We start from the raw sequence: 54,256 nt of genomic DNA, 5'->3' as shown, positions 1-54,256 counted from the left end.
CGACGTCACGCATCTGTCCGTGTCTCCCTTCTCAGAGGTGGTGCTGGTAGGTCTCGAAGTCGGCGTCCGGATCGCCGGTGGGCGCGAAGTGGTCGATGTTCTCCAGCGAGTACTTCCACTCCTCCTCCGGCTTCCAGACCGCCTTGACCCGCATGCCCATCCGCACCTCGTCGGCGGGGACGCCGAGGATGAGGTGGAGCACCGCGATGTCGGCACCGTCGAGCAGGACGTAGGCGGAGACGTACGGCGGGGTGATCTTCTGGCCGAGGAAGGGCACGTTGACGATGCAGAACGTCGTGATGGTCCCGGTCTGGGAGAGCTCGACCTCCTCCTCGGTCGGGGTGCCGTCCGAGGGGCAGGCGCTGCGCGGCGGGACGTAGACCTTCTGGCACGCCGGGCAGCGCTGGCCCATGATCCGGCCCTCGTTGAGACCTCGGTAGAACAGCGACTCCTCGGGCGAGGCGGCGTAGTCGTAGTCGAGGGAGACCTTGGTGACGACTCCGCTCACGGGCTCGCCCGACGCGGCCTCCGGCGCGACGGTGGCGCTCTCGCCCGGGGCGAGCGGCTCGAAGCAGAGGATGTCGTTGATGTGGCCGACCCGCTCCGCGGCCCAGCGCACCCGCACCCGCATCCCGGTGTGCACCTCGTCGGGCGAGGAGACGTCCAGGGCGTGCAGGAACGGCGCGTCGGCGCCGTCGAGGGTGACCAGCGCGAAGGCGAACGGGCGGTCGAAGGGCTGGTCCTTCACCGGCTCGGGGACCCAGGTCCAGGAGCTGACCGTGCCGACCGAGGAGACCTCGACGAGGTCGGTCGTCGCTTCGTGGGTGACGGGGTCGAACTCGAGCGGCGGCACGACGACCTGACCGGCCGAGGTACGGCCTCCCACGACCACGCCGTCGCGGAGCCCGGAGAGGAAGCGACCGAGGACGGGCCCGGTCGATCGCGTGTAGTCGAAGGCCACCGTCACCGGGGCCTGCAGAGTGCGGCTCATGGACGAAAGTGAAACACGTTCTAGAAATGGTTCGCAACGACCGGCATGATTCGTCTCATGAAACTGGGACTGCAGCTGGGCTACTGGGGCGCGCAGCCGCCGCAGGGCGTCGGAGAGCTCGTCGCGGCGGCGGAGGACGCCGGCTTCGACGCGATCTTCACCGCCGAGGCATGGGGGAGCGACGCGTTCACCCCGCTCGCCTGGTGGGGCCGGGAGACCTCCCGGGTCCGGCTCGGCACGTCCATCGTGCAGATGTCCGGACGCACCCCGACCTCGATCGCGATGCACGCGCTCACCCTCGACCACCTCACGGACGGCCGGGTGGTCCTGGGCATGGGCGTGAGCGGCCCGCAGGTGGTCGAGGGCTGGTACGGCCAGCCCTTCGAGAAGCCGCTGGCCCGCACCCGCGAGGTGGTCTCGATCATCCGCAAGGTGCTCGCCCGCGAGGCGCCGGTCACCAACGACGGCCCGCACCACGCCCTGCCCTACCGCGGGCCCGGCTCGGTCGGCCTCGGCAAGCCGCTCAAGCCGATCGTGCACCCGCTGCGCGCCGACCTGCCGATCTGGCTCGGGGCGGAAGGCCCCAAGAACGTCGCGCAGACCGCCGAGATAGCCGACGGCTGGATCCCGATCTTCTACACGCCCAAGAGCGCGGGGATGTACCAGCCGTGGCTCGACGAGGGCTTCGCGCGACCCGGCGCGCGTCGTACCCGCGCCGACTTCGAGATCGCGGCCACCTGCCACCTGCAGGTCGTCGAGGACGCGGCGCAGAAGCAGGCCGTGATCGAGGCGATGAAGCCCTTCGTCTCGCTCTACATGGGCGGGATGGGTGCCAAGGAGCAGAACTTCCACAACCAGGTCTTCACCCGGATGGGGTACGGCGAGCTGGCGGCCGAGGTGCAGGAGCTGTACCTGGCGGGGGAGAAGGACAAGGCCACCGGCCTGGTCCCCGACGAGCTGGTCGACGACATGCACATCATCGGCACGCCCGGCGAGGTCAAGGAGCGGGTCGCGCAGTGGGAGGAGACCGGCGTCACCACGCTGCTGCTGTCGTGCCGCAGTGCCGGTGAGGTGCGTCAGGTGGCCGGGCTCCTGGCCTGATCCCTGGCGGCTGTCGGAGCCGCGGGCTACCGTCGTGGCCATGCTGCGCGAGCCGCACGAGAACGTCGCCACGGTGCTGGTCGACCCTGCCCTGCTGCGCGACCTCGAGCTGGAGCTGATGGAGCTCGACCTGTGGGTCTGGCCGGTGCGGACGGCGCCGATCTGCGCGGACGGCCCGCGGATGGAGTTCCAGGTGCGCCGTCGCCTGGTCGAGGCGCAGCGGGGCGCCTGGGACTGCGCGGCGCACTGGGTGCCGGTGTGGATCAGCTTCGGCGACCGGTGGTGGAGCGGTGCCGAGCCGCTGCCGTGGTCCGCGCACCGGGCGCTGTGGGACGTGCTCGACGCGCACGCCGACCAGGTCCGGTTCCGGCGCCGGCTGGGCGGCGTACGGCCGTTGATCGCGCCGATCGAGCGGCAGGCCGGCTGAGCCGGGGGCTCACTCGGACTCGAGCGGGTAGCCGCGCGCGGCGAAGGCGTCCTTGACCCGCCGGGGCTTGGCCTCGACCCGCCTGTCGAAGAGCCGGCGGCCCTCGGTGCCGTCGATGACCACCTTCTTGCCGTCGAGGTGGACGCCGACGATCGACTCCTTCGCCAGCCGGCGCCGGTCCTTGTCGTGGACCACGACGACGGCGTCGTCGTGCACCTCCAGGCGCCACTCGTCGACGAGCACCAGGAAGGCGCCCACGAGCCCGGCGAGCAGGCCCAGCGCGGGACGGGCGACCCAGGCCCAGGCGCTGTCGCGCTCGCCGACCCAGCGCAGGGCGTCGCTGAAGGGCACGAACGGGACGTCCGCCAGCCAGGCCGCCAGCAGCGGCCCGACGGTGAGCAGCAGCACGCCGCCGGCACCGAGGAGGAGGTAGGTCCACACGGCGTCCTCGCGGGTGGAGCCGAGGTCGTCGTAGGTCATGGCTCGACGGTAGGCCGCGCGGGCCGGTGAGCACATCGGTCGCGGGGAGGGGCGCACCCCCGACCAAGGAAGGGGTCCTTGCCCACATCTAGAACACGTTCTAGTCTGCGGGATGTGACCGACACGCTCCGGACCCCCGCCCACAACGGCCACCTCATGCTCGCCGCGCTCAAGCGGCACGCGGACCGGCCGATCGTGCACCTCGGTGACGTCACGCTCACCGGGCGGCAGACGGCCGAGCGGATCTCGCAGTACATCCAGGCCTTCGAGTCCCTCGGCGCCGGCCGCGGCACGCCGGGCGCCCTGCTCGCGCTCAACCGGCCCGAGGTGCTCTTCATCCTCGGCGCGGGCCAGACCCAGGGCTTCCAGCGCACCTCGCTGCACCCGCTCGGCTCCGCGGACGACCACGCCTACGTCATCAACGACGCCGGCATCACCACGCTGGTGATCGACCCGTACTTCGCCGAGCGCGCCGTCGAGCTGCTCGGCAAGTGCCCCGGCCTCAAGCAGGTGCTCACCATCGGTCCCGTGCCGGAGTCGCTGGCCGACGTCGGCACCGACCTCACCGCGGTGGCCGCGACCTTCGAGCCGAAGCCGGTGCAGGCGGCGCTCCTCGAGCCCGAGCACATCACCTCGATCACCTACACCGGCGGCACGACCGGCAAGCCGAAGGGCGTGATCGGCAACGTCCGCGCGTTCTCGACGATGGCGCAGATCCAGATGGCGGAGTGGGAGTGGCCGGCCGAGCCGCGCTTCCTCATGTGCACCCCGCTCTCGCACGCCGGCGCGGCCTTCTTCGTGCCGGTCGTGCTCCAGGGTGGCACGCTCTTCGTCTCGGCGCGGTTCGACCCGGCCGAGGTGCTGAGGACCATCGAGGAGCAGCGGATCAACTCGCTGATGCTCGTGCCGACCATGCTCTACGCGCTGATGGACCACCCGGACTCGCGGACCCGCGACCTGTCGTCGCTGGAGACGGTCTACTACGGCGCGTCCGCGATCAACCCGGTCCGGCTCAAGGAGGCCATCGAGCGCTTCGGGCCGATCTTCGCCCAGTACTACGGGCAGTCCGAGGCGCCGATGGTGATCTCGTACTTCCCCAAGGGCGACCACGTTGACTCCGAGGGGCGGCCGGTGGAGAGCCGGCTCACGTCGTGCGGCCGTCCCTCGGCGTACATCCGGGCCGCGCTGCTGGGCGAGGACGGTAACCCGGTCGCGCCCGGTGAGCCGGGCGAGATCTGCGTCGCCGGGCCGCTGCTGTCCGCGGGCTACTGGCAGCTGCCCGAGGCGACCGCGGAGACCTTCCGCGACGGCTGGATGCACACCGGCGACGTGGCCCGCGAGGACGAGGACGGCTTCTGGTACATCGTCGACCGGACCAAGGACATGATCGTCACCGGTGGCTTCAACGTCTTCCCTCGCGAGGTCGAGGACGTCATCGCCGAGCACCCGGCGATCGCCCAGGTGGGGGTGATCGGCACGCCGCACGAGAAGTTCGGCGAGGCCGTCACCGCGATCGTCGTGCTGCGCGAGGGCCACGAGCTCACCGACGAGGTGGTCGCCGAGATCCAGGCCGCGGTCAAGGAGCGCAAGGGTTCGGTGCAGGCGCCCAAGGACGTGATCGCCGCCGACGCGCTGCCGCTCACGGCGCTCGGCAAGCCGGACAAGAAGGCGCTGCGCGCGCAGTTCTGGACGGGCGAGCGCTCGGTCGGCTGACTAGCGCGCGCCCAGCCGCTCCCACACCCGGGCCGGCACGCGGTCGAGCAGCGCGCCCATCGCGCCGAGCAGGCCGTCGATGTCGGCGGGGGAGTAGCCGCCCGGCCGGATGACGAGCAGCGAGTCGCCGGTGATCCGCCAGGAGAGGCCGGGGTGGTGGCGCATCACGTCCCGGACGTCGGACAGCAGCAGCTCGCGCGCGAACTCCGGCGACGGCGAGTGCACGGTGAACGCGGCGTCGAAGGCGGGGTCGCCGATCTCGATGTCCTTGCCCGTCAGCGCGTCCACCCAGCGCCGCAGGGTGGATGTCGGGCCGACCGCCAGGTCGGGAGCCGTCACGCCGAGGCTGAGCGCGACCACCGAGCAGGTGTGCGTGGTGCTGTCCTCGCCGCCGCCGGTGATGTACTGGTAGTCGAAGGCAGTGAACGGCCGTGACTCGTGACGTCCGATGAGCACGTTGGTGGCCCGTCGGCGGATGCCGGTCTCGAAGGGCGCGCCACGGAAGCGTCCGACCAGTGCCGGGTCCTCGGGGCGGTAGTCCCACTCGCGCGCCTGGGCGAAGGCGGCCAGGCCCGCCTGCCGCTCGCGGGCCCGGCGGGCCGAGGCCACCACCAGGATCGGGACGAGCGCGCAGAGCGCGACGAAGACCGCCAGGACCAGGCCGAGGAGCAGCAGTGCCACCATGGCGCACATCCTGCCCCGATAGCGTGGCTGCATGCCGGATCTCGTCGTCGGGTTCGACCTCGACCTCACCCTCATCGACACCGCTCCCGGGTTCCAGGACGTGCTGCGTGCGCTGGGGGCCGAGCTCGACGTCGACTTCCCGGTCGAGGAGATGACCCGGCGCCTGGGGCCGCCGCTGGACATGCTGCTGGAGCCCTACCTGGATGCCGAGCGGATCCCGGCCGCCGGCGACCGGTTCCGCGCGCTCTACCCGGACCACGCGATCACCAGCGTGCCGGTGCTGCCCGGAGCGCACGACGCCCTGGCCGCCGTACGACGGCGCGGTGGGCGGACCGTCGTGGTCACGGGGAAGTTCCCGGAGAACGCCCGGCTGCACCTCGACCACACGGGCCTCGACGTCGACGTCCTGGAGGGCTGGGTGTGGGGCGTCGGCAAGGCGGCGGTGCTGCGCCGCGAGGGGGCGTCGATCTACGTCGGCGACCACGTCCACGACGTCGAGGGCGCCCTGGCGGCGGAGGTCACCAGCGTCTCGGTGCTGACCGGTGGGTGCACGGCCGAGGAGCTGCGCGACGCCGGCACCCACGTGGTGCTGGAGAGCCTGCACGAGTTCCCTGCATGGCTCGACGAGCACCTCGGCGGCGTCAGCGCCCCTTGAACTGCGGCGCGCGCTTCTCCAGGAACGCCCGCGGGCCTTCCTTGGCGTCCTCGGAGGAGAACACCGCGGCGCCGACCTTGGCGTCGTCGGCCCAGCAGTCCTCCTCGTGCCTGCCCTCGGAGTCGCGCATCGTCTTGAGGATGGCCTGCACCGCGAGCGGGCCGTTGGCGGCGATCTTGTCGGCGATCTCGTGCGCCTTGGCCAGCGCCTCGCCGTCGGGCACGACGTGCCCGATCAGCCCGAGCTCCTTGGCCTCGGGGGCGAGCAGCGTGCGCCCGGTGAGCAGCAGCTCGGCCGCGACCGTGTACGGGATCTGGCGGGGGAGCCGGACCGCGGAGCCGCCCATCGGGTAGAGCGACCAGCGCGCCTCGGCGACGCCGAACTTCGCGGACTCCCCGGCCACCCGGATGTCGGTGCCCTGGAGGATCTCGGTGCCGCCGGCGATCGCGGGGCCCTCGACGGCGGCGATCAGCGGCTTGGTCAGCCGGAAGCCCTTGAGCAGGCCCTTGATGACGGTCGGGTCGTACTCCCCGGACTCGAAGCTCTCCGACGGCGGCTTCTCGTCGGCCTTCTTCAGGTCCATGCCCGCGCAGAAGTAGCCCCCGGCGCCGGTGAGGATGCAGACCCGGATCTCCGGGTCCTCGTTCACGCGGTCCCAGGCGTCCTCCATGATCCGCAGCATCTCGCTGGAGAGCGCGTTGCGGCGCTCGGGCCGGTTCATGGTGACGACCAGCTTGTGACCGTCCTGCTGGACGAGGCAATCGCTCATGTGAACCACGCTAGCGAAAAAGTGAAACGTGTTCTAGTCTCGGCGTCGTGGCCCTGAACATCGCCGATCTCTTCGAACATGCCGTCGACGCCGTGCCCGACAAGCCCGCCGTGCAGGTGGGGGACCGGGTGATCACCTTCGCCGAGCTGGAGGCGGAGTCCAACAGGCTCGCGCACTTCCTCCAGCAGCAGGGGATCGGGAAGGGCGACCACGTCGGGCTCTACGCCAAGAACAGCATCGAGCACGTGATCGCGCTGATCGCGATCCTCAAGGTGCGCGCCGTCTCGATCAACGTGAACTTCCGCTACGTCGCCGGCGAGCTGGAGTACCTCTTCGACAACGCCGACCTCGTCGGCCTCGTGCACGACCGGGTGTACGCCCCCCTGGTCGCCGAGGTGCTGCCGAAGGTCGGGGCGATGAAGGCGGTCGTCGCCGTACCGAACCCGCTGGAGCCGGACGACGCCAGCGACCTGTCGGCGTACGGCGGGGTGACCTTGGCGGAGGCCGTCGCCGGCCAGTCCGCCGAGCGCGACTTCGGCGAGCGCAGTCCCGACGACATCCACATCATCTACACCGGCGGCACCACCGGCTTCCCCAAGGGAGTCATGTGGCGCCACGAGGACTTCTGGCGGGTGCTCGGCGGTGGCATCGACTTCATGACCGCCGAGCCGCTGGAGGAGTACGACCAGTCCGAGAAGGCCCTGCAGGACAGCCTCGTCACGCTGCCCCTCAGCCCGCTCATGCACGGCGGCGCGCAGGCCTCGCTGCTCATGCACCTCTTCGCCGGCCAGGTGACCATCCTGGAGCCGAAGTTCGACCCGGTCCGCACCTGGGAGCTGGTCGACCAGCACGGCGTGCAGATGCTCTTCATGACAGGCGACGCGATGGCCGTGCCGCTGATCGACGCCTACGAGGCCGGTGGGTACGACGGCCAGACGCTCTTCGCGATCGCCTCCTCGGCCGCGATCTTCTCCAAGTCGGTCAAGGAGCGCTGGATGAAGGCGTTCCCCAACGCGGTCTTCACCGACTCCGTCGGCTCCTCCGAGACCGGCTTCCAGGGCACCGGGCTGCAGGACGCCAGCGCCCTGTCGACCGACGGCCCGGTGGTCTCGATCCCGCCCACCACCGTGATCCTCGGCGACGACAACCGCCCGCTGGACCCGGTGAAGGACGTCGGGAAGATCGGCCGCACGGCACGCTCGGGCAACGTGCCGGTCGGCTACTACAAGGACCCGGAGAAGTCCGCGCGCACGTTCGTGGAGATCGACGGTGTGCGCTACTCCATCCCCGGCGACAACGCGCGGATCGAGGAGGGCGGCCGGATCACCCTGCTCGGACGCGGCTCCAACTGCATCAACACCGGCGGCGAGAAGGTCTACCCGGAGGAGGTGGAGCAGGCGATCAAGGCGCACCCCGGCGTCTACGACGTGCTCGTGGTCGGCCTGCCCGACGACAAGTACGGCCAGAGCGTGGCCGCCGTCGTCGAGCCCCGCCCGGGCGAGACGCTCGACCTCGACGGCCTGCGCACCTTCCTGCGCGCCCACCTGTCCGGCTACAAGCTGCCCCGTGCGCTGACCCTCGTGCCGGAGATCCCGCGCAACGCGACCGGCAAGGCGCAGTACCCCAAGGCGAAGGAGATGGCCCTCGCCGAGCGCACCACCCTCGACCAGACCGACACCGCAGGAGCCAACGCCTGATGCCTGCCCGCACGATGCACACCGCCCTCTGCGAGGCCTTCGGGATCGACTACCCGATCTTCGCCTTCACCCCCTCCGAGCACGTCGCCGCCGCCGTCTCCCGCGCCGGCGGGCTGGGCGTGCTCGGCTGCGTCCGGTTCAACGACCCCGACGAGCTGGACCGGGTGCTCACCTGGATGGACGAGAACACCGACGGCAAGCCCTACGGCGTCGACGTGGTCATGCCGATGAAGGTCCCCACCGAGGGCACCTCGACCGACCTGTCGGCGTACATCCCGGAGGACCACCGCACGTTCGTCGACGAGACGCTGCTCAAGCTCGGCGTCCCGCCGCTGCCGGAGGGCGAGGGCCGCGAGGGCGTGCTCGGCTGGCTGCACTCGATGGCCCGCTCCCACGTGGACGTCGCGCTCCAGCACCGCCCGGTGCTCATCGCCAACGCGCTCGGCACGCCGCCCAACGACGTGATCGCCGAGTGCCAGGCCGCGGGCCTCAAGGTCGCCGCGCTCGCCGGCGCCCCGAAGCACGCGCAGAGCCACGTCGCCAACGGCGTCGACATCATCATCGCCCAGGGCTACGAGGCCGGCGGGCACACCGGGGAGATCGCCTCGATGGTGCTCACTCCCGACATCGTGGACGCGGTCGGGCCCGACGTGCCGGTGCTGGGGGCGGGCGGCATCGGCTCCGGCCGCCAGGTCGCGGCGTCGCTCGCGCTCGGCGCCCAGGGTGTCTGGACCGGCTCGATCTGGCTCGGCACCGAGGAGTACCGCAACCTCGCCTCCAACCAGGGCTGGGAGACCGCCTTCCTGCGCGCGACGTCCTCCGACACGGTGCGTACCCGGATCTACACCGGCAAGCCGGCCCGGCTGCTGAAGACCAAGTGGACCGAGGCGTGGGCCGAGGAGGGCGCTCCCGCCCCACTGCCCATGCCGCTGCAGAACCTGCTGGTGGCCGACGCCCACAACCGGATCAACGCCTCCGGCGACCCGGACGTGATCTCCATGCCCGTCGGGCAGATCGTCGGCCGGATGAACGAGGTGCGCCCGGTCGCCGAGGTGATGGCCGACTTGGTCGCCGAGTTCGAGGACACCGTCAAGAAGCTCGACGGGATCGCCGGCACCTGAGCCCACGCGACACGGACCGCAGGTCTCTGCCCCCCGTTGACCTGCGGTTCGTGTCTCGTGCTGCGCCCACGGCCGGGGCCTAGGCTGGCCGTATGACCCGCAACGTGCTGATCGCCGGAGCCGGACCCGGGGTGAGCGGCTCGCTCGCCCGTCTGTACGCCGCCGAGGGGGCCGCCGTCGGCCTGCTGGGCGCCGACCAGGAGGTGCTGCACGCGCTCGTCGCCGATGTGGAGGCGACCGGTGGGTCCGCCGAGCCGGCCGTCGTGGACCTCACCGACGACACCGCCACGCGGGGCGCGGTCACCAAGATCGCGCAGAAGCTCGGGCACCTCGACGTGGTGCACTTCAACCCCTCGGCCTACCGGGAGAAGGACCCGCTGACGCTGAGCCCGGACGAGCTGCTCGACGACGTACGCCTGGGCGTCGGCGCGCTGCTGTCGGTGCTCCAGGCCGCGCGTCCCTTCCTCGGACGGGGCGGGCGGGTCACGGTGACCGGCAGCATGGCCGCGGACAAGCCGTGGTTCGGCGCGGCCTCGCTGGGCGTGCAGAAGGCGGGCGTCCAGAACCTGGTGCACAGCGTCGACGCGGCGCTGAAGGACGACGGCATCAGGGCGGTCTCGGTGACCGTGCGCGGCCTGCTGTCCAAGGAGGGCCCGTTCGCCCCCGACAACGTCGCGAAGGCGTTGCGCGCGGCGATCGACCGGGACGAGGACGACTGGCGCACCGAGGTCCCCTACGACGGCTGACGGACACGTCCTCGACCCCGGGCCCACCTCGTGCGAGGGTGGTCCGGATCACAGTCCCGCCCGGGGCTGACATGGGGGTCGAGATGGTGCACGACAACACGGGAGCCCGCCACGCCGTACGCCGGCTGCTGGTGGCGCTCGGTATCGCGACGCTGGTGGTGACCGGTGCCGTGGTCACGGCCGGGTCCTCGCAGGCGGACCTCTCGCTGGCCGGTGTCCCGCGGGCGTCCTGCGCGAGCGGGGACCTGCCCGAGACCGCCGAGCAGGGCCGGGTGCCGAAGGCGGACTACACCTCGGGCCGGGCGCTCCAGGGCTACCGCTGCAACACCGACCAGGTCGGCCACCACGGCTCGCGCACGGCGTTCGGCTCGGGTGGCTACAAGGTGCAGCGCTACACCGACGTCACCGGCCGCACCTGCGCCTACTACGACTCCGCGCTGATGGTCGGGCTCAACCTGCAGAGCCTGTTCAACGGCGGGGCCGGCCTGGGCGTGGTCGTGCTCGACATGACCGACCCGGCGCACCCGGTGAGGACCGCCAACCTGCTGACGCCGGCGATGCTGCAGCCGCACGAGTCGCTGCTCGTCAACAGCGAGCGCGGCCTGCTCGCCGCGGTGATGGGCACCCTCGGCACGGCGCCGGGCATCCTCGACGTCTACGACGTCAGCCAGGACTGCCGCAAGCCGAGGCTCATGTCCACGACGCTGAACGGCGTGCTCGGCCACGAGAGCGGCTTCTCGCCCGACGGCAAGACCTTCTGGACCGCGGGGGCCGCGGGCTTCACGCTCACCGCCGTCGACCTCACCAACCCGCGCACCCCCCGGGTGCTGCGCACCAAGACCGGCGTCGTCTACCACGGCCTGCGCCTCTCCGACGACGGCCGGACGATGTACGTCGCGAACATCGGCAGCCCCAGCATCCTCAACGGCTCCGTCATCGACGGCGCCGGTCTCGACGTCCTCGACGTCTCCGACATCCAGGACCGGCGACCGAACCCGCAGATCCGCACGCTCTCGCGGCTCACCTGGGAGGAGTCGTCGATCCCGCAGGTCGCCGAGCCCTTCACCCGCGACGGGCGGCGCTACGTCTTCGAGGTCGACGAGTTCAGCGACCTCTTCGGTGACATCACCCGGATCAACTCGGCCAAGAGCCCGGTGGGCGCGGCCCGGATCATCGACGTGACCGACCCGCGGGCGCCGTACGTCGTCTCCAACGTGCGCCTCGAGGTGCACGACCCGGAGGTGCGCGCCTCGGTGATGGACGACCCCGGCGCGAAGGCGATCGTGCGCAGCTACACCGGTCACTACTGCTCGCTGCCGACCCGCGCGGACCCACGGATCGCGGCCTGCTCGATGATCGGCTCGGGCCTGCGCCTGTTCGACATCTCCGACGTCGCGCACCCGCGCGAGGTGGGCTACTTCAACCAGCCCGGGCCGGACGGCGCGTCCGCGCTCTCGCAGCCGGCGTGGGACGTGGCGCGCAAGCAGGTCTGGTACACCGACATGGACGAGGGCTTCTTCGCGGTCGGCCTGCGCGGCGCGGCCGCGGCCCTGCTGCCCTGATCAGGAGTACGACGTCCCGCGGTCCGCACGCACCCACGCGGACCCGGGCGTCGGCACACCCTCGGCGGCCAGGGCGCGCTTGAGCACCTTGTTGGTCGCCGTGCGCGGCAGCTCGTCCACGATCCGCACGTAGCGCGGCCAGGCCTTGTCCGAGAGGTCCTCCTGCGCGGCGAGGAAGGTCTCCAGGCCGGCCGGGTCGAGCGGACCGCGCAGCGTCAGCGCCGCGGCGACCTGGTCGCCGACCTTCGGGTCGGGCACCGCGTAGACGGCGGCCTCCGCCACGGCCGGGTGCCGCAGCAGGACCCGCTCGACCGGGGCCGCCGCCAGGTTCTCGCCGTCCACCCGCAGCCAGTCGCCGGTGCGGCCGGCGAAGTAGACCCAGCCGTCGGCGTCGCGGTAGGCGAGGTCGCCGGACCAGTACATGCCGCCGCGCATCCGGTCGGCCTCGGCGTCCGCGTCGTCGTAGTAGCCCGCGAAGGCCCCGCGCCCGGTCGTGTTGACGAGCTCGCCGGTCGCGGCGTCCGCGTTGAGCAGCCGCCCGCTGCTGTCGAAGACCGCGTCCGGGGTCTCGGTGCCCGACTCGTCCAGGACCTTGATCCCGTCGAGCGGCATCCCGAGGCTGCCGGCGGGCATCCCGGGACGGCGCTGCACGATGACGGCGTTCTCGGTGGAGGAGTAGGAGTCGACCACCTCGCACCCGAAGCGGCGGGCGAACTCCGCGATGTCGCCCTCGTTGGCCTCGTTGCCGAACACGATGCGCAGCGGGTTCTCCGCGTCGTCCGGCCGCTCGTCGGTGGCGAGCACGTAGGTGAGCGGCTTGCCGACGTAGTTGGCGTACGTCGCCCCGAAGTCCCGTACGTCGGCCAGGAAGCCGCGCGCCGAGAACGGCGCCACCGCGAACGCCGCGCCGGTGGTCAGCGCCGGCGCCCAGCCCGCCATCACCGCGTTGGAGTGGAAGAGCGGCATCGCGATGTAGTGGACGTCGTCGGCGGTCAGACCGAGCCGGCCGACCAGGTGGGTGCCGGGGCCGGTGATCTTCTCGTGGGTCACCCGGACCGCCTTGGGCGAGCCGCTGGTGCCGCTGGTGAAGATCAGCATGAACAAGTCGTCGCCGGTGATCGAGCATGTCGAGACCTCGTCGCCGGTGGTCGAGCTCGTCGAGATCAGTGGTCTCGACAAGCTCGACCCGCGGGGGCTCGACCCGCGGGGGCTCGACCCACGGTCGGTCGAGGCCAGCGCGGCGAGCGCCCGGTCGGGCGAGTCGACGACGAGCTGGCAGTCCGCTTTGGCGACGTCCGCGGCCAGTGCCTCGCCCCGGCGGGTGGAGTTGAGCCCGACGAGGACGTGCCCGCCGAGCCCGGCCGCCGCCAGGTGCAGGGCGAAGGCGGGCCCGTTGGGCAGCAGGGCGCCCACGTGCGGCGGCCTGCCGGGATCCAGGTCGTGCTCGACATCGGCGGCGAGCCGTGCGGCCGCGCCGACGTACTCCCGCCAGGTGAGGGTGCGGACCGAGCCTGCCTCCCGCCAGCGCAGCGCCGGACGGTCGTCCTCAGCGCGGGCGAGGAGCAGGTCCCGGACCGTCATGCGAAGGTGCGGCCGATCGCCAGCGCCTGCTCGGTCGCACCGCCGAAGAGGAACTCGAAGCGCTTGCCGGAGGTGAAGTACCGGTGCGCCTCACCGTCCAGGTCGATGCCGACGCCGCCGTGCACGTGCACGGTCGTGTGCGCGATCCGGTGGCCGGCGTCGGCGGCCCAGAGCTTCGCGGTGGCGACCTCGGTGGCGGCCGGCAGGCCCTCGTCGAGGCGCCAGACCGCCTGCCACAACGTGAGCCGCTGGCCGAGCACGTCGATGAAGCCGTCCGCCAGGCGCTGCGAGACCGCCTGGAAGGTGCCGATCGGGCGGCCGAACTGCTCGCGGGTCTTGGCGTACTCCGCGGTCAGCCGCAGCGCGCCCTCGGTCACGCCGAGCTGCTCGGCGGCCGAGAGTGCCACGAGCAGCTGGCCGAAGCGCTCGGCAACGTCGGCGCCGCCGACCCGCGTGGCGGGAGTGCCGGCGAAGGCGACGAGCGCGGCGACGTCGCCGTCGCTCGTCCGCTGTGCCTGCCGGTCCAGATCCTCGGCGTCGGCGAGGTAGACGCCCACGCCGTCGGGGCCGGTCGCGGTGACGAGCAGCGCGTCGGCCGCCATCCCGCCGCGCACCAGCGTCTTGGTGCCGGTGAGCGCGCCGTCGGCGTCCGCCGTGACCGTGGGGGAGGCGGGCAGGTGCGCGCGCTCCTCGGCCACGGCGGCGGCGTACAGGCCCCGGTCGGCCGGCTGTCCGGCCGCGGTGAGCAGGGTCGTGCAGGCCACGTGGGTGGCCAGCGGCACCGGCGCGACGTGGCGGCCGACCTCGACGAGCACCCGGGCGAGGGTGACCAGGTCCAGCTCGGCCCAGTCGAAGGCGTCGCCCAGCGTCGCCCACAGGTCGCGGTCGAAGCGGTCGCCACCCGCCTCGACCTTCTTGAGGCGCTCGTTGGTGGTCTTGTCCTTCAGGATCGAGGCCGCCAGCTCGGCGGCCTCGTCCTGCTCGGGGGTGAAGATGAAGTCCATGTGTCCGCTCCTCAGCGCTTCGCGGCCGGGAGGCCGAGTCCGACGTAGCCGATGATGTCGCGCTGGATCTCGTTGGTGCCGCCGCCGAAGGTCATCACCAGCGACGAGCGGTGCATCCGCTCGAGCCGGCCGGCCAGCACCGCGCCGGGGCAGTCGCCGGTGACGCCTGCGTGCGGGCCGACGATCTCCATCAGCGAGCGGTAGACCTCGGTGGCCAGCTCGGAGCCGTAGATCTTGGTGGCCGACGCCTCGGCCGGGGAGAGGGCCACGCCGTGGTCGGCGTCGGCGGCGAGCTTCCAGTTGATCAGCGACAGCGCCTCGACCCGGGCGTGCGCGCGGCCGAGCGCGATCTGCACCCACTCGGTGTCGATGACGCCCGTCTCGCGGGCCCAGTCCTTGACCAGGGCGAGGGAGTGCACCAGGGGCGCCGCGGAGGTGAGGGCCACCCGCTCGTGGTTGAGCTGGTTGGTCATCAGCGCCCAGCCGCCGCCGCGCTCGCTGATGAGGTTGCTCGCGGGCACGCGTACGTCGGAGTAGTAGGTCGCCGACGTACCGACCCCGGCGACGGTGTGCACCGGCGTGTAGGTCACGCCCGGCGCGTCGGCCGGGACCAGGATCATCGAGAGTCCCTTGTGGCGCGGGGCGTCCGGCTCGGTGCGGCAGGCCAGCCAGATCCAGTCGGCGTACTGGATGAGCGAGGTCCACATCTTCTGGCCGTTGATCACCCACTCCCCGTGCCCTGAGCCTGCCGAAGGGTCGAGCGTCGCCTTGGTCTGCAGCGAGGCGAGGTCGGTGCCGGAGCCCGGCTCGGAGTAGCCGATGGAGAAGTGCAGCTCGCCCGCGAGGATCTTGGGGAGGAAGTACTCCTTCTGCTCCTCGCTGCCGAAGCGCATGATGGTCGGCCCGACGGTGTTGAGCGTCAGGTAGGGGATCGGTACGCCGGCGACGGCCGCGGCGTCGGTGAAGATGAGCTGCTCCACCATGGAGCGGGCCTGGCCGCCGTACTCCTTGGGCCAGCCGATGCCCAGCCAGCCGTCCTTGCCGATCTGGCGGATCACGTCCTTGTAGACGTTCGCCTCGCCGAACTCGCCGGTGGCCGACGCGAGCCCGGCGCGGATCTCGGGGGTGACGAGCTGGGCGAAGTAGTCGCGGAGCTCCTCGCGCAGGGCGAGCTGCTGCGGCTCCAGGTCGATGTGCATCGGGTCTCCTGTGACGGGTCCTCGGCGGGGCGTGTCGTTGCCAGCGTAACGGCAAAACTGTAACGTGTTCTACATGACCGACACGCGACTTCTCGACCAGGGCACCGCGCCGACCCGCTATGCCCGGGGTTGGCACTGCCTCGGCCTCGCCGAGGACTTCCGCGACGGCAAGCCGCACGCGGTCGAGGGCTTCGAGACCAAGCTGGTCGTGTGGCAGGACTCCCAGGGCGAGCTCAACGCCCTCGACGGCTACTGCCGGCACATGGGCGGCGACCTGACCCAGGGCGAGGTCAAGGGCGACCAGATCGCCTGCCCCTTCCACGACTGGCGCTGGGGCGGCGACGGCAAGTGCAAGCAGATCCCGTACGCCCGGCGGGTGCCGCTGCGCGCGCGGACGCAGCGCTACGAGACCGTCGAGCGCAACGGCCAGCTGCTCATCTGGCACGACCCGCAGGGCTCGGCCGCGGACCACGACATCCTCCCGCCCGAGCTGCCGGACGTGATGACGGAGAAGTACACGCCGTGGTCGTGGCACACCAAGGACATCAACGGCTCGCACTGCCGCGAGCTGATCGACAACGTCGCCGACATGGCGCACTTCTACTACGTGCACTTCGCGTTCCCGACGAGCTTCCGCAACATCTTCGACGGCCACACGGCCACCCAGTTCATGGAGTCGAAGGGGCGGCCCGACACCGCCGGCGGTGGCTACGGCGACGAGAACTCCACGCTCAAGTCCGTCGCGACCTACTACGGACCGGCGTACATGATCAACTGGCTCGAGGTCGACTACAAGGGCTTCGTCACCGAGGTCATCCTGATCAACTGCCACATCCCGACCGGCCCGTCGTCGTTCCGCCTGCAGTACGGCATCAGCGTGCGCAAGCCCGAGGGCCTGGACGAGAAGACCTGCGCCTACATCGCCGAGCGCTACACCGAGTCCTTCGGCGACGGCTTCCTCCAGGACGTCGCCATCTGGGAGAACAAGGTGGCCGTGCAGAACCCCCTGCTCTGCGAGGAGGACGGCCCGGTCTACCAGCTGCGTCGCTGGTACGAGCAGTTCTACGTCGACGTCGACGACATCAAGCCCGAGATGACCGACCGCTTCGAGTTCGAGGTCGACACCACCAAGGCCAACGAGTTCTGGCACGCCGAGGTCGCCGAGAACCTGGCCCGGATGGCGGCCGACGGCGAGACCGTCGGGCACTGAGCCATGGCCTCCTTCGTCCCGCGCAGCCCGGAGACCCTCGAGGACCAGCGCCTCTACACCGAGGACCGCCTGGTCGAGGTCGCCTGCCTCGACTGCCTGGCCCGGGTCCGAGTGAAGAAGAACAGCGACCACCAGACGTCCGTGCAATGGAGCGCGGAGGCCCGGTCAGCCTGCCAGGAGTTCGTCCGCCGGGACGCCGGTCCCGGTCGTCGGGACGTGCACAAGCCCTGCTCGCGGCTGATGGCTAGCATCGACGACGCCGTCCGGGCCGGAGCTGTCTCGGTCGGCGCGTACGACGGCTACTGAGCCCCCTGCTTGAGGAGTTTCGTGGACATCGAGTCCTTCGTCCTGGACGTCGTCGACGTGGTCGAGGAGACCGCCGACGCCAAGTCCATCAGCTTCGCCGTGCCCGCCGGTGAGGAGGAGAAGTTCGCCTACAAGCCGGGCCAGTTCCTCACCGTGGCGGTGCCGAGCACGCAGACCGGGATCGCCGCGCGCTGCTACTCCCTCTCCAGCAGCCCGCACGACGGCGGGCCGCTGACCGTCACGGTCAAGCGCACGGCCGAGGGCTATGCGTCCAACTGGATCTGCGACAACCTCGCCGTCGGTGACACGCTGCGCGTGCTGCCGCCGTCGGGCATCTTCACGCCGGCCTCGCTGGACGCCGACCTGCTGCTCTTCGGCGGAGGCTCGGGTGTCACCCCGATCATGTCGATCACCCGCACGGCGCTCGCCGAGGGCACGGGCCGGGTCGTGGTCTTCTACGCCAACCGCGACGAGAAGTCCGTCATCTTCGCGGCCGAGCTGACCCGTCTCGCCGCGGAGCACCCGGACCGGCTGCAGGTGATCCACTGGCTGGAGTCCGTCCAGGGCCTGCCGACCGAGGCGCAGATGAAGGCGTTCTGCGCGCCGTACGGCGGCTGGGACTCCTTCGTGTGCGGCCCCGCGCCGTTCATGAAGATGGTCACCACCGTCCTCAAGGAGCTCGACGTCCCGCGCAGCCTGCGGCACCAGGAGAAGTTCGTCTCCCTCGGCGGCAACCCGTTCGGCGACCTCGCCGAGATCGAGGAGGCCCAGAGCGAGATGGCGCTCGCCGACGCCGACGACGACGGTGCCGCCGCCGACGTCTTCGCCGACGCCCCGGCCGGCCCGGTCAAGGTGGAGGTCGAGCTGGACGGCGAGGAGCACACCTTCGACGACTGGGACCCGCGCACCAAGCTGCTCGACTTCCTGGAGAGCAAGGGCGTCAAGGCGCCGTACTCCTGCCGCGAGGGGGAGTGCTCGGCCTGCGCGATCCGCCTGCTGGAGGGCGAGGTCAAGATGCTGCACAACGACGTGCTCGACGACGAGGACCTCGCGGACGGCATCCGGCTCGGCTGCCAGTCGGTCCCGGTGACCGACCACGTGAAGGTCACCTACTCCTAGGTCTCGCCCCGCGGCGCGCGGGTACCTCCCGCGCATGCCGACCGTCGAGCGCACCATCACCGTCCAGAAGCCCGTCTCCGTCGTCTGGGACTACCTGAGCGACTTCACGAACACCGAGGAGTGGGACCCGCCCACCGTCTCCACGGTCCGTACGTCGGGTGACGGCGGCCTCGGCACGACGTACCGGAACGTCTCGTCGATGCTCGGCCACGAGACCGAGGTCGAGTACGAGGTCGTCCGCTTCGAGCCGCACCAGGTCTTCGAGCTGACCGGCAGTGCCAACGGGCTGAGCCTGCGCGACACCATCACCTTCGAGTCCGGCCAGGAGACGACGACGGTGACCTACCGCAGCGAGTTCTCCCCGCACGGCGTCGCCAAGCTCGCCACGCCGGTCATCGCCGGCGGCATCGAGGTGCTCGGCTCGAAGGTCGCCGCCAGCCTGGAGAAGCACCTGCTCGCGCTCTAGGTGAGCCGCGCCGCCAGCCGGGTCGCCGTCATGTGCGCGATCGACTCGATCGAGATCATCGGGTTGACGCCGGAGGCGGTCGGGAAGCAGGACCCGTCGGCGACGTAAAGGCCCTGGACGTCCCAGGTCTGGCCGTCCGGGTCGACGGCCGAGCTTGCCGCGGACCCACCCATCCGCGCGGTGCCCATGATGTGCAGCGCGGCGAGCGCCATCGTCGCCGGGGCGGCACCGGCGGTGCGCAGGTCGGCCTCGAAGCTCTCGATCGAGCCGGTGCGGCCCGGCTGGTAGCTCACCGTGCGGTGGTGGGTCGAGGCGATCCAGTCGGCGCCGGCGGCCTCCGCGATCCGGGCGCCGCCGACCAGGCCCTGGACCAGGTGGTCGGTGTCGCGCGGGGAGAGCTGGTACTTCACGACCGGCTCGCCGTCGCGGCCGATCCGGACCGTGCCGCCGGGGTCGCGGTCGCGCACGATGACGGCGACCCCGAGGGTGTGCTTGAGCTCCACCATCCGGCGGCGGAAGTCGGCGGAGCCGCGCCAGTTGACGAAGCCGGAGCCGAAGCCGGGCGTCAGCGGCGCGGTCTCGTAGAGCACGCCGTAGCCCTGGCCGTCGAGGTCGGTGAGCGCGTCGACGTAGCGGCTCTGCATCGAGCCGACCCAGCCGTCGACCGGCTCGTTCATCCGGCCCCAGACAGCGGTCGCGGGGTGGAGCCGGAGATAGCTGCCGATGTTCGGGTTGGCCAGGCCGCTGCGCTGCAGCAGGGCGGGCGTCTGGATCGCCCCCGCCGCGACGACCACGGCGCGGGCCCGCACGCGCACCCGGTGCCCGTCGGTGGAGGTGCCGACGACCCCGGTGGCCCGGCCGAAGTTGGTGCTGACCGTGCGTACGCCGACCCCGGTGAGGATCCGGGCTCCGGCCTCCGCGGCGTCCGCCAACCAGGTCTTCGCCGTCGACTGCTTCGCCCCCACCCGGCAGCCCATCCCGCAGCGGCCGCACTCGACGTCCTGGTCGCAGCCGAGCACGTTGCGCGGCATCGCCGCCGAGTCCCAGCCCAGGGCGAGCGCGCCGCGCTCCAGGATGGCGTCGCGGGGTGCGGCCTTGTCGTGCTCGGTGTTGACGCCGAGCCGGGCACACACGGCGTCCATCGAGGCGTCGTACTCCGCCGTCGCGAACTGGGTGGCGCCGACGGAGGCCCACTCCCTGCGGACGTGGTCGGGCGTGCGGAAGGAGGTCGTGTAGTTGACCACCGTGCCGCCGCCCAGCCCGCGCCCGGCGACCAGCTGCACCTGGCCCTCCGCGGTCGACTGCGGCGCCAGCGCGTAGAGGTCCAGGAAGCCGGTCTCCTCGCCGCCGTCGAAGTGCCGCTCGTCGTGGAAGCCACCGGCCTCCAGCACCACGACGTCGAGCCCGGCCGCGGCCAGCACGCCGGCCGCCGTACCGCCACCGGCGCCGGAGCCCACGACCACCACGTCGCAGGACAGGTCGGTGTCGCGGGTGACGTCGAGGGGGGTGATGACCGGCGCCGGAGGGTCGGTACGACGCCCGAGCGGCCCCGAGTAGCCCAGCCCGTCCCAGAGGCCGGGGCCGCCGGTCATGTAGTAGGGGAACAGGGCGGCGGTCTTGAGGCCCTGGAAGAGCGCCCGCTTGGCGCCGACCCGCGAGTCGGACAGCGAGAGCAGCACCCGCTCGCGCTCGGGCTGGCTCAGCTCGGAGAACCGGCGTGGCCGGCCGGTGAGCGCGGCTCCCAGGGCCCGGGTGTCCCACAGGTCGAGCAGAGCCTTGAGCTGGCGGAGCTCGCCGGCGCGGGGGTTGGCCTCGGCGATCCGCAGGGCGAGCTCGTGGGAGCCCACCTCGGTCGGCGAGGGCACCCCGTCGCCCCCGGTCGCGAACGTGTCGGCGATGAGACCCATCGCCCGGACCTGCCGAGGAGTGAACGCCATGTTCGGACTCTAGGGTGTCGCGATGTCCTCGGGCGAGGATCACGGTGATAGCGTGGTGCCTGTTGAAGCGGCCCGTCCCGACGGGCAAATTCCCCGCCGGCCTATCCAGCCGGCGCCGATACACTGTTGTAGCTCCACCTGGTCAATCCACGAGGCGCGGTTTCAGTTGGTTTCAGCCCACGCGGACCATTCGGCCCGCGCGGCCCTCATGGATGACACAAGGAGAAAGAACATGGCGCTCGGCACCGTGAAGTGGTTCAACGACACCAAGGGCTTCGGCTTCATCGCGCAGCAGGACGGCGGCGCTGACGTCTTCGTCCACCACACCGGCATCGCCGGCAGCGGCTTCAAGTCGCTCGCCGAGGACCAGAAGGTGGAGTTCGACGTCACCCAGGGTCCCAAGGGCCTGCAGGCGGAGAACGTCCGCGCGATCTGATCGTTCCTGATCGGTCTCTTGTCGGGGCCGGGTGGCAGGGTTCGTCGCATGACGAGCGCTGTGCCCGGCCCTGACGGCTTTCTGCGGTGTCCCTGGGCGGTCTCCGCCCCTGAGTTCCCGGCCTACCACGACACCGAGTGGGGCTTCCCGGTCGTCGACGAGCGCCGCCTCTTCGAGAAGGTGAGCCTCGAAGGCTTCCAGTCCGGCCTGAGCTGGCGCACCATCCTGGTCAAGCGCCCCGCCTTCCGCGCCGCCTTCGCCGGCTTCACGATGGAGACCGTCGCGCGCTACGACGAGAGCGACGTCGCCCGGCTGCTCACCGACGCCGGCATCGTCCGGCACCGCGGCAAGATCGAGGCCGTCGTCAACAACGCCGGCCGCGCCCTGGACCTGATCGACGAGCGCGGGTCGCTCGCCGCCTACTTCTGGTCCTTCGAGCCGCCGCTAGCCGAGCTGGGCGAGCCGCAGACGCTCACCACCTCGCCCGCCGCCGTCGCGATGTCGAAGGACCTCAAGAAGCGCGGGTGGCGCTTCGTCGGGCCGACCACCGCGTTCGCGTTCATGCAGGCGATGGGGCTGGTCAACGACCACGTCGAGGGGTGCGTGACCCGCGACGAGGTCGGAAAAGCCCGCGCGGACTTCACGCCACCCGTCTAGCGTCGCCCGCATGATCGAGCTCGCCCGCCGCCGGATGCAGCTGCCTCCGCCACCGCGGGTGCTGTGGGCGGACCTGGCCGCGCCGGCCCGCATCGGGTCGCGGGTGTGGCTGGAGCTCGATGCCGGCGAGCAGTGGCCCGACGTCCTGGAGTCGGTCGAGAACGAGCGGGTGGTCTGGTCCTCGCTGTGGACCGCTCGTCCCGACGACCGGATCGAGCTCCTCGTCGAGCCGGACGGCGGCGACTCCGCGCTCACCTTCGTCTGGCTCGCCGCCGACCCCCTGCCCGGCCACGCCAGCCCGTTCCGCTACCGGCTGACGGTGCTGTTCGCCGCGGAGCTGCGGTACTCCTACGGTCAGTAGGGAGGGCTCTCGCCAGCATAGGGCTTGGCATTGCCAGGCATGGCATGTTTGCCTATGTCATGGGGGGTGCCATGACCATCGAGATCATCCATGCCGCGTTCGCTCGCGCCATCGACGACGTCCACACTGCTGCGACGGAGCTTGCCCGTGCGCGTGTGGACATCGACCGCCGCATCAGCGCCTTCCTCGGAGTGTCGTGGCGTGGAGACGCGGCCGAGACCTTCGTGCCACCGTGGGGAGATTGGGTCGCCGGGGCCGAGGAGGCGGAGTCGGGCCTCCGAGCGATGGCGGAGCTGCTGGCTGCGACCCAGCGAGACTTCCAGCAGGAGGATCGCGCTTCCCAGGCGGCGCTCGATTCCATCTCTGCCCGCATCATCGACAGGCTCGGCTGATGAGCGGCGGCTCCTACTCGCTCGACCCGGCGGAGCTCACGGGCGTGATCGAAGACCTTGTCCTCTGCCGTCGCACGATGGAGGCGCGCGTCGTGGACCTGCGACGGCAGCTTGAGAAGCTCCATCAGACGTGGGACGGCCTGGCAGCCGAGGCCCATGTCGTCGCGCAGGCAGTGATCGAGGACGGCCTCGCGGCGATGGATCTCGCTCTCGATGACTTCACCGCGACCAGCGCCTCCGCGAGGGCGGGCTACCAGGTGGCTTGGGATGCCAACGTAGCGCTGTGGCGATCGGTCCTGTGAGCACGGATGACTGTCGACATCTTCGCCCCGACCTACGACTCCGCCGCTGAAGCCCTGATCGCAGCGAATCACGACGCGGCTGTCCTCTATGAGCGTCTCACCAATACGCTCTCGGGCTGCGGTTCCATGGCGGGAGACGACTCGACGTCGACCGACTTCGCCAAGGCGTACGACGAGCAGGCCCAAGCCACGGTGGACGCCCTTCGCGAGCTTGTCGATGCGGCCGGCAACCTCGGTGTGCTGGCGGCGACGTCGATCGAGAACCACCGGAAGGGTGAGGCCGCAGCTCGGTACACCGCGCCGCCTCTGTTGTACGACGGCTGCGGCATCGCTCAGGGCACCGGCGAGGTCGACGTGCCGATGTTCTCGGTGCCCGGGTCGGAGGGCGGCGACGGCGGCGGGATGCCGGAGTTCCTCGACGTGGTCATCGATCATGTGCAGGGCGTGGTGTGGCCCAGTGCGGACACGTCCAAGCTTCGCACCGCAGCACAGTGCTGGCGCTCCGCTGCGACGGCGCTCGACCTTCTCGCGCCAGGGATCCGGTCGGCCAAGGCAGAGCTGGCAGACCAGCGCTCTCCGGAGATTCCGCTCGCGCTGACGGCTGTGGGTGAGCTCGACGAGGGTGTTGAGGGCCTCGCGGAAGCGTGCCGGGGTCTGGCTTCCGCCTGTAACGACTACGCCAGCCAGGTCGACGAGCACCGTGACGAGATCCGCGACATCATGGTCCAGCTGGCCATCGAGGCCGGCGTGACGGCTGTCATCGGTGGCGTCCTGTCGTTCGTGACTGCCGGACTCACGGGCGCCGCCGCGGTCGCGGCAATCGGAACGCGAGCCGCGATGTTCGGCGCCCGGATCCTCAAGGTGCTGGAGAAGTTGCGCGCCGTCATTCGGCTGGGGCCGCTGGTGAGGCTCGGCGAGGTCGGAGTCAAGGTTCGCAAGCTGGGCCCCGTCCTCCGCCGACTTGCGCAGCGCACCGCCCGACATGGCAAGAAGCCTCCCAAGGTGCCGCGCCGCAAGCCCGACGAGATCCTCAGGTCGCTCCGTCAAGGCAGCAAGCGCACCAAGCTGGTCGACAGCGACGCCGATTTGCAAAAGGTCTGGGACGAGCTGAGGGACGGCGGAAAGCTGCTCGCGCGGAAGGACCCGGCTCACTCGGCGTGGTACGAGCTTGAGGACGGAACGCGGGTCGGGCTCCGCGGATACTCGACCAGCGGCGGCCGTACGATCGACATTGAGCTGCCGACTGGCGGAACGCGCCGCGTGCACATCGAAGGTGGAGTGAACGATGGCTGATGCAGAGGTGATCCTCGAGTCGCTGCTCGACGAGTTGAAGGTCGACTGGTGCGACGTCGGCTGGGCATTCGGGCTCGCCGTCGAGGAGGCAGGTCTCGCCGGCGACGCAGCTCGGGACGCCGCGATCGACGCTCTCGACCGCGGACTCGTCGACGGGCTGCTCGTCGCCGGCGACCTGGGTCCCGGCGGTTTTCAGCCCTGGCCGGAGCGAGGCGCCGCAGCGGGGGCGCGCATCCGGGACGCCTGGCACGCTCAGGGACAGGCGCGCCCCGACGGGTCCGCGATCGGCTGGCTGGAGATCACCGACCGCGGTCGGGCTCGCTGAGGACGAGGTCGCCGAGCAGCGCGATCGTGTCCGGCACGAACGGCTTCGTCGCGATCATCGCCCGCAGATCCGCCACGCTCACCCACGCGCCCCAGGCGACCTCCTCGGCCTGCCAGGTGATCGGGCCGTCGTAGACGCAGGTGAAGCAGAAGCCGTGGTAGCGGGTGTGGTCGTCGGCGTAGTCGCCCTCGCCGAGGCTGGTCAGCGCGACACCCGTCACGCCGAGCTCCTCCTCGGCCTCGCGGACCGCGGCGTCGTACGGGTCCTCGCCGACCTGGAGCACCCCGCCGGCGGCGAAGTCGTGGAAGCCGGGGAACACGTCCTTGGTGTCGGTACGACGGTGCACGTACACCTCACCGGCGCTGTTGCGCACGACGACGGCGGTGGCCGCGTGGCGGAGGTTGCGGGCGCGCACCTCGCGGCGGGTGACGACCTCGCCGGACGGCTGGCCAGTGTCGTCGTAGAGGGGGACGAGCTCGTCGTCGGGTGAAGTGCTCATCTCGGGACCGTCGGCGGAATGATCACGCGCCGAATACGCATGGGCAGGCCCTGGGTTGTGGATGAAAGGCGGCAGCTGTCGGTGATGGGTGCCAGGGTAGTCGCATGCCCACATCGGTCCAGGCGGCAGCCGCGGTTGTCATCTGCCTCATGCCTGGTGCTCTTTACATCTGGTCCTTTGAGCGCCAGGTGGGCCGGTGGGGAGTCGGATTGAGTGATCGGCTCCTGCGGTTCGTGGGTGCGTCGGCTGTCTTCCACGCGCTCGCCGCGCCTGCAAGCTATGTGCTCTGGCGCGAGTACTGGCCGGTGATGCGGGTGGCGGGTGCGCTTCCGTGGTGGCTGTGGCTCGTGTCGGGCGCCTACGTTGTGCTGCCACTCTCCGTGGGCACCGCCATCGGTCGCGGGAGTCGGCACGGATCGCCTTGGGCACGGTACTTCACCGGCCCCGACCCGGCGCCACGCGCGTGGGACTACCTGTTCCAAGGCGGACGTGATGGCTGGATCCGTCTTCGCCTCAAGTCGGGATCTTGGATCGGTGGCGCGTTCGCGACGACAGAGAGCGGCCTCAAGTCCTACACGGCGGGCTATCCCGAGCCGCAGGACATCTTTCTCGCTACCGCCGTCGACGTGGATCCGGAATCGGGCGCCTTCCTCTTCGAGGCGAACGGATCCCCAAGGCTCCGCAGTGGCGGTGTCCTCGTGCGCTGGGAGGAAGTCGAGTACCTTGAGTTCATCGATGCGTAGGAGGCAGCCATGACCAGCAGCGCCCGCAAGGTCAACGGCAACTTGGGGGAGAAGCGCGGTGGTTACAGCTCCTCGACCAAGTTGGTGACGAAGCTGGCTCCGCCTCCGCGTGGTGCGGCACCGGGATCCCCGGCACCGTCGAAGAACGAGAAGAAGGCCGGCTGACCCTCGTCGGCGCGGTCAGCGGAGGCTGCCACGCGGTCTCACCAGCCGCGCTCACGCCACTCCGCGAGGTGCGGCCGCTCGGCGCCGAGCGTCGAGTCCGAGCCGTGCCCGGGGTAGAACCAGGTGTCGTCGGGGAGCGTGCCGAACAGCTTGGTCTCGACGTCGTCGATCAGCGTGCGGAAGGCGTCGGCGTCGCCGAAGGTGTTGCCGACGCCGCCGGGGAAGAGCGAGTCGCCGGTGAACAGGTGCGGGGAGCCGTCGGGGTCGCGGTAGAGCAGGCAGATCGAGCCGGGGGTGTGCCCGGTGACCCGGATGACCTCCAGGGTGCACGAGCCGACCGCGACGGTGTCGCCGTCGCGGACCCGCCGGGTGACCGGTACGCCGGTCTGGGAGGTGATCTCGTCGGCGTCCGGCTCGCCGGCGACCGCGGCCGCACCCGTGCCGGAGACCACGGCGGCCAGGGCGCGGTGGTGGTCCCAGTGCTGGTGGGTGGTGACGACGGTCGTCAGCCCGGCGTCGCCCACGAGCTGCAGCAGCAGCTCGGGGGAGTCGGCGGCGTCGATGAGCACCTGCTCGCCGGTGTCGTGGCAGCGCAGCAGGTAGGCGTTGTTGGCCATCTTCTCGTCGACCGCGACCTTGGTGATCGTCAGTGCGGGCAGCGCGCGCTCGTCGACGGGACCGCCGACCTTCACGTCTCCGGTGTAGCTCATCGTCCCTCCAGGGTGGGCAGCGATCCGTTCGTGCTGGACAGTAGCGAGCCGGCCTCGCGGCCGGTCGACCACCAGGCGAGGGCGCTGGCGGGGCCGCTCACGGTCGGCGCGTCGGCGGCGGGGGAGCCGAACGCCCAGCGCGCGGGCTCGTCGGTGGCGACGACGTGGAAGCCGGGGCCGTCGTACCGCTCGGCGGAGGCGGTGAGGACGGCGAGGGCGAAGTCGGGCGGCCAGTCGGCGGGCGTGTAGCCGGTGTCGAGGTCGGCGTGGTGGATCTCGACCTCGCTGCGCCGGAAGTCCGGTACGGCGGCGACCGGCGACACCCGCCCGCCCGGCGTCCGCTCGAAGGTGACGTCCGGGCCCAGGCCGGTGGCGACGTCCGCCACCTCCGCGAAGCCCGCGACGGCGGCGCGCAGCCGCTCCCGGAGCTCGGCGGGCGAGGCGGGAGCGAGCGCGAGGATGTCCTCGTCGCGGGCCTCGACACTGACGTACATCGTGGTCGGTACCCCGTCGCGGACGCCGCGCAGCACCCCGGTCAGCGCCTCCGCGTTGAGCGCCAGGTGGGCGACGAGGTGCGCGCGGGTCCACCCGTCGCAGAGGCTGGGGCCGGCGAAGTCCACGTCCGAGAGCGCGTCGACGGTATGAAGGAGCCGCTCGGAGGCAGCGTCGAGGGGGAGGGTCACCCGACCATCATGCCCGCGACCGGGTCGTTGTCGGTGGCGGGTGAGAGGGTGGTTCGTGGCGCGGCGGCTTGCCACCGCGCCGTACGATGGCGAACACTTGTTCGAACTTCTGAGCACACAGCAAGGGACCGGTAGTGCAGGATCAGCTGATCATCCGTGGGGCGCGCGAGCACAACCTCAAGGACGTCTCGATCGACCTTCCGCGCGACTCCCTCATCGTCTTCACGGGGCTGTCGGGCTCCGGCAAGTCGAGCCTGGCGTTCGACACCATCTTCGCCGAGGGCCAGCGCCGCTACGTCGAGTCGCTGTCGGCCTACGCGCGCCAGTTCCTCGGCCAGATGGACAAGCCCGACGTCGACTTCATCGAGGGCCTCTCCCCGGCGGTCTCGATCGACCAGAAGTCCACGAGCAAGAACCCGCGCTCCACGGTCGGCACGATCACCGAGGTCTACGACTACCTCCGCCTGCTCTACGCGCGCGCCGGCCGCCCGCACTGCCCGACCTGCGGCGCCCCGATCGAGCGGCAGACGCCGCAGCAGATCGTCGACCGGATGCTCGCCCTCGAGGAGGGCACCCGCTTCCAGGTCCTCGCGCCGGTGGTGCGCGGGCGCAAGGGCGAGTTCGTCGAGCTGTTCCGCCAGCTGCAGTCCCAGGGCTTCTCGCGGGCCCGGGTCGACGGTGAGACCCACAACCTCGACAACCCGCCGACGCTCGACAAGAAGTACAAGCACACCATCGACGTCGTCGTGGACCGGCTCGCGGTCAAGGAGAGCGCCAAGCGCCGGCTGACCGACTCGGTCGAGACCGCCCTCGGCCTGGCCGGCGGGCTGGTCGTCTTCGACCTCGTCGACAGCGGCCAGGAGCTGAAGTTCTCCGAGAAGATGGCGTGCCCCAACGAGCACCCGATCGAGACCGACGACCTGGAGCCGCGCTCCTTCTCGTTCAACTCCCCGTTCGGCGCCTGCCCCTCGTGCACCGGTCTCGGCACCCGGATGGAGGTCGACCCCGAGCTGGTCGTCCCCGACCCGACCGCGACCCTGGCCGAGGGTGCGCTGCAGCCGTGGAGCCACGCCCACGTCGCCGACTACTTCGGCCGCCTGCTCGTCGCGCTCGGCGAGGAGCTCGGCTTCGACGTCGACACCCCGTGGGAGCAGCTGGGCGCCAAGGCGCAGAAGGCCATCCTCGAGGGCCACGCCACCAAGGTCCACGTCGTCACGCGCAACCGCTACGGCCGCCAGCGCTCCTACTACGCCGACTTCGAGGGTGTGCGCACCTACGTCGAGCGCCGGCACCGCGAGGCCGAGAGCGACACCAGCCGCGAGCGCTTCGAGGGCTTCATGCGCGAGGTGCCGTGCCCGGTGTGCGCGGGCAGCCGGCTCAAGCCGGTCTCGATGGCCGTCACCCTGGGTGCCCTCGACAAGGGCGGCAAGAACATCGCCGAGGTGTGCGCGCTGCCGATCAACGAGGCAGCGGCGTACCTGAAGGACCTCGACCTGTCCGCGCGCGAGCGTCAGATCGGTGAGCGGGTCCTGAAGGAGATCCAGGAGCGGCTCAACTTCCTGCTCGACGTCGGCCTCGACTACCTCTCCCTGGACCGGCCTTCGGGCTCGCTGTCCGGTGGCGAGGCGCAGCGGATCCGGCTGGCCACCCAGATCGGCGCCGGCCTGGTGGGCGTCCTCTACGTCCTCGACGAGCCCTCCATCGGGCTGCACCAGCGCGACAACCAGAAGCTGATCGAGACCCTGGTCCGGCTCAAGGACCTCGGCAACACCCTCATCGTCGTCGAGCACGACGAGGACACCATCCGGGTCGCGGACTGGATCGTCGACATCGGCCCCGGCGCCGGCGAGCACGGCGGCCAGGTGGTCCACTCCGGCACGGTCAAGGACCTGCTGGAGCACCCGGACTCGATGACCGGGCAGTACCTCTCGGGCCGTCGCGAGATCCCGGTCCCGGCGATCCGTCGCCCGCGCACCGTGGGCCGCGAGCTCAAGGTGCACGGCGCGCGCGAGCACAACCTGAAGAACATCGACGTGGCGTTCCCGCTCGGGGTGTTCTGCGCGGTCACCGGCGTCTCCGGCTCCGGCAAGTCCACGCTGGTCAACGACATCCTCTACACCTCGCTGGCCAAGCAGATCTACAACGCCCGCGCGATCCCCGGCCGGCACCAGAAGATCACCGGCCTCGACCACGTCGACAAGGTGATCCACGTCGACCAGTCGCCGATCGGCCGCACGCCGCGGTCCAACCCGGCGACGTACACCGGGGTGTTCGACCACGTCCGCAAGCTGTTCGCGCAGACGCCCGAGGCGAAGATGCGCGGCTACCAGCAGGGCCGGTTCTCGTTCAACGTCAAGGGCGGGCGCTGCGAGGCCTGCGCCGGCGACGGCACGATCAAGATCGAGATGAACTTCCTGCCCGACGTCTACGTCCCGTGCGAGGTCTGCCACGGCGCGCGCTACAACCGCGAGACGCTCGAGGTGCACTACAAGGGCAAGACCATCGCCGAGATCCTCGACATGCCGATCGAGGAGGCGCTGGAGTTCTTCGCCGCGGTGCCCGCCATCGCCCGGCACATGAAGACCCTGGTCGAGGTCGGCCTCGGCTACGTCCGGCTCGGCCAGCCCGCGACCACGCTCTCCGGCGGCGAGGCGCAGCGGGTCAAGCTCGCGGCGGAGCTGCAGAAGCGCTCGACCGGACGCACCGTCTACGTGCTCGACGAGCCGACCACCGGCCTGCACTTCGAGGACATCCGCAAGCTGCTGGGCGTGCTGTCGAGCCTGGTCGACAAGGGCAACACGGTGCTGGTGATCGAGCACAACCTCGACGTCATCAAGACCGCCGACTGGATCGTCGACATGGGCCCCGACGGCGGTTCGCGCGGCGGCACCGTGGTGGCCGAGGGCACGCCCGAGGACGTCGTCGCGGTCGCGGCGAGCCACACCGGAGCCTTCCTCAAGCCGCTGCTCGACGGCCGCGAGGCGAAGCAGCCGGGTCGTCCCAAGCGGGCGCCGGCCGAGCCCGTGGCCAAGGCGCCGGCGAAGAAGACGGCGGCCCGCAAGACCGCCGCGAAGAAGGCGAGCGCTCCCCGCAAGCGGACAGCCGCGTCATAGCGTCATCTCAGGAAGCCCCCGTAGCCTGAGCCCATGACGGCCCCCTTGAGCAGGCGACGTGCACTGTCCGGAGCGGCGACCCTCGGCATCGGCGTGCCCCTGCTCGCCGCCTGCGGCGACGACGGCGGTACGACGGCCGGCGACCCCGCCACCTCCGAGGCACCCACGAGCAGCGGCGCGCCGAGCTCGGCCGCCACGACCGAGACCGCCACGGGTGGTTCGAGCGCGGCGGCGGACGGCCTGGTGGCCGCGGCCGACGTGCCGGTCGGCGGCGGGGTGATCCTCAAGGACGACGAGATCGTGGTGACCCAGCCGGAGGCCGGGGAGTTCAAGGCGTTCTCGGCGATCTGCACCCACCAGGGCTGCCTGGTCAGCTCCGTCGAGGACAGCAAGATCGTCTGCGCCTGCCACGGCAGCACCTTCGACATCACCGACGGCTCGCCGCAGGGTGGCCCGGCCCAGACCGCGCTCTCCGCGGTCAAGGTCTCGGTCAGCGGCGACCAGGTCGTCGAGTCGTGACGCCGCCGGTGGCCCGGCTGGGAGAGGTACGGGCGAACCGGCGGATCGTGTTCTCGGGACTCGGCGCTCTCGGCGTGGCCGCCGCACTGGCCGGCTGCGCCGGGAGCGACGGGGGCGGCTCCTCGAAGCCGTCGGTCGCGGCTGGTGACGAGCTCGCGGCGACGGCCGACGTGCCGGTCGGGGGCGGGGTGGTCCTCGCGGACCAGAAGATCGTGCTGACCCAGCCGGTGGCGGGGGAGTTCAAGGCGTTCACCGCGGTGTGCACCCACCAGGGGCTGACCGTGACCTCGGTGAAGGACGGCACGATCCTCTGCGCCCACCACGGCTCGTCGTACTCCGCGGAGGACGGCGCCGTCGAGGGCGGCCCGGCGCCGTCAGCGCTGGCCGAGGTCGCCGTGAAGGTTCAGGGCGACAAGATCCTCGCGGCCTGAGCCTCGGCCCGCCAGGCCTCGTCGCGGGCCGCCGGGCGGCGGTCGAGGCGGGCGTCGAGCACGACCCGCGCCTCGTCGTACCGTCCGGCGCGGAGCAGGGCCGCGATCCGGGCCTCCTCCACGATCTCGCGCTGCGCGTCGGATCCACCGAGCCGCCACACGTGCGGCGTCAGCGCCGCCAGCCGGTCGGCACCCTCGTCGCACCGGCCCGCCGACAGCAGGGCGAGCGCCCCGGCTAGGGGCGCGACCACCTCGCGATGGGTGGCGCCGTCGTGGCGGGCGCACCAGCGGGCCAGCTCCTGCAGCCCGGCGGTGTCCTCCACCGCGAGCAGCGCCACCGCGGCGTGCATGCCGAGGAACGCCGTGGCGGGGTTCTCCAGGACCGAGCGGCCGGTCAGCGCGACCACCTCGTGCATCGACGGCACGTCGGCGCAGCCCGGGGTGAGCGCCCACCGGAAGAGCAGCGAGCCGGTGTCGACCAGCGCCCGGCAGCCGACGGCGTGCCGGGGCTGGAGCTGCTCGTCGTACCGCCGGCGGACCGCGTTGGTGTCGCCGAGCGAGAGCTCGTGCAGCGCCGCGTGCCAGGAGAAGTGGGTGAGGCTGTCGGTCTCCGCTCCGTCGCCGAGCACCCAGGCGTCCATCCAGGCCAGCCCCGCGACGTGGTCACCGGTCTCGTAGTGCGCATGGGCCCGGGCGTGCGCGGCGTGCCCGCCGCTCGGCTCGGCCGCCAGCGAGCGGCAGGACAGGTCCATCGCCTCGTCGAAGCGGCGCTGCTCCTGCCGGACGAAGGCCATCAGCCCGTTGATCCAGGGGTCGTCGCCGTAGGCCGGGGCCGCGGTCTCCACGATCGACCAGGCCTGCTCGGGCAGGTCGGTCACACCGGCGAAGGCGATGGTCGGCATGGCGACGGAGAGCAGCACCGCGTCGCGCGGGTACGACGCGAGGTGGGCCAGCAGGGGACCGTGGTCGCCCTGCAGGTGCCGCTCGACCGCGTGCACGTGGCTGCGCTCGCGCTCCGTGGCGCGACCGGCGTGCAGCCGGGCGTCGGCCAGCCGGGCCGGGATGTCGGCCTGCACGCACATCTCGTGCGCGAGCAGCGCCAGGGTCGCGTGACCGAGGGCGAAGGTGGGGTCGAGCGCGACCGAGGCGGCGATCCGCGAGGCGGCCCCGGCGCGGAGCCGGAGCAGGTCCCGGACGCCGTCGGCATAGGCCTCGGCAGCTGCCTGGCTGGTCGTCAGGGGGTAACCGTAGGCGTCGCGACAACAACCCATAAGTACAGTAAACCACCTGACATTGCTCGATAAGAGATTGTCGGCGGCGATCCGTAGGGTTGGTCCCGTGGCGCCCGCAGTGAACTACCGACCCGCACCGGGGTCGATCCCCACCCAGCCGGGCGTCTACCGGTTCCGTGACGCCAAGGGCCGGGTCGTCTACGTCGGCAAGGCCAAGAGCCTGCGGGCCCGGCTCTCGTCGTACTTCCAGGACATCGGCAACCTCCACCCACGCACCGCCACCATGGTCACCACGGCGACCTCGGTCGAGTGGACGGTGGTGAAGACCGAGGTCGAGGCGCTGCAGCTGGAGTACTCCTGGATCAAGGAGTTCGACCCGCGCTTCAACGTGAAGTACCGCGACGACAAGTCCTACCCGTGGCTCGCGGTGACCGTCTCCGAGGAGTTCCCGCGAGTGATGGTCGGCCGGGGCGCCAAGCGGCGCGGCACCCGCTACTTCGGTCCCTACAGCCATGCCTGGGCGATCCGGGAGACCGTCGACATCCTGCTCCGGGTCTTCCCGATGCGCTCGTGCAGCAACGGCGTGTTCAAGCGCTCCAGCCAGATCGGCCGGCCCTGCCTGCTCGGTTACATCGACAAGTGCGCGGCCCCCTGCGTCGGCAACGTCTCGCCCGAGGAGCACCGTGCGATCGTCGACGACTTCTGCGAGTTCATGGCCGGGCGGACCAAGCCGTTCATGAAGCGCATCGAGCAGGAGATGTACGCCGCCTCGGAGAGCCTCGACTTCGAGAAGGCCGCCCGCCTGCGCGACGACCTCGGCGCGATGCAGAAGGCGCTGGAGAAGCAGGCGGTGGTGTTCGGCGACGGTTCCGACGCCGACGTGATCGCGGTCGCCGAGGACCCGCTCGAGGTGGCCGTGCAGGTGTTCTACGTGCGCGGAGGCCGGATCCGCGGCCAGCGTGGCTGGGTCGCCGACCGCACCGACGACGGCGACACCGCGTCCCTGGTCGAGCACTTCCTGCTCCAGCTCTACGCCGGCGTCGCGCCCGAGGACGCCCGTGACGCGGTGCCCCGGGAGATCCTGGTGCCCGAGCTGCCGGCCGAGGCGGCCACCTGGGAGCAGCTGCTCTCCGACCTGCGCGGCTCGCGGGTGGAGATCCGGGTGCCGCAGCGCGGTGACAAGCGGACCCTGCAGGAGACCGTGGCCCGCAACGCCAAGGAGTCGCTGGCGCTGCACAAGACCAAGCGGGCCAGCGACCTGACCACCCGCAACATCGCGCTCGGCGAGATCGCGGAGGCGCTCGAGCTCGACGAGGCGCCGCTGCGGATCGAGTGCTACGACGTCTCGCACATCCAGGGCACCGAGATCGTCGCCTCGATGGTGGTCTTCGAGGACGGCCTGGCCCGCAAGAGCGAGTACCGCCGCTTCGTGATCCGCGACCAGGAGGGCTCCGACGACGTCGCGGCCATGCACGAGGTGATCACCCGGCGGTTCAAGCGGCTGCTCGACGAGCAGGCGCGCTCCGAGCTGCGCCCCGGCGACCCGGAGAGCGGCAGCGGGCCGATGCTGGTCGACCCGGACACCGGCCGGCCGCGGAAGTTCGCCTACGCGCCGGGGCTGGTGGTCGTCGACGGCGGCGCTCCCCAGGTGGCCGCCGCCAAGCGGGCGCTCGACGAGCTGGGCATCGACGACATCCCGGTCTGCGGGCTCGCCAAACGGCTGGAGGAGGTCTGGGTGCCCGGCGAGGAGGACCCGGTGATCCTGCCGCGCACCTCCGAGGGGCTCTACCTGCTGCAACGCGTCCGCGACGAGGCGCACCGCTTCGCCATCACCCACCACCGCAATCGCCGCTCGAAGTCGATGGTGGAGAGCGTGCTCGACGGCGTGCCGGGGCTGGGGGAGGTGCGTCGCAAGACCCTGCTGCGCCACTTCGGGTCGCTGCGCAAGCTCCGCGCCGCCACGGTCGAGGAGATCGCCGCCGTCCCCGGCGTCGGCCCGCGCACGGCCGCCGCGATCAAGAGCGCGCTGGAGCAGGAGGACACCGATGCGGCGTCCCGCAAGCGGACTGCACCACAATGACCTCCATGAGTGAGAGCACCCACGGGCCGCTCGTCGTCATCACCGGGATGACCGGCGCCGGGCGGAGCACCGCGGCCAAGGAGCTGGAGGACCTCGGCTTCTTCGTCGTCGACAACCTGCCGCCCAGCCTGCTGCCCGACGTCGTCCGGCTCGTCGACGAGAGCCACGGGCCGGCCCAGCCGGTGGCGGTCGTGGTCGACGTACGGTCCGGGTCGTTCTTCCAGGGCCTGCGCAGCGCGCTGGCCCACCACGTGACCGGACGCGACACCACACTGGTCTTCCTCGACGCCACCGACGAGGTGCTGGTCCGCCGGCAGGAGGCGGCCCGGCGGCCGCACCCGCTCCAGCAGGGCGGCCGGCTGCTCGACGGCCTGCAGCGCGAGCGTGTCGTGCTCGCCGACCTGCGCTCGGAGGCGGACCTGGTCATCGACACCAGCAACCTCAACGTGCACCAGCTCACCGACCGGATCACCGAGGCGTTCGGCACCTCCGAGTCGACCCGGCTGCGGGTGACGGTGATCAGCTTCGGCTTCAAGTACGGCATCCCGGTCGACGCCGACTACGTCGCCGACATGCGCTTCCTGCCCAACCCGCACTGGGTCCCCGAGCTGCGCCCGCGCACAGGGCAGGACGGCGAGGTCTCGGCGTACGTGCTCGGTCGGCCGGGGGCGGAGGAGTTCCTCGACGCCTACGTGCCGCTGCTGGAGGGCGTCGCCCAGGGCTACCTGCGCGAGGGCAAGCGGTTCATGCGGGTCGCCATCGGCTGCACCGGCGGCAAGCACCGCAGCGTGGCGATGAGCGAGGAGATCACCCGCCGCCTGCTCGCCCAGGGGTACGTCGCCCGCGCCATCCACCGCGACCTCGGCCGTGAGTGACCAGCGCGCCCAGGCAGTGGTGGCGCTCGGTGGCGGCCACGGCCTGCACGCGTCGCTCAGCGCCCTGCGCCACCTCCTCGACGACCTGACCCTCGACGAGCTCACCGCGGTCGTCACCGTCGCCGACAACGGCGGCTCGTCCGGCCGGCTGCGCGGCGAGTTCAACGTGCTGCCGCCCGGCGACCTGCGGATGGCGCTGGCCGCGCTCTGCGGGGACGACGAGTGGGGCGACACCTGGGCCCGGGTGCTCCAGCACCGCTTCGCCGGCGAGGGCGAGATGCGTGGCCACGTGGTCGGCAACCTGCTCATCGTCGGGTTGTGGGAGCTGCTCGGTGACCACGTCGACGCCCTCGACTGGGTGGGCCGGCTGCTCGGCGCCCGCGGCCGGGTGCTGCCGATGGCGCTCACCCCGATGGACATCACCGCCGACGTGCGCGGGCTGGTGCCGGGTGAACCGGACGCGCTGACCACCGTGCACGGCCAGGTCGAGGTCGCCACGACGGACGGGGTGATCGCCTCGATCGCGCTCGACCCGCCCGCTCCCGAGGTCAGCCCCGCCGTCGTGGACGCGATCACGACGGCCGACTGGGCGGTGCTCGGTCCGGGCTCGTGGTTCACCTCCGTGCTGCCGCACCTGCTGGTCCCGGCGCTGCGGGAGGCGCTCGTGCACACCGAGGCCCGCCTCGTCGTCGTGCTCAACCTGGAGGAGCAGGAGGGGGAGACCCCCGGCTTCGGCCCGGCCGACCACCTCGCCGTGCTGGCCGAGCACGCACCCGACCTGCACATCCACACCGTGCTCGCCGACCGTGGCTCGGTGGGGGCCGACCTGGCCGAGCTGGAGGAGATGGTGCAGGCGCTCGGCGCCCGGCTGGTGGTCGACGACGTCGCCGCCGACGACGGCTCCCCACGGCACGACCCGTGGAAGCTGGCGGCGGCGTACGCCCGCATCTTCGGGGCCGCGTAGATCACGTCCTCGCCGCCGCCGAGGGTTGTTGACCAGCGTGGGAGGATCGTGGCCATGGCGATGACGGCACAGGTGAAGGCGGAGCTGGCCAGTACCCCGGTCACCAAGGCGTGCTGTCGCAAGGCGGAGGTCGCCTCGACGCTCCGCTTCGCCGGCGGGCTGCACATCGTGGGCGGCCGGATCGTCGTGGAGGCCGAGCTCGACACCGGCGCCGCCGCGCGCCGGCTGCGCAAGGACATCTCCGAGATCTACGGCCAGTCCTCCGACGTGGTGATGGTCCAGGGCAACGGGCTGCGCAAGGGCAGCCGCTACATCGTCCGGGTCGCCAAGGACGGCGAGGCCCTGGCCCGCCAGACCGGCCTGCTCGACCAACGCGGCCGCCCGGTCCGCGGCCTGCCGCCCGCCGTCGTCTCCGGCGGTGCCTGCGACGCGGTCGCCGCCTGGCGGGGCGCCTTCCTCGCCCACGGCTCGCTCACCGAGCCGGGCCGCTCCTCCTCGCTGGAGGTCACCTGTCCCGGCTCCGAGGCCGCGCTCGCCCTCGTCGGCGTGGCCCGCCGGCTCGGCATCCAGGCCAAGGCCCGCGAGGTCCGCGGCGTCGACCGGGTCGTCATCCGTGACGGCGACGCGATCGGCCAGCTGCTCACCCGGCTCGGCGCGCACGAGACGCTGATGGCCTGGGAGGAGCGGCGGATGCGGCGCGAGGTCCGCGCCACCGCCAACCGGCTCGCGAACTTCGACGACGCCAACCTGCGCCGCTCCGCCCGCGCCGCGGTCACCGCCGGGGCGCGGGTCGAGCGCGCCATGGAGATCCTCGGCGAGGAGGTGCCCGACCACCTGCGGATGGCCGGTGAGCTGCGCCTCCAGCACAAGCAGGCCTCGCTCGAGGAGCTCGGCCAGCTGCACGAGCCGGTGCTCACCAAGGACGCCATCGCCGGCCGGATCCGCCGGCTGCTCGCGATGGCCGACAAGCGCGCGGAGGACCTCGGCGTCCCCGACACCGAGGCCTCGCTCACGCCGGAGATGCTCGCCGAGGGCTGAGCCTCGTGGCTCGTCGTACCAGCTCCTGCCGGGCCGCATCCCGGACGACGGGCGGCGCCGGCTCAGGTGCCGCGACTAGGGTCGTCAGGGACGCATGATCTGTGTCACTCGGCACCACCCTCAGCTGACGACATAAGGAGCAACCACGGTGACTGTCCGCGTAGGCATCAACGGATTCGGCCGGATCGGCCGCAACTTCTTCCGCGCAGTGCAGGCCAGTGGGGCAGACATCGAGATCGTCGGTGTCAACGACCTCACCGACAACGCGACCCTCGCGCACCTCCTCAAGTACGACTCCATCCTCGGCCCGCTCGGCACCGACGTCACCTCGACCGACGACGCGATCATCGTCGGCGGCACCGAGATCAAGGCGTTCGCCGAACGCGACCCGGCCGCCCTGGGCTGGGGTGACCTCGGCGTGGACGTGGTCGTCGAGTCCACCGGGTTCTTCACCGACGCCACCAAGGCCCGCGCCCACGTCGACGGCGGCGGCGCCAAGAAGGTCATCATCTCCGCGCCCGCCTCCAACGAGGACGTCACGATCGTGATGGGCGTCAACCACGAGACCTACGACCCGGCCACCCACACGGTCATCTCCAACGCCTCGTGCACCACCAACTGCCTCGCCCCGATGGCCAAGGCCCTCAACGACGGCCTCGGCATCGTCAAGGGCCTGATGACGACGGTGCACGCCTACACCGCCGACCAGAACCTCCAGGACAACATCCACAAGGACCTGCGCCGCGCCCGCGCCGCCGCGATCAACATCGTGCCGACCTCCACCGGCGCCGCGAAGGCGATCGGTCTCGTCCTGCCCGAGCTCAAGGGCAAGCTCGACGGGTACGCCCTGCGCGTGCCCACCCCGACCGGCTCGCTCACCGACCTGTCCTTCGAGGCCTCGCGGGAGACCTCGGTCGAGGAGGTCAACGAGATCGTCAAGGCCGCCGCCGACGGGCGCTACCTCGTCTACTCCACCGATCCGATCGTGTCCTCCGACATCGTCACCAGCCCGGCGTCGTGCACCTTCGACGCCCCGCTCACCAAGGTGATCGGCAACCAGGTCAAGGTCGCGGGCTGGTACGACAACGAGTGGGGCTACTCCAACCGCCTCGCCGACCTGATCACCTACGTCGGCGCTACGCTCTGACGCTTGTGACCGACAACAACGGCCTCGCTCCCGAGTTCCTGCAGAGCATCCGCGGCAAGCGCGTCCTGGTCCGCTCGGACCTGAACGTGCCGCTCGACGGCTCCACCATCACCGACGACGGCCGGATCCGCGCCAGCGTCCCCACCATCCGGGCCCTCGCCGAGGCGGGCGCCCGGGTGGTGGTGACGGCGCACCTCGGCCGCCCGAAGGGGGAGCCGGACCCGGCGTACTCCCTGGCCCCGGTCGCCGCCCGGCTCGCCGAGCTGCTCGGCGCCCCGGTGGCCTTCGCGACCGACACCGTCGGCGACTCCGCCCAGGAGACCGTCGCCGCGCTGGAGGACGGCCAGGTCGCGCTGCTCGAGAACGTGCGGTTCAACGCCGGTGAGACCAGCAAGGACGACGCGGAGCGCGGCGCCTTCGCCGACCAGCTCGCCGCGCTCGCCGACGCCTTCGTCTCCGACGGCTTCGGTGTCGTGCACCGCAAGCAGGCCAGCGTCTACGACGTCGCGCAGCGCCTCCCGCACGCCATGGGCGGGCTGGTCGCCACCGAGATCGACGTGCTGCGACGGCTCACGGTCGACCCGGCCCGGCCGTACGTCGTCGTGCTCGGCGGCTCGAAGGTCTCCGACAAGCTCGGCGTGATCGACAACCTGCTCGGCAAGGCCGACAAGCTGCTCATCGGCGGCGGGATGGTCTTCACCTTCCTCAAGGCCGACGGGCTCGAGGTCGGCCAGAGCCTGCTCGAGGAGGACCAGCTCGACACCGTCCGCTCGTACCAGGCCCGCGCGAAGGAGCTCGGTGTCGAGATCCTGCTGCCCACCGACATCGTGGTGGCTGACTCGTTCGGCGACGAGGGCTCGGCGCGCGTCGTACCGGCCTCGGAGATCCCGGCCGACAGCCTCGGCCTCGACATCGGACCCGAGTCCGGTGCCGCCTTCGCCGCCGCGTTGGCCGATGCCAAGACCGTGTTCTGGAACGGCCCGATGGGCGTCTTCGAGCAGGCCGCCTTCGCCGAGGGCACCCGTGCCGTCGCCGAGGCGCTGACGAAGGTCGACGGCCTGTCCGTGGTCGGTGGCGGCGACTCGGCCGCCGCCGTGCGTACCCTCGGGTTCGACGAGGCCGCGTTCGGCCACATCTCGACCGGCGGTGGCGCGAGCCTGGAGTACCTCGAGGGCAAGGAACTGCCCGGCATCACCGTTCTGGAGGACTGACTGATGGTCTCGACAAGCTCCACACCCGGGCAGCGGCGCACCCCGCTCATGGCGGGCAACTGGAAGATGAACCTCAACCACGCCGAGGCCGTGGTGCTGGTCCAGAAGCTCGCCTGGACGCTCTCCGACAAGCGCCACGACTACGGCAAGGTGGAGGTCGCGGTCATCCCGCCGTTCACCGACATCCGCTCCGTGCAGACGCTCGTCGACGGCGACCGGCTCTCCATCCGCTACGGCGCCCAGGACGTCTCCGCGCACGCCTCCGGCGCCTACACCGGCGAGATCTCCGCGCCGATGCTCGCCAAGCTCGGCTGCTCCTACGTCGTCGTCGGCCACTCCGAGCGCCGGCAGTACCACGCCGAGACCGACGAGGTCGTCAACGCCAAGGCCAAGGCCGCGCTGGGGGAGAAGATCACCCCGATCGTCTGCGTCGGGGAGGGCCTCGAGGTCCGCCAGGCCGGTGAGCACGTGCCGTACACGATGGCCCAGGTCGAGGGCTCCCTCGCCGGCCTGTCGAAGAAGCAGGTCGCCGGGCTCGTCATCGCCTACGAGCCGGTCTGGGCGATCGGCACCGGCGAGGTCGCCACGCCCGACGACGCGCAGGAGGTCTGCGCCGCGATCCGGGGCCAGATCCGCGAGTCCTTCGGTGACGAGGCCGCCGACTCCGTCCGCGTCCTCTACGGCGGCTCGGTCAAGGCCGCGAACGTCGCCGGCATCATGGCGAAGGCCGACGTCGACGGCGCCCTGGTGGGTGGCGCGAGCCTGGAGGCGGACGAATTCGGAGGAATCTGCCGCTTCTACGACATGCCGGTGCTGTCGTAGTACCGGGCCTGACGTAGGATTCCCGCGTGTTGTCGACGCTTCTCACCATCCTGCTCGTGATCGCGAGCCTGCTGCTCATCCTCCTGGTGTTGCTGCACAAGGGACGCGGCGGCGGACTCTCGGACATGTTCGGCGGCGGCGTGTCGAGCTCCCTCGGTGGTTCGTCCATCGCAGAGCGCAACCTCGACCGCTTCACCATCGGAATCGGCGTCATCTGGTTCGCGTGCGTCATCGCGCTCGGACTGCTGCTCGCCTATCAGAACTGATCGACTGCGACAGGCCCGCTCCCGTTCGGGCCGCATGATGCTGGAGGAGAGAATCCGTTGGCTGGTGGTGGGAACGCGATCCGCGGTAGTCGCGTCGGTGCAGGTCCGATGGGCGAGGCCGAGCGGGGTGAGGCGGCCCCCCGTCAGGCGGTGACGTACTTCTGCGCGAACAGCCACCGCTCGGTGATCACCTTCTCGGTCGAGGCCGCCGTGCCCGACTCCTGGGACTGCCCCAAGTGCGGGCTGCCCGCAGGCCTCGACTCGGAGAACGCCCCGCCGGCGCCGAAGATCGAGCCGTACAAGACGCACCTGGCCTACGTGAAGGAGCGCCGCTCCGACAAGGAGGCTGAGGTCATCCTCGACGAGGCGATCCAGCAGCTGCGCTCGCGGCGGAAGTCCGGCGAGATCATCTTCTGAGCTGATGGCGCGAGCGCGGCTTCGCCGCGGCGGTCGGCAGCAAGCTGCAGGCCGCGCGGCTCTCGCCGCGCTGCCGCGCCGCGGTTGTCCTTCGTAGGTCCTGCCTCGGTCTGGCGGCAAGACTGCCTGAGTTGATGGCGCGGCCGCGGCTGCCTCGCGGAGGTCCTGCCTCTGCCTCGCGGCAGCCTCGGCGACGGCCCGCGCACCACCCGTGCGGCGGAGAAAGGGGGCGCGCGCTCGGTGCCACGGACGCCGGTCACTGGGGGACCGCCTCGACGACGAGGTTCTTGCGGTAGTGGAAGCCGCCGCCGGGGAGGCTGACCCGGTCGGTGCAGGTGACCAGCACCAGCCGGCGTGCGATGCCCTGGAGGAACAGGCTGCGGGGCAGGTGGCGGCGGTCGATGGCGCGGACCCGGACGATCCGCCAGTGCCGGACGGCGCCGGACGCGTCCACGGTGGTGACCCGCTGGCCGACCCGGGCGCGGCGCAAACCGTGGAAGGCGCCGGGGCGGTCGTGGTCGTCCGAGACGTGCCCGGCGAGCAGCGTGGTGCCGACCAAGGACGAGAGCGGGACGCTGCCGTCCCAGAGCCCGGCGCGACGACGCTCGTGGGGCGCGGGCAGGGTGGCGCCGCGGAAGGCGACGGACTCGAGGGTGGCGCCCACCCCCGCCGTCGGTACGACGACCCGCGCCTGCCCCGTGCGCCCCGAGCCCCGGGACGGGGTGCTCCGGCCGCCGCCCGTGTCGACGGAGGGGTGTCCGGGCACGGCGGGCTGCCGGGGGCCGGCGAGCGAGGTCTCCTCGGCGAGGCCGGCCGCGGTCCAGGGTGAGCCGGTGCTGCGGCTGGAGGGGCGCAGACGCTCGCGGTAGGTGTAGCAGCCGCCCCGGCGCAGCCGGGTCCGGCCGACCCGCACGGTGCCGTCGCGGCTCACCGCGAAGGTGCCGTGGGCGGCGACCGGTGCACCGGCCCAACGGGCGCCGGTGCACCGCAGTGCGCGGTCCGGCGCGACCGGACCGAGCAGGAGCCAGTCACCGGTGTGGGGCACGCCCTGGGTGCCGGTGACGGTGACCGCGTCGGTGAGGGTGTCGCCGACCAGCGAGCGCTGCCGGTCGACCCGGGTGGCGAGGCGCGGGGTGACGAGGGTGACGAGGGTGGTCTCCTCGGCCAGCCCGGCCGCGGTCCACGGCGCACCGGTGCTGCGCGACGAGGGCCGGAGCCGCTCGCGGTAGGTGAAGCAGCCGGCCCGCGGCACCCGGGTGCCGCCGACCTGGACGGTGCCGTCGCCGGAGACGGCGAAGGTGCCCTGGGCGAGCACCGGGGCACCGGTCCAGCTCGCGCCGCCGCACTGGCCGTGGACGGGCGCGACGGGGCCGAGCAGCTGCCACTCGCCGGTGAGCGGGACGGCCTGGGTGCCGGTGACCGTGACGGCGTCGACGAGGGTGTCGCCGGGAAGGGCCCGTTGCCGGTTGACCCGGGTGCGGAGCGTCGGGGTGGTGAGGGTGGCGAGCGCGGTCTCCTCCGGGATGCCGGGGGCGGTCCATGCCGTGCCGGAGGTGCGGGCGGAGGGGAGCAGGCGCTCGCGGTAGGTGTAGCAGCCGGCCCGCTCGAGCCGGGTGCGCCCGACGCGCACGGTGCCGTCACCGACGACCCCGAAGGTCCCTCGGCCGGCGACCGCCGCACCCGACCACCGCAGGGCTCCGCACTGCTGACGCCGGTCGGGGGTGACCGGCCCGAGCAGCAGCCACTCGCCACGCAACGGCGTGCCGCCGGTGCCGCTCACGGTCACCGCGTCCTCCAGGGTGTCGCCGACGAGGGCGCGCTGACGGTTGACCCGGGTGGTGAGCCGCGGGGTGCGCAGGGCCGGCGTCGTGGCGGAGGTGGTGAGCGTGCGGTGACCGGCGGAGGCGGCGACCCGCTGGTAGCGGGCGCCGAGGACGTAGCGCTGGTAGCGGTGCTCGGGGACCTGCTCGTAGCGGACCCGGACGGCGACCGCGCCGCCTCCGGAGCGCCGCCAGGACAGCGCCGGGACGGCCTTGTCACCGCTGCGCAGGTGGCGGGACGTGGAGCCGTCGGCGAAGGTCGCGCCACTCAGGGTCACCCGGACGAGGACGCCCGGCACCCACGCGCCCCGGGCCGAGCGCAGGCCGAGGCCGGAGAGGGTGCCGGAGGGACCCTCCGTGGCGAGTGTGGGACGGCCGGGGGAGTAGCCCGTGGCCGGGGGCGCGTGGCGGCCGGCGTCGACGAGCAGGGCGCGGGACGCACGGACGATCCGGGCGTGCACGGCGGGGCTCTCGCGACGGACCTCCGCGAGCCGGCTGGCCATGGCGTCGGGCTGGGAGTTGAGGCCGAGGGCGTGGCCGACGGTCCACCAGAGGGCCGCCGCGAGCACCGCGTCGTGGCGTGCGGCGTCGAGCCGGGTGGAGAGCAGGTAGCCGATGACGGGGTCGGTCGCGAGGCGCGGCCGCGCCGCCCGGCTGGGCCAGCGGCGGGTGCCGGTGTCGAGGCAGATCCCGGGTGGGCCGCCGGGGATCCGGGCGGTGCCGAGCTCGTGGCCGGCGCGGGTCGTGTAGCCGGAGAAGCCGGTCGAGGAGGGATGTCCCGGACCGATCCGCTCGGCGCGCGCCGGCGCGAGCGGGAGACCGACCAGGGTGAGCAGGACGAGCGCGGCGAGCACGCCGCGGACGAGGAGGCGAAGAGGTGTCATGCCGACCGATCCTCGGCGTCGGCCCGACAGCGCGGCAGGGTGCGCGGCGGCGCCTGTGGACAGGCGCGCCGAAGCAGCAGCCTGTGGATAGGAAGTGGACGCTCAGGTGACCTGAGCGCACCGAGTCACAGGAGGGACGCGGCCTCGGAGTCGAGGAACCAGACCGTCTCGGCGATGCCACGCACCCCGCGCGCGGGCGTCTCGCGGAGCGCCCCGGCCTCGTCGGCACCGGCGAGCTCGGCCAGGCCGCGCCGGACCGCCTCGGCCTTCCCGGAGCCGCTGACCAGGAACCACACCGCCTGGGCGCGGTTGAGGGCCTCGAAGGTCAGGCTGACCCGGTCCGGCGGCGGCTTGGGGGAGTCGTGGACCGCGATCGCGATCTCGTCGACCGCGTCCAGCCCGGGGTGGCCGGGGAACAGCGAGGCGATGTGCCCGTCCGGGCCCACGCCGAGCATCAGGACGTCGAAGTCGCCGCTGCCGGTCGAGCGCACCGTGGCGGCGTACGACGACGCAGCCTCCTCCGCGGACCCCGCGTCGTCGGAGGACGGCACCTCGTGCACCCGCCGCGCGCCGACCTCGTCGAGGAAGGCGGCCTTGGCCTGGCCGACGTTGCGCTCGGGGGAGTCGGCCGGGACGAAGCGCTCGTCGCCGAAGTAGAACTGCACGGCGCCCCAGTCGACGCCGGAGTCGTCGGCGAGCCGGGCGACCTCGCGGTGGATCGCCTCGGCGATGGTGCCGCCGGTCAGCCCGATGTCGGGGATGTGGCCGGCCGCCTGGGCGTCGGCGATCCGGTTCAGCAGCTCGCCGGCGACGGCGGTGGCGAGGGTGGCGGCGTCGGGATGGACCTCGACGAGGGGAGCAGGTCGGTCGGAGGTCATCGTGCGCGTTTCTCCCGGTAGTAGCGGATCAGTGACTGGGTGGAGGAGTCCTGCTCGGACAGCACGGCCTCGTCGCCGGACAGCGCCGGCGCGATCTGCAGCGCGAGCTGCTTGCCGAGCTCGACCCCCCACTGGTCGAAGCTGTCGATGCCCCAGACGACGCCCTGGGTGAAGGTGATGTGCTCGTAGAGCGCGATCAGCTGGCCGAGCACCGACGGTGTCAGCGCGGGCGCCAGGATCGAGGTGGTCGGGCGGTTGCCGCTGAACACCCGGGCCGGCACGATCGCCTCGTCCGTGCCCTCGGCACGCACCTCTTCGGCGGTCTTGCCGAAGGCGAGCGCCTTGGTCTGGGCGAAGAAGTTGGCCAGCAGCAGGTCGTGGACATCGTTGTCGCCGTCGGCCAACGGGTACGCCGGGGTCGCGAACGCGATGAAGTCCGCGGGCACCAGCCGGGTGCCCTGGTGGATGAGCTGGTAGAACGCGTGCTGGCCGTTGGTGCCCGGCTCGCCCCAGAACACCTCACCGGTGTCGGTGGTGACCGGGGTGCCGTCCCAGCGCACGCTCTTGCCGTTGGACTCCATCGTCAGCTGCTGGAGGTACGCCGGGAAGCGGTGCAGCAGCTGCGCGTACGGCAGCACGGCGTGGGTCTGGGCGCCGAGGAAGTTGGCGTACCAGACGTTGAGCAGGCCCATCAGGACCGGGACGTTCTCGGCCAGCGGGGAGCGCTGGAAGTGCTCGTCGACGGCGTGGAAGCCCGCGAGGAACTCCTCGAACCGCTCTGGCCCGATCGCCACGACCAGCGAGGTGCCGATGGCCGAGTCGACGGAGTAGCGCCCGCCGACCCAGTCCCAGAAGCCGAAGGCGTTGGCCGGGTCGATGCCGAAGTCCTCGACCTTGTCGAGCGCCGTGGAGACGGCGACGAAGTGCTTCGCGACGGCGTCGTCGCTCGTCGTACCGAGCCCGTCGAGGAGCCAGGAACGGCACAACCGCGCGTTGGTCAGCGTCTCCAGGGTGCCGAACGTCTTGCTGGAGACGATGAACAGTGTGCTCGCGGGGTCGAGGCCGGCGAGCGTCTGGGCCGCGTCGGTCGGGTCGATGTTGCTGATGAAGCGGCACTCGAGGCCGTCCTGGACGTACGGCTTCAGCGCTTCGTAGGCCATCACCGGACCGAGGTCGGAGCCGCCGATACCGATGTTGACGACCGTACGGATCCGCTCCCCGGTGACGCCGGTCCAGGCGCCGGAGCGGACGTCCTCGGCGAAGGCATAGACCCGCCGCAGCACGTCGTGGACGTCGTCGACCACGTCGTGCCCGCCGACCTCCAGGTCGGCCTCGGCGGGCTGGCGCAGGGCGGTGTGCAGGACGGCGCGGTCCTCGGTGACGTTGATGTGGTCACCACGGAACATCGCGTCCCGACGGGCCTCCAGGCCGACCTCGGCCGCGAGCGCGAGCAGCGCGGCGAGCACCTCCTCGTCGAGGAGGTTCTTCGACAGGTCGACCCGGAGGTCGCCGGCGGTGTGCGTGAGCCATTCGGCGCGCGCGGCGTCGTCGGCGAACCAACGGCGCAGGTCGGGGGCGAAGCCGTCGGCGAGCCGGGTCAGGCTCGCCCAGGCGGCGGTGGAGCGGGGGTCGACGGGAGCCGCACCCACGGGATCAGCCCTTGGCCTTCGCCATCTGCGTCTCGACGGTCTCGGTCAGCTCGGTCCACGAGGCCTTGAACTTGTCGACGCCCTCGGTCTCCAGGGTGAGGAAGACGTCGTCGAGGTCGATGCCGGCGGCGACCAGCCGGTCGAACACCTCCTGTGCCTCGGCGCCCTTGCCGGTGACCTGGTCCCCGGTGACCTCGCCGTGGTCGGCGAAGGCCTGGAGGGTCTTCTCCGGCATGGTGTTGACCGTGTCGGCCACGACCAGGTCGGCGACGTAGAGGGTGTCGGAGTAGTCCGGGTTCTTCACGCCGGTCGAGGCCCACAGCGGCCGCTGCGCGTTCGCGCCGGCCGTGGCGAGCGCCTGCCACCGCTCGGTGGCGAGCACCTCCTGGAAGGCGGCGTAGGCCAGGCGGGCGTTGGCGACGGCGGCCTTGCCGCGCAGCCCCAGCGCCTCCTCGGAGCCGATCTTGTCGAGGCGGGCGTCGATCTCGGTGTCCACCCGGGAGACGAAGAAGGAGGCGACCGAGCGGATGGTCGCCAGGTCGATGCCCGCGTCCTTCGCCTTCTCCAGGCCGGCGAGGTAGGCGTCCATCACGGCGCGGTAGCGCTCGACGGAGAAGATCAGGGTCACGTTGACGCTGATGCCGGCCGCGATCACCTCGGTGATGGCGGGCAGGCCCTCCAGCGTGGCGGGGATCTTGATCAGCGCGTTCGGCCGGTCGACGGCCTCCCACAGCGCCTTCGCCGAGGCGATGGTCGCCTCGGTGTCGTTGGCCAGGGTGGGCTCCACCTCGATGGAGACGCGGCCGTCGTCGGCGGTGCGCTCGGCCACCGGCTTCAGCACGTCGCAGGCGTTGCGGACGTCGTCGGTGGTGAGCGCGAAGATCACCTCGTCGACGGACGCGCCGTCGGCGACGAGGCCGCGGACCTGCTCGTCGTAGCGCTCGCCGTCGGCGATGGCCCCGGCGAAGATCGTCGGGTTGGTGGTGACGCCGACCACCGACGAGCTCTCGACGAGCTCGGCCAGGTTGCCGGTCTCGATGCGCTCGCGGGACAGGTCATCGAGCCAGATGGAGACCCCTGCGTCAGCGAGGGCCTTCAGTCGATCGGACATGTTTCCTCCTCGTGCTCGTCGTGCGTGGGTACGGCGCCGGATCAGTCCAGCGCCGCGGCGGCGATGCTCTCCCGGGCGGCCTGGGCGACCGCCTCGGGCGTGAAGCCGAACTCGCGGAACAGGGTGGCCGCGTCGGCGCTCGCGCCGTAGTGGTCGATGCTGATGATCCGGCCGGCGTCGCCGACGTACTCCCGCCAGCCCTGCTTGATGCCGGCCTCGACGGAGACCCGCGCCTTGACGGTCGGCGGGATCACGCTGTCGCGGTAGGCCTGGGTCTGCGCCTCGAACCACTCCAGGCAGGGGAGCGAGACCACGCGCGCCTGGACGCCCTCGGCCGCGAGCTGCTCGCGTGCGGTGACGGCGAGCTGGACCTCGGACCCGGTGGCGAGCAGGACCACGTCGGGCTGGCCGCCCTCGGCGTCGAGCAGCACGTAGCCGCCCTTGGCGACGTCCTCGGTGGTGGCGAAGCCCTCGGTGCCGCGCGGGAACGTCGGGACGTTCTGGCGGCTCAGGACCAGGCCGGCGGGCCGGTCGGTGTGGCGCAGCACCTGGAGCCAGGCGGCAGAGGTCTCGTTGGCGTCGGCCGGGCGGATCACGTCGAGACCGGGGATGCCGCGCAGCGCCCAGAGGTGCTCGATCGGCTGGTGGGTGGGCCCGTCCTCGCCGAGGCCGATGGAGTCGTGGGTCCACACGTAGATGACCGGCGCCTGCATGAGCGAGGCCACCCGCACCGCGCCGCGCATGTAGTCGGAGAAGGTGAGGAAGGTGCCGCCGAAGACGCGGGTGCCGCCGTGGACGGCGATGCCGTTCATGATCGCGCCCATGCCGTGCTCGCGGATGCCGAAGTGCAGCACGCGGCCCTGGTAGGGGTCGGCCTGCCACTCCTCGACGCCGCGGTCGACCGGCAGGAAGGACTTCGCGTCCTTGATGGTGGTGTTGTTGGAGCCGGCGAGGTCGGCCGAGCCGCCCCACAGCTCCGGGAACACCGGCGCGATGGCGTTGATCACCTTGCCGGAGGCAGCACGGGTGGCCACCCCCTTGGCGTCGGCGTCGAACACCGGCAGGGCGTCCTCGATCCCGTCGGGCAGGGCGCGGGTGCGCATCCGGGCCAGGATCGCGGCCTGCTCCGGGTTGTCGGCGGCCCACGCGTCGTACTGCTCGTCCCACTCGGCCGCCCAGGCCTTGCCACGCTCGACCAGGCCGCGGGTGTGCTCGAGCACGTCGGCGGGGACCTCGAAGCTCTTCGCGGGGTCGAAGCCGAGGACCTCCTTGGTGGCGGCGACCTCGTCCTCGCCGAGCGCCGAGCCGTGCGCGGCCTCGGTGTTCTGCGCACTCGGGGCGGGCCAGGCGATGACCGTCTTCAGCACGATCAGGGACGGCTTGTCGGTGACCTCGTCGGCGGCCTTGACGGCGTCGTAGAGCGCCGGGACGTCCTCGGTGTAGTTGGCGAGGTCGTTGTGGTCGGTGCCGGTCCAGTCGACCGTCTGCACGTGCCAGCCGTAGGCCTCGTAGCGCTTCGCGACGTCCTCGTTGAAGGCGATGTGGGTGTCGCCCTCGATGGAGATCCGGTTGGCGTCGTAGATGACGGTGAGGTTGCCGAGCTCCTGGGTGCCGGCGATCGAGGAGGCCTCGCTGCTGACGCCCTCCTCCAGGTCGCCGTCGGAGGCGATCACGTAGACGTGGTGGTCGAAGAGCGAGGGGCCGTCGCCGGCCTTCGGGTCGAGCAGGCCCTTCTCCCGGCGCGCGGCCATCGCCATGCCGACCGCGTTGCCGACGCCCTGGCCGAGCGGGCCGGTGGTGACCTCGACGCCCGCGGTGTGGCCGTGCTCGGGGTGGCCCGGGGTCTTCGAGCCCCAGGTGCGCAGGCTCTCCAGGTCGGCGAGCTCCAGGCCGAAGCCGCCGAGGTAGAGCTGGGTGTAGAGCGTGATCGAGCTGTGCCCGGCGCTCAGCACGAAGCGGTCGCGGGGCATCCAGCTCGGGTCGGCGGGGTCGTGCCGCATGACCTTCTGGAACAGCAGGTACGCCGCCGGAGCCAGGCTCATCGCGGTGCCGGGGTGGCCGTTGCCCACCTTCTGCACGGCGTCCATGGCCAGCACGCGGGCGGTGTCGACGGCCTTGCGGTCGAGGTCGGTCCACTCGAGGTCCGGGATCATGGTTCCGAGCCTACTCAGCCTCGTGGCACACCTGACATCGGCTGGGTGCGGCGAGCACGGACCGCTCGGGATACACTCGTCCCTGCTCCGATCCCAGCCTTCGAGCCCCTGCCCCACGAGGACAACCTGTCGTGACGTACGTCGATCCCACCAGCCCCGAGCTGGTCGCCGACGACGCAGGAGACCCGAAGGCCACCTTCCGCGACGTCGTCATGGCGTACGTCGGCCTGACCAAGCCGCGGGTCATCGAGCTCCTGCTGCTGACGACCGTGCCGGTGATGTTCTTCGCCGCCCGCGGCGTCCCCGCGCTGGGTCTCGTCGTGGCCACCGTCGTCGGCGGCACGCTGTCCGCCGGCTCGGCCTCGGTCTTCAACTGCGTCTACGACCGCGACATCGACGAGCAGATGCGTCGTACCCGTCGCCGTGCGCTGCCGCGCCACATCGTGACGCCGGGCGCTGCCCTGGTCTTCGGCGTCGTGCTCGGCGTGCTCTCGACGGTGATCCTGGCGCTCTGGGTCAACCCGCTCTCGGCGGTCCTGTCGGTCAGCGCCAACGCGTTCTACGTGTTCGTCTACACGATGCTGCTCAAGCGCCGCACCACCCAGAACATCGTCTGGGGCGGCATCGCCGGCTGCTTCCCGGCCCTGATCGGGTGGACCGCCGTGACCGGCGAGCTGTCGTGGGTGCCGGTCGTGCTCTTCCTGGTCGTCTTCTTCTGGACGCCGCCGCACACCTGGGCCCTGGCGCTGCGCTACCGCGAGGACTACGCCCAGGTCGACGTACCGATGCTGCCGGTGGTGAAGCCGGCCCGTTCGGTCGCCTTCCAGATCGTGGTCTACAGCTGGGTCATGGTCGCCACGTCGCTGGTGCTGTGGCCGGTGGCCGACACCGGTCCGCTCTACCCGATCGTCGCCGGCGTCCTCGGCGCGGTCTTCCTGGTCCAGGCGCACGGCCTGCACCGCCGGGCGCGCACCACCGAGGAGCTGAGCGTGCTCCAGCCGATGCGGCTGTTCCACTCCTCGAACCTCTACCTGAGCCTGCTCTTCGTCGCAGTCGCCATCGACCCGCTGCTGCACTGATCGCGCGAGCGCGTCGCTCGTGCCTCGCGCCGCGCTGCCGCGCACGCAGTCGAGTGGCGTAGGGCTCGCCTCCGCCTGGCGGCAAGACCGACGGCACGCGGAACAGCGCCTCCCTGCGCCTCCGGTCGCTCCTTCGTCGCTCCCTCCGGCTCCGGGCCGGCGCCGTCCCGCGCTCGCCGCCCCCGCGGCTCCGACGCGAGTCTCCGTCAGGCGCGGCGGGGGCGGGTGGCGAGCAGGACCCAGGTGATCGCGGCGGAGGTCGTGCCGGCGCCGAGCATGTGGAAGCCGACGAGCAGCTCGGGCAGGTCGGTGAGGTACTGCCAGAAGCCGATCGTGCCCTGCAGCAGCTCGACGACGAGCAGCAGCCGGGCGGCGCGGTAGAGGGTCAGCAGGCCCAGCCGGCGGGCCCTCCAGAGCACGGCGAGGGTGAGCGCGACGAGGGCGTAGACCGCCCAGGCGTGCACGTGCGACATGACCTGGGGGTCGAGCCCGGTGCGCTTGGACTCCAGGTCGCCGGAGTGCGGGCCGGAGCCGGTGACGACGGTGCCCAGGTAGAGCACCACCCAGCCGACGGCGAACAGCGCGATGCCGGCGCGGCGCAGGGGGAGCGGCGCGGAGGCGCGGGTGGGCCCGCGCAGGTGGTCGAGCAGGAGGACGCAGACGCCGACGAGGGCCATCGAGAGCAGCAGGTGGATCGACACGATCCACGGGTTCAGGTCGGTGAGCACGGTGATGCCGCCGACCACCGCTTGGCCGGGGATGCCCAGCGCCACGATCGTCGCCAGCCGTACGGCGAGCGGGTGCTCCGCCGCGCGCTCGCGGGCCGCGACCCAGCAGGCCACCGCGATCACGACGAGCACGTAGGTCAGCATCCGGTTGCCGAACTCGATCGCGCCGTGGACGCCCAGCGCCCCATGAGGCAGGTACGACGAGTCGGTGCACTTGGGCCAGGTCGGGCAGCCGAGCCCGGAGTCGGTGAGCCGGACCGCGCCGCCGGTGACGGCGATGCCGATGTTCGCGACCAGGTTGGCCCAGGCGAGCGGGACGAGGCGGTCGCCCAGGGCCTGCCGGAGACTGGCGAGTCGGTCGCGGGTCGAGGTGGTCACGTTCACTCCCACTGGAAGGTTCGGGCGGTCAGGGCGGAGCCGATCCCGGCCCAGAGGAGCAGGACGAGCAGGTCGCGGGCGGCGAGGGCGCCGTCGCAGGCGGTGCGCATCGCCTCGCCGAGCGCCCCGGAGGGAAGCCAGCGCACGAGGTCCCCGAGGCCGCCGTACGCGCTGGCGGGAAGGATCACCGCGCCGCCGGCGAGCAGCAGCAGGTAGACGAGGTTGGCGACCGCGAGGGTGGCCTCGGCGCGCAGCGAGCCCGCCAGCAGCATGCCGAGGGAGGCGAAGGCGGCGGTGCCGAGGAGCGCGGTGAGGACGACGGCGAGCACGCCGGCGACACCCGACGGGCCTTCCCAGCCGAGTGCGAGGCCGACCCCGCCGATGACGACGAACTGGATGACCTCGACCACCAGCAGGGCGGCGACCTTGCCGCCGAGCAGGGTCGTGCGGGACAGGGGAGCGGTGCCGAGGCGCTTCAGGACGCCGTAGCGGCGCTCGAAGCCGGTGGCGATCGCGAGCGAGGTGAACGCGGTGGACATCACGGCGAGGGCCAGGACGCCGGGCGTCAGCACGTCGATCGGCCGCCCGTCCAGGGACAGGCCGACCCGCTCCGCGCCACGCACCGCGCCGACGAGCACGATGACCGGGATGACGACGGCGATGAGCAGCTGCTCGCCGTTGCGCAGCATCAGCCGCGCCTCCATCCCGGCCTGGGTCAGCAGCTGACGCAGGACGGGCGCGCCGCCGGGAGCGGGGGCGAAGGTGCCACTGCCGGGGGTGGTCACGAGAAGTCCTCCCGGCCGGTGAGCTCGAGGAAGACGTCCTCGAGGTTGCGCTGGCCCAGCGACAGCGACTCGGGCAGCACGTCGTGGTCGGCGCACCAGGCGGCCACCGTCGCGAGCGTGGTGCCGTCGGCGGGCCCGGAGACCTGCAGGCTCAGCGGGTCGAGCACGCTCAGCTCGGTGCCGTCACCCAGGGCCCGGGCCAGCGCCTCGGGCGCGCCCTCGGGGAACGGCTGGGTGACGACGAGCCGGATCGTGGCGACGGTGCCGCCGCGGGTGAGCTCCAGCGGCGTGCCGCTCGCCACGAGCCGGCCCCGGTCGAGGATGTGCACCTTGTCGGCGAGCCGCTCGGCCTCCTCCAGGTAGTGCGTGGTCAGCACCACGGTCACCCCGTCGGCGCGCAGCTCCTCCAGCAGGTCCCACACGCCGCGGCGGATCTGCGGGTCCAGGCCCGCGGTCGGCTCGTCGACGAACACCAGCTCCGGGCGCCCGACCAGAGCCAGCGCGAGGCCGAGCCGTTGCTGCTGACCACCCGACAGCCGCCGGTACGGCGTCCGGCCGCACTCGTGCAGCGCCAGCCGCTCCATGAGCAGGTCGATCGGCAGCGGGTGGGCGTGCAGCTTGGCGAAGTGCCGCAGCATCTCGTCGGCGCGCGCCCCGCTCCAGGCGCCGCCGGACTGCAGCATGACGCCGATCCGGGGGAGCAGCGCCGAGCGCTGGCGGACCGGGTCGAGCCCGAGCACCCGCACCGTGCCGGCCTGCGCGCGGCGGTAGCCCTCGCAGGTCTCCAGGGTGGTGGTCTTGCCGGCGCCGTTGGGTCCGAGCACGGCGGTGATGGTGTGCGGCTCCACCTCGAAGGAGAGGCCGTCGACGGCGGTGCGGTCGTCGTACCGCATCACCAGGCCGTCGACGAGCACGGCAGGACCAGCAACAGGCACCCGGCGAGTGTAGGACCAGCCTCCGCGCTCTACGCTGGCGGCCGTGACTGCTTGGACCTACGGCGTGATCCTCGCCATGGCGGGCGTGGTCGCGGTCGTCCTCGTCGTGGACCTGGTCCGCGACCGATCCGCCCAGGACGCGCACTTCGTCGGCCTCGGCGTGCTGCAGCTCGCGGCGCTGGCCCAGCTGGTCGGCGGCTGTGTCGCGCTGGCCCGCACCGAGCGCGACATCGAGGGCGGCGTCTTCGTCAGCTACCTGGTCACGGTGGCGCTGATCCCGGTCGTCGCGGCGTTCTTCTCCCTCGCCGAGCGCTCCCGGGTCGGTACGACGATCCTGCTCCTCGGCGTCGCGACCGTCGCGGGCCTGGAGCTGCGCCTGTGGGACATCTGGGGAGGCACCCGTGGCT

General features: G+C 71.8%; 57 protein-coding genes (3 of these 57 cut by a window edge). 36 read left to right on the top strand and 21 right to left on the bottom strand.

Annotation, left to right across the window (positions count from 1 at the left end; translation table 11 throughout):
• Together MRBLML1_RS14700 and MRBLML1_RS14695 are read right to left on the bottom strand one after the other, a co-directional pair.
• Positions 1-13, bottom strand: the beginning of a protein-coding gene (locus MRBLML1_RS14700; RefSeq protein WP_364517135.1) for a thiolase domain-containing protein. It extends 1,055 nt beyond the left edge of the window; the window shows 13 of its 1,068 coding nt (coding positions 1-13); its start codon is at positions 11-13; the stop codon falls past the left edge of the window.
• 18 nt (positions 14-31) lie between these two features.
• Complete coding sequence (locus MRBLML1_RS14695; RefSeq protein WP_364517133.1) at positions 32-991, bottom strand: Zn-ribbon domain-containing OB-fold protein; 960 nt, start codon at positions 989-991, stop codon at positions 32-34.
• 57 nt (positions 992-1,048) lie between these two features.
• On the opposite strand from MRBLML1_RS14695, the gene MRBLML1_RS14690 reads away from it, so the two are divergent.
• Both MRBLML1_RS14690 and MRBLML1_RS14685 read left to right on the top strand, forming a co-directional pair.
• Positions 1,049-2,092, top strand: a complete 1,044-nt coding sequence (locus tag MRBLML1_RS14690; RefSeq protein ID WP_364517131.1) for an LLM class F420-dependent oxidoreductase — start codon at positions 1,049-1,051, stop codon at positions 2,090-2,092.
• 40 nt (positions 2,093-2,132) lie between these two features.
• The gene (locus MRBLML1_RS14685; protein ID WP_364517129.1) at positions 2,133-2,519 is read left to right on the top strand and encodes a hypothetical protein; all 387 of its coding nucleotides are present in this window, start codon (positions 2,133-2,135) and stop codon (positions 2,517-2,519) included.
• Positions 2,520-2,528: 9 nt separating this feature from the next.
• On the opposite strand, the gene MRBLML1_RS14680 is transcribed toward MRBLML1_RS14685, so the two are convergent.
• Entirely contained in the window at positions 2,529-2,999 is a 471-nt protein-coding gene (locus MRBLML1_RS14680) for a YqeB family protein (protein WP_364517127.1), read from the bottom strand.
• Between the two features lie 114 nt (positions 3,000-3,113).
• Between MRBLML1_RS14680 and fadD8 the strand changes: the two genes are divergently transcribed.
• Positions 3,114-4,712, top strand: a complete 1,599-nt coding sequence (gene fadD8 / locus MRBLML1_RS14675; RefSeq protein WP_364517125.1) for a fatty-acid--CoA ligase FadD8 — start codon at positions 3,114-3,116, stop codon at positions 4,710-4,712.
• On the opposite strand, the gene MRBLML1_RS14670 is transcribed toward fadD8, so the two are convergent.
• Positions 4,713-5,396 (bottom strand): hypothetical protein, encoded by a 684-nt coding sequence (locus MRBLML1_RS14670; protein WP_364517123.1) that lies wholly within the window; start codon positions 5,394-5,396, stop codon positions 4,713-4,715.
• Between the two features lie 31 nt (positions 5,397-5,427).
• Between MRBLML1_RS14670 and MRBLML1_RS14665 the strand changes: the two genes are divergently transcribed.
• Positions 5,428-6,051 carry an HAD family hydrolase gene (locus MRBLML1_RS14665; RefSeq protein WP_364517121.1) on the top strand — a complete coding sequence of 208 codons (624 nt, stop codon included), beginning with the start codon at positions 5,428-5,430 and terminating at the stop codon, positions 6,049-6,051.
• On the opposite strand, the gene MRBLML1_RS14660 is transcribed toward MRBLML1_RS14665, so the two are convergent.
• Positions 6,038-6,820: a crotonase/enoyl-CoA hydratase family protein gene (locus MRBLML1_RS14660; RefSeq protein ID WP_364517119.1), complete on the bottom strand. Its 783-nt coding sequence runs from the start codon at positions 6,818-6,820 to the stop codon at positions 6,038-6,040. The two genes, MRBLML1_RS14665 and MRBLML1_RS14660, sit on opposite strands and share 14 nt — an antisense overlap.
• Positions 6,821-6,867: 47 nt before the next feature.
• On the opposite strand from MRBLML1_RS14660, the gene MRBLML1_RS14655 reads away from it, so the two are divergent.
• The 4 genes from MRBLML1_RS14655 to MRBLML1_RS14640 all read left to right on the top strand — a co-directional run bounded on the left by MRBLML1_RS14655 (position 6,868) and on the right by MRBLML1_RS14640 (position 11,946).
• Positions 6,868-8,517 carry an acyl-CoA synthetase gene (locus MRBLML1_RS14655; RefSeq protein WP_364517117.1) on the top strand — a complete coding sequence of 550 codons (1,650 nt, stop codon included), beginning with the start codon at positions 6,868-6,870 and terminating at the stop codon, positions 8,515-8,517.
• Complete coding sequence (locus tag MRBLML1_RS14650) at positions 8,517-9,638, top strand: NAD(P)H-dependent flavin oxidoreductase (RefSeq protein WP_364517115.1); 1,122 nt, start codon at positions 8,517-8,519, stop codon at positions 9,636-9,638. The genes MRBLML1_RS14655 and MRBLML1_RS14650 overlap by 1 nt, the downstream gene beginning before the upstream one ends.
• Before the next feature lie 92 nt (positions 9,639-9,730).
• The gene (locus MRBLML1_RS14645) at positions 9,731-10,384 is read left to right on the top strand and encodes an SDR family oxidoreductase (RefSeq protein ID WP_364517113.1); all 654 of its coding nucleotides are present in this window, start codon (positions 9,731-9,733) and stop codon (positions 10,382-10,384) included.
• Between the two features lie 71 nt (positions 10,385-10,455).
• Positions 10,456-11,946 (top strand): LVIVD repeat-containing protein, encoded by a 1,491-nt coding sequence (locus tag MRBLML1_RS14640; protein WP_364517111.1) that lies wholly within the window; start codon positions 10,456-10,458, stop codon positions 11,944-11,946.
• Here the strand turns inward: MRBLML1_RS14640 and MRBLML1_RS14635 are convergent, their stop codons facing one another.
• The 3 genes from MRBLML1_RS14635 to MRBLML1_RS14625 are packed head-to-tail and all read right to left on the bottom strand — an operon-like array spanning position 11,947 to position 15,730.
• The gene (locus tag MRBLML1_RS14635; protein WP_364517109.1) at positions 11,947-13,527 is read right to left on the bottom strand and encodes an AMP-binding protein; all 1,581 of its coding nucleotides are present in this window, start codon (positions 13,525-13,527) and stop codon (positions 11,947-11,949) included. It abuts the gene before it with no gap.
• The gene (locus MRBLML1_RS14630) at positions 13,524-14,531 is read right to left on the bottom strand and encodes an acyl-CoA dehydrogenase family protein (RefSeq protein ID WP_364517107.1); all 1,008 of its coding nucleotides are present in this window, start codon (positions 14,529-14,531) and stop codon (positions 13,524-13,526) included. Before MRBLML1_RS14630 ends, MRBLML1_RS14635 begins: the two co-directional genes overlap by 4 nt.
• An 11-nt stretch (positions 14,532-14,542) precedes the next feature.
• On the bottom strand, positions 14,543-15,730 hold the full coding sequence (locus MRBLML1_RS14625) for an acyl-CoA dehydrogenase family protein (protein WP_364517105.1): 1,188 nt from the start codon (positions 15,728-15,730) through the stop codon (positions 14,543-14,545).
• Positions 15,731-15,803: 73 nt separating this feature from the next.
• Here MRBLML1_RS14625 and MRBLML1_RS14620 point away from each other — a divergent pair, with 73 nt between their 5' ends.
• The 4 genes from MRBLML1_RS14620 to MRBLML1_RS14605 are packed head-to-tail and all read left to right on the top strand — an operon-like array spanning position 15,804 to position 18,831.
• Positions 15,804-16,940 carry a Rieske 2Fe-2S domain-containing protein gene (locus MRBLML1_RS14620; protein ID WP_364517103.1) on the top strand — a complete coding sequence of 379 codons (1,137 nt, stop codon included), beginning with the start codon at positions 15,804-15,806 and terminating at the stop codon, positions 16,938-16,940.
• A 3-nt stretch (positions 16,941-16,943) separates the two neighbouring features.
• Entirely contained in the window at positions 16,944-17,246 is a 303-nt protein-coding gene (locus MRBLML1_RS14615) for a hypothetical protein (RefSeq protein ID WP_364517101.1), read from the top strand.
• 21 nt (positions 17,247-17,267) lie between these two features.
• Positions 17,268-18,365: a ferredoxin--NADP reductase gene (locus tag MRBLML1_RS14610; RefSeq protein WP_364517099.1), complete on the top strand. Its 1,098-nt coding sequence runs from the start codon at positions 17,268-17,270 to the stop codon at positions 18,363-18,365.
• A 34-nt stretch (positions 18,366-18,399) separates the two neighbouring features.
• A complete protein-coding gene (locus MRBLML1_RS14605; protein WP_364517097.1) occupies positions 18,400-18,831 on the top strand; it encodes an SRPBCC family protein in 432 nt (143 codons plus the stop codon).
• On the opposite strand, the gene MRBLML1_RS14600 is transcribed toward MRBLML1_RS14605, so the two are convergent.
• Positions 18,828-20,768 carry an FAD-dependent oxidoreductase gene (locus tag MRBLML1_RS14600; protein ID WP_364517095.1) on the bottom strand — a complete coding sequence of 647 codons (1,941 nt, stop codon included), beginning with the start codon at positions 20,766-20,768 and terminating at the stop codon, positions 18,828-18,830. The two genes, MRBLML1_RS14605 and MRBLML1_RS14600, sit on opposite strands and share 4 nt — an antisense overlap.
• Before the next feature lie 232 nt (positions 20,769-21,000).
• Here MRBLML1_RS14600 and MRBLML1_RS14595 point away from each other — a divergent pair, with 232 nt between their 5' ends.
• The 7 genes from MRBLML1_RS14595 (at position 21,001) to MRBLML1_RS14565 (ending at position 24,534) form a co-directional block, all read left to right on the top strand.
• Positions 21,001-21,204, top strand: a complete 204-nt coding sequence (locus MRBLML1_RS14595; protein ID WP_278255915.1) for a cold-shock protein — start codon at positions 21,001-21,003, stop codon at positions 21,202-21,204.
• Positions 21,205-21,252: 48 nt separating this feature from the next.
• Positions 21,253-21,861 (top strand): DNA-3-methyladenine glycosylase I, encoded by a 609-nt coding sequence (locus MRBLML1_RS14590; RefSeq protein ID WP_364517093.1) that lies wholly within the window; start codon positions 21,253-21,255, stop codon positions 21,859-21,861.
• Positions 21,862-21,871: 10 nt separating this feature from the next.
• Positions 21,872-22,222: a hypothetical protein gene (locus tag MRBLML1_RS14585; protein WP_364517091.1), complete on the top strand. Its 351-nt coding sequence runs from the start codon at positions 21,872-21,874 to the stop codon at positions 22,220-22,222.
• A gap of 71 nt (positions 22,223-22,293) precedes the next feature.
• Complete coding sequence (locus MRBLML1_RS14580) at positions 22,294-22,614, top strand: WXG100 family type VII secretion target (RefSeq protein ID WP_364517089.1); 321 nt, start codon at positions 22,294-22,296, stop codon at positions 22,612-22,614.
• The gene (locus MRBLML1_RS14575) at positions 22,614-22,916 is read left to right on the top strand and encodes a WXG100 family type VII secretion target (RefSeq protein WP_364517087.1); all 303 of its coding nucleotides are present in this window, start codon (positions 22,614-22,616) and stop codon (positions 22,914-22,916) included. The genes MRBLML1_RS14580 and MRBLML1_RS14575 overlap by 1 nt, the downstream gene beginning before the upstream one ends.
• A gap of 6 nt (positions 22,917-22,922) precedes the next feature.
• Positions 22,923-24,209 carry a hypothetical protein gene (locus tag MRBLML1_RS14570; RefSeq protein WP_364517085.1) on the top strand — a complete coding sequence of 429 codons (1,287 nt, stop codon included), beginning with the start codon at positions 22,923-22,925 and terminating at the stop codon, positions 24,207-24,209.
• Positions 24,202-24,534: a hypothetical protein gene (locus tag MRBLML1_RS14565; protein ID WP_364517083.1), complete on the top strand. Its 333-nt coding sequence runs from the start codon at positions 24,202-24,204 to the stop codon at positions 24,532-24,534. Before MRBLML1_RS14570 ends, MRBLML1_RS14565 begins: the two co-directional genes overlap by 8 nt.
• Here MRBLML1_RS14565 and MRBLML1_RS14560 read toward each other — a convergent pair.
• On the bottom strand, positions 24,509-25,033 hold the full coding sequence (locus MRBLML1_RS14560) for an NUDIX hydrolase (RefSeq protein WP_364517081.1): 525 nt from the start codon (positions 25,031-25,033) through the stop codon (positions 24,509-24,511). The genes MRBLML1_RS14565 and MRBLML1_RS14560 overlap by 26 nt on opposite strands.
• Positions 25,034-25,137: 104 nt before the next feature.
• Between MRBLML1_RS14560 and MRBLML1_RS14555 the strand changes: the two genes are divergently transcribed.
• Both MRBLML1_RS14555 and MRBLML1_RS14550 read left to right on the top strand, forming a co-directional pair.
• On the top strand, positions 25,138-25,776 hold the full coding sequence (locus MRBLML1_RS14555; RefSeq protein WP_364517079.1) for a DUF6338 family protein: 639 nt from the start codon (positions 25,138-25,140) through the stop codon (positions 25,774-25,776).
• 9 nt (positions 25,777-25,785) lie between these two features.
• Positions 25,786-25,941, top strand: a complete 156-nt coding sequence (locus tag MRBLML1_RS14550) for a hypothetical protein (protein WP_364517077.1) — start codon at positions 25,786-25,788, stop codon at positions 25,939-25,941.
• A 38-nt stretch (positions 25,942-25,979) separates the two neighbouring features.
• Here the strand turns inward: MRBLML1_RS14550 and MRBLML1_RS14545 are convergent, their stop codons facing one another.
• Together MRBLML1_RS14545 and MRBLML1_RS14540 are read right to left on the bottom strand one after the other, a co-directional pair.
• Complete coding sequence (locus MRBLML1_RS14545; RefSeq protein WP_364517075.1) at positions 25,980-26,651, bottom strand: MBL fold metallo-hydrolase; 672 nt, start codon at positions 26,649-26,651, stop codon at positions 25,980-25,982.
• Entirely contained in the window at positions 26,648-27,334 is a 687-nt protein-coding gene (locus tag MRBLML1_RS14540; RefSeq protein WP_364517073.1) for a maleylpyruvate isomerase family mycothiol-dependent enzyme, read from the bottom strand. The genes MRBLML1_RS14545 and MRBLML1_RS14540 overlap by 4 nt, the downstream gene beginning before the upstream one ends.
• A 134-nt stretch (positions 27,335-27,468) precedes the next feature.
• Between MRBLML1_RS14540 and uvrA the strand changes: the two genes are divergently transcribed.
• The 3 genes from uvrA to MRBLML1_RS14525 are packed head-to-tail and all read left to right on the top strand — an operon-like array spanning position 27,469 to position 31,397.
• Positions 27,469-30,447, top strand: coding sequence for an excinuclease ABC subunit UvrA (uvrA, locus tag MRBLML1_RS14535; protein WP_364517070.1), 2,979 nt, complete (start codon positions 27,469-27,471; stop codon positions 30,445-30,447).
• A 33-nt stretch (positions 30,448-30,480) separates the two neighbouring features.
• Positions 30,481-30,966 (top strand): Rieske (2Fe-2S) protein, encoded by a 486-nt coding sequence (locus MRBLML1_RS14530; RefSeq protein ID WP_364517068.1) that lies wholly within the window; start codon positions 30,481-30,483, stop codon positions 30,964-30,966.
• Positions 30,963-31,397: a Rieske (2Fe-2S) protein gene (locus tag MRBLML1_RS14525; RefSeq protein WP_364517066.1), complete on the top strand. Its 435-nt coding sequence runs from the start codon at positions 30,963-30,965 to the stop codon at positions 31,395-31,397. Before MRBLML1_RS14530 ends, MRBLML1_RS14525 begins: the two co-directional genes overlap by 4 nt.
• Here the strand turns inward: MRBLML1_RS14525 and MRBLML1_RS14520 are convergent.
• The gene (locus tag MRBLML1_RS14520) at positions 31,370-32,668 is read right to left on the bottom strand and encodes a pyridine nucleotide-disulfide oxidoreductase (RefSeq protein ID WP_364517064.1); all 1,299 of its coding nucleotides are present in this window, start codon (positions 32,666-32,668) and stop codon (positions 31,370-31,372) included. The two genes, MRBLML1_RS14525 and MRBLML1_RS14520, sit on opposite strands and share 28 nt — an antisense overlap.
• Positions 32,669-32,735: 67 nt before the next feature.
• Here MRBLML1_RS14520 and uvrC point away from each other — a divergent pair, with 67 nt between their 5' ends.
• The 9 genes from uvrC (at position 32,736) to MRBLML1_RS14475 (ending at position 41,449) form a co-directional block, all read left to right on the top strand.
• The gene (uvrC, locus tag MRBLML1_RS14515) at positions 32,736-34,709 is read left to right on the top strand and encodes an excinuclease ABC subunit UvrC (RefSeq protein WP_364517062.1); all 1,974 of its coding nucleotides are present in this window, start codon (positions 32,736-32,738) and stop codon (positions 34,707-34,709) included.
• Positions 34,710-34,714: 5 nt separating this feature from the next.
• Positions 34,715-35,584: an RNase adapter RapZ gene (gene rapZ / locus MRBLML1_RS14510; protein WP_364517060.1), complete on the top strand. Its 870-nt coding sequence runs from the start codon at positions 34,715-34,717 to the stop codon at positions 35,582-35,584.
• A complete protein-coding gene (locus MRBLML1_RS14505) occupies positions 35,577-36,548 on the top strand; it encodes a gluconeogenesis factor YvcK family protein (RefSeq protein ID WP_364517058.1) in 972 nt (323 codons plus the stop codon). The genes rapZ and MRBLML1_RS14505 overlap by 8 nt, the downstream gene beginning before the upstream one ends.
• Positions 36,549-36,602: 54 nt before the next feature.
• Positions 36,603-37,586, top strand: a complete 984-nt coding sequence (whiA, locus tag MRBLML1_RS14500; RefSeq protein WP_364517056.1) for a DNA-binding protein WhiA — start codon at positions 36,603-36,605, stop codon at positions 37,584-37,586.
• Positions 37,587-37,734: 148 nt separating this feature from the next.
• Positions 37,735-38,733, top strand: coding sequence for a type I glyceraldehyde-3-phosphate dehydrogenase (gap, locus tag MRBLML1_RS14495; RefSeq protein WP_364517054.1), 999 nt, complete (start codon positions 37,735-37,737; stop codon positions 38,731-38,733).
• 5 nt (positions 38,734-38,738) lie between these two features.
• A complete protein-coding gene (locus MRBLML1_RS14490; RefSeq protein ID WP_364517052.1) occupies positions 38,739-39,944 on the top strand; it encodes a phosphoglycerate kinase in 1,206 nt (401 codons plus the stop codon).
• Between the two features lie 3 nt (positions 39,945-39,947).
• A complete protein-coding gene (gene tpiA, locus MRBLML1_RS14485; RefSeq protein ID WP_364517050.1) occupies positions 39,948-40,766 on the top strand; it encodes a triose-phosphate isomerase in 819 nt (272 codons plus the stop codon).
• Positions 40,767-40,795: 29 nt separating this feature from the next.
• On the top strand, positions 40,796-41,032 hold the full coding sequence (gene secG, locus MRBLML1_RS14480) for a preprotein translocase subunit SecG (RefSeq protein WP_364517309.1): 237 nt from the start codon (positions 40,796-40,798) through the stop codon (positions 41,030-41,032).
• Between the two features lie 57 nt (positions 41,033-41,089).
• On the top strand, positions 41,090-41,449 hold the full coding sequence (locus tag MRBLML1_RS14475; protein WP_364517048.1) for an RNA polymerase-binding protein RbpA: 360 nt from the start codon (positions 41,090-41,092) through the stop codon (positions 41,447-41,449).
• A gap of 256 nt (positions 41,450-41,705) precedes the next feature.
• Here the strand turns inward: MRBLML1_RS14475 and MRBLML1_RS14470 are convergent, their stop codons facing one another.
• The 5 genes from MRBLML1_RS14470 to tkt all read right to left on the bottom strand — a co-directional run bounded on the left by MRBLML1_RS14470 (position 41,706) and on the right by tkt (position 49,944).
• Positions 41,706-44,153, bottom strand: a complete 2,448-nt coding sequence (locus tag MRBLML1_RS14470) for a class F sortase (protein ID WP_364517046.1) — start codon at positions 44,151-44,153, stop codon at positions 41,706-41,708.
• 125 nt (positions 44,154-44,278) lie between these two features.
• Entirely contained in the window at positions 44,279-45,031 is a 753-nt protein-coding gene (gene pgl / locus MRBLML1_RS14465) for a 6-phosphogluconolactonase (protein ID WP_364517044.1), read from the bottom strand.
• The gene (pgi, locus tag MRBLML1_RS14460) at positions 45,028-46,680 is read right to left on the bottom strand and encodes a glucose-6-phosphate isomerase (protein ID WP_364517042.1); all 1,653 of its coding nucleotides are present in this window, start codon (positions 46,678-46,680) and stop codon (positions 45,028-45,030) included. The genes pgl and pgi overlap by 4 nt, the downstream gene beginning before the upstream one ends.
• Positions 46,681-46,684: 4 nt before the next feature.
• Positions 46,685-47,791, bottom strand: coding sequence for a transaldolase (tal, locus tag MRBLML1_RS14455; protein ID WP_364517040.1), 1,107 nt, complete (start codon positions 47,789-47,791; stop codon positions 46,685-46,687).
• A gap of 41 nt (positions 47,792-47,832) precedes the next feature.
• Positions 47,833-49,944, bottom strand: a complete 2,112-nt coding sequence (tkt, locus tag MRBLML1_RS14450; RefSeq protein WP_364517038.1) for a transketolase — start codon at positions 49,942-49,944, stop codon at positions 47,833-47,835.
• 161 nt (positions 49,945-50,105) lie between these two features.
• Here tkt and MRBLML1_RS14445 point away from each other — a divergent pair, with 161 nt between their 5' ends.
• Positions 50,106-51,023: a heme o synthase gene (locus MRBLML1_RS14445; protein ID WP_414691253.1), complete on the top strand. Its 918-nt coding sequence runs from the start codon at positions 50,106-50,108 to the stop codon at positions 51,021-51,023.
• Between the two features lie 206 nt (positions 51,024-51,229).
• Here MRBLML1_RS14445 and MRBLML1_RS14440 read toward each other — a convergent pair whose 3' ends face one another.
• From MRBLML1_RS14440 to MRBLML1_RS14430, 3 genes are read right to left on the bottom strand one after another with little or no spacing between them, the layout of a single operon-like run.
• Positions 51,230-52,129, bottom strand: coding sequence for a COX15/CtaA family protein (locus MRBLML1_RS14440; RefSeq protein ID WP_364517034.1), 900 nt, complete (start codon positions 52,127-52,129; stop codon positions 51,230-51,232).
• 2 nt (positions 52,130-52,131) lie between these two features.
• The gene (locus MRBLML1_RS14435; RefSeq protein WP_364517032.1) at positions 52,132-52,914 is read right to left on the bottom strand and encodes an ABC transporter permease; all 783 of its coding nucleotides are present in this window, start codon (positions 52,912-52,914) and stop codon (positions 52,132-52,134) included.
• Positions 52,911-53,849 (bottom strand): ABC transporter ATP-binding protein, encoded by a 939-nt coding sequence (locus MRBLML1_RS14430; protein ID WP_364517030.1) that lies wholly within the window; start codon positions 53,847-53,849, stop codon positions 52,911-52,913. Before MRBLML1_RS14430 ends, MRBLML1_RS14435 begins: the two co-directional genes overlap by 4 nt.
• 43 nt (positions 53,850-53,892) lie before the next feature.
• On the opposite strand from MRBLML1_RS14430, the gene MRBLML1_RS14425 reads away from it, so the two are divergent.
• Positions 53,893-54,256: the 5' portion of a hypothetical protein gene (locus MRBLML1_RS14425; protein WP_364517028.1), read on the top strand. 2 nt of this gene lie beyond the right edge of the window; 364 of the gene's 366 nt are visible here — the first part of the coding sequence; it begins with the start codon at positions 53,893-53,895; only part of the stop codon is in view: it crosses the right edge, with 1 base visible at position 54,256.
• Positions 54,251-54,256, top strand: the 5' end (the start) of a protein-coding gene (locus MRBLML1_RS14420; protein ID WP_364517026.1) for a hypothetical protein. Its footprint extends 390 nt past the window's final position; the window shows 6 of its 396 coding nt (coding positions 1-6); it begins with the start codon at positions 54,251-54,253; the stop codon falls past the right edge of the window. Before MRBLML1_RS14425 ends, MRBLML1_RS14420 begins: the two co-directional genes overlap by 8 nt.

The sequence above is a fragment of the Nocardioides sp. LML1-1-1.1 genome (assembly GCF_040676175.1).
In the GTDB taxonomy this organism is placed as follows: domain Bacteria; phylum Actinomycetota; class Actinomycetes; order Propionibacteriales; family Nocardioidaceae; genus Nocardioides.
This window is presented reverse-complemented; position numbering and strand designations above follow the sequence as displayed.

Excerpts from the sequence above, each read along its gene's own strand:
- MRBLML1_RS14585 (WP_364517091.1), top strand. The coding sequence starts at position 21,872 with ATGATCGAGCTCGCCCGCCGCCGGATGCAGCTGCCTCCGCCACCGCGG.
- MRBLML1_RS14640 (WP_364517111.1), top strand. The coding sequence starts at position 10,456 with ATGGGGGTCGAGATGGTGCACGACAACACGGGAGCCCGCCACGCCGTA.
- tkt (WP_364517038.1), bottom strand. The coding sequence starts at position 49,944 with ATGATCCCGGACCTCGAGTGGACCGACCTCGACCGCAAGGCCGTCGAC.
- MRBLML1_RS14590 (WP_364517093.1), top strand. The coding sequence starts at position 21,253 with ATGACGAGCGCTGTGCCCGGCCCTGACGGCTTTCTGCGGTGTCCCTGG.
- pgl (WP_364517044.1), bottom strand. The coding sequence starts at position 45,031 with ATGACCTCCGACCGACCTGCTCCCCTCGTCGAGGTCCATCCCGACGCC.
- MRBLML1_RS14625 (WP_364517105.1), bottom strand. The coding sequence starts at position 15,730 with ATGCACATCGACCTGGAGCCGCAGCAGCTCGCCCTGCGCGAGGAGCTC.
- MRBLML1_RS14595 (WP_278255915.1), top strand. The coding sequence starts at position 21,001 with ATGGCGCTCGGCACCGTGAAGTGGTTCAACGACACCAAGGGCTTCGGC.
- MRBLML1_RS14530 (WP_364517068.1), top strand. The coding sequence starts at position 30,481 with ATGACGGCCCCCTTGAGCAGGCGACGTGCACTGTCCGGAGCGGCGACC.
- MRBLML1_RS14650 (WP_364517115.1), top strand. The coding sequence starts at position 8,517 with ATGCCTGCCCGCACGATGCACACCGCCCTCTGCGAGGCCTTCGGGATC.
- MRBLML1_RS14580 (WP_364517089.1), top strand. The coding sequence starts at position 22,294 with ATGACCATCGAGATCATCCATGCCGCGTTCGCTCGCGCCATCGACGAC.
- tal (WP_364517040.1), bottom strand. The coding sequence starts at position 47,791 with ATGTCCGATCGACTGAAGGCCCTCGCTGACGCAGGGGTCTCCATCTGG.
- MRBLML1_RS14570 (WP_364517085.1), top strand. The coding sequence starts at position 22,923 with ATGACTGTCGACATCTTCGCCCCGACCTACGACTCCGCCGCTGAAGCC.
- MRBLML1_RS14620 (WP_364517103.1), top strand. The coding sequence starts at position 15,804 with ATGACCGACACGCGACTTCTCGACCAGGGCACCGCGCCGACCCGCTAT.
- MRBLML1_RS14555 (WP_364517079.1), top strand. The coding sequence starts at position 25,138 with ATGCCCACATCGGTCCAGGCGGCAGCCGCGGTTGTCATCTGCCTCATG.
- MRBLML1_RS14690 (WP_364517131.1), top strand. The coding sequence starts at position 1,049 with ATGAAACTGGGACTGCAGCTGGGCTACTGGGGCGCGCAGCCGCCGCAG.
- MRBLML1_RS14520 (WP_364517064.1), bottom strand. The coding sequence starts at position 32,668 with ATGGGTTGTTGTCGCGACGCCTACGGTTACCCCCTGACGACCAGCCAG.
- tpiA (WP_364517050.1), top strand. The coding sequence starts at position 39,948 with ATGGTCTCGACAAGCTCCACACCCGGGCAGCGGCGCACCCCGCTCATG.
- MRBLML1_RS14470 (WP_364517046.1), bottom strand. The coding sequence starts at position 44,153 with ATGACACCTCTTCGCCTCCTCGTCCGCGGCGTGCTCGCCGCGCTCGTC.
- MRBLML1_RS14645 (WP_364517113.1), top strand. The coding sequence starts at position 9,731 with ATGACCCGCAACGTGCTGATCGCCGGAGCCGGACCCGGGGTGAGCGGC.
- MRBLML1_RS14670 (WP_364517123.1), bottom strand. The coding sequence starts at position 5,396 with ATGGTGGCACTGCTGCTCCTCGGCCTGGTCCTGGCGGTCTTCGTCGCG.
- MRBLML1_RS14565 (WP_364517083.1), top strand. The coding sequence starts at position 24,202 with ATGGCTGATGCAGAGGTGATCCTCGAGTCGCTGCTCGACGAGTTGAAG.
- whiA (WP_364517056.1), top strand. The coding sequence starts at position 36,603 with ATGGCGATGACGGCACAGGTGAAGGCGGAGCTGGCCAGTACCCCGGTC.
- MRBLML1_RS14635 (WP_364517109.1), bottom strand. The coding sequence starts at position 13,527 with ATGACGGTCCGGGACCTGCTCCTCGCCCGCGCTGAGGACGACCGTCCG.
- MRBLML1_RS14550 (WP_364517077.1), top strand. The coding sequence starts at position 25,786 with ATGACCAGCAGCGCCCGCAAGGTCAACGGCAACTTGGGGGAGAAGCGC.
- MRBLML1_RS14630 (WP_364517107.1), bottom strand. The coding sequence starts at position 14,531 with ATGGACTTCATCTTCACCCCCGAGCAGGACGAGGCCGCCGAGCTGGCG.
- rapZ (WP_364517060.1), top strand. The coding sequence starts at position 34,715 with ATGAGTGAGAGCACCCACGGGCCGCTCGTCGTCATCACCGGGATGACC.
- MRBLML1_RS14615 (WP_364517101.1), top strand. The coding sequence starts at position 16,944 with ATGGCCTCCTTCGTCCCGCGCAGCCCGGAGACCCTCGAGGACCAGCGC.
- MRBLML1_RS14560 (WP_364517081.1), bottom strand. The coding sequence starts at position 25,033 with ATGAGCACTTCACCCGACGACGAGCTCGTCCCCCTCTACGACGACACT.
- MRBLML1_RS14695 (WP_364517133.1), bottom strand. The coding sequence starts at position 991 with ATGAGCCGCACTCTGCAGGCCCCGGTGACGGTGGCCTTCGACTACACG.
- MRBLML1_RS14660 (WP_364517119.1), bottom strand. The coding sequence starts at position 6,820 with ATGAGCGATTGCCTCGTCCAGCAGGACGGTCACAAGCTGGTCGTCACC.
- MRBLML1_RS14575 (WP_364517087.1), top strand. The coding sequence starts at position 22,614 with ATGAGCGGCGGCTCCTACTCGCTCGACCCGGCGGAGCTCACGGGCGTG.
- MRBLML1_RS14685 (WP_364517129.1), top strand. The coding sequence starts at position 2,133 with ATGCTGCGCGAGCCGCACGAGAACGTCGCCACGGTGCTGGTCGACCCT.
- MRBLML1_RS14605 (WP_364517097.1), top strand. The coding sequence starts at position 18,400 with ATGCCGACCGTCGAGCGCACCATCACCGTCCAGAAGCCCGTCTCCGTC.
- MRBLML1_RS14545 (WP_364517075.1), bottom strand. The coding sequence starts at position 26,651 with ATGAGCTACACCGGAGACGTGAAGGTCGGCGGTCCCGTCGACGAGCGC.
- MRBLML1_RS14665 (WP_364517121.1), top strand. The coding sequence starts at position 5,428 with ATGCCGGATCTCGTCGTCGGGTTCGACCTCGACCTCACCCTCATCGAC.
- MRBLML1_RS14600 (WP_364517095.1), bottom strand. The coding sequence starts at position 20,768 with ATGGCGTTCACTCCTCGGCAGGTCCGGGCGATGGGTCTCATCGCCGAC.
- MRBLML1_RS14680 (WP_364517127.1), bottom strand. The coding sequence starts at position 2,999 with ATGACCTACGACGACCTCGGCTCCACCCGCGAGGACGCCGTGTGGACC.